Here is a 55,578-nt window from a genome sequence, read left to right as displayed (position 1 = left end):
GGTGACCGTGTCGATCATGCTGGAACTGATCGAGCGGTGCTTCCCGCAGAAAACTGCCGGTGAGTGGGCGACCAAGCTGCACGAGATCTTCCCGGCACGGGAGAAGGTCCTGGAGACTGATGCCGAGCTGTATCGCAAGATCAATACGCAGAACAACATCAGCCTCGAACTGGTTGAATCTGCCGCCGAGACCGGTAGGAGCGAGCTTGCTCGCGAAGATCGTTAACGATAACGCAGCGCATCTGGTTTAACGCGGCGTTCTCTGTTTTTTCGCGAGCAAGCTCGCTCCTACAGTAAAAAGCAAAAACGCCCCGCTCTCGCGATGAGAACGGGGCGTTTTTTGTGGCCGGGAATAATCAGCCGCGGGCGTTGTCGATCAGCTCGATATAGTCGGCGGCGTTGCGCTGGTCCTTGATCAGGTCGACAAAGGTCTGGCCGTGCTCATCCTTGCCATCCAGGTCCAAACCGGCCGCCTTGAAGAAAACCAGGAAGCGTTCGAAGTCGTCGATACGCAGGCCACGGTAGGCCTTGATCAGTTTGTGCAGGGACGGGGAAGTCGCGTCAACCGGCTCGAAGTCCAGGAACAACTTGATCTGGTCGTCGCCGATCTCGTCACCAATCACCTGTTTCTTATCTTTACGCATTACCGACTCCAGCCAGCAGACATTTACACGGGGTTTGAAGTCTACCTGCGAGGCGCAGGCTTCGAAAGCGGTGAAGAACCAATGTGGACGGGGGCAAGCCCTTCCCACATTGGTTCTTCAGTGTTTTTGCTATTTGCTACGAACAGCACCGGTATGCAAATCCGCCCAGACATGCCCGTTGGCGTAACTGAGGAACTGCACATACACCGCGTCATTGCGCAGCAGGTCGACAATCACTCGGTACTGGGCCACCGGGTAGGACAGGGTCAAGGTTTTGCTCTTGTCATCGTAGACCGGCTTTTTCAAGCTTTTGCTTTCGGCATCGAAGTTGAGCACCACCTGGCTGATAGTCGCGCCTTTGTTCAGGGACTTGCCCTTGAGACGGATCATCAGCGGCGAGGTCACCGGGATCGGTTGTTGCGTGGATTGACGCTGGTTGCCCACCACCACCGCATATTCGGTGACTTGCAGCAGTTGCTGCTGGTCAGGGGTTTCGGCGCGCAGGGTCAGATCGTCCGGCGGCAGGAACTGCGCATGCATCGGCGCAGGCGCCGCAGCCAGCGGCAGACTGAGGGTCAACGCCAGGGCGGCGCAGGTGCGTATCAACAGGCTCATGGGCCGCTCCGCAAGAGGTGGCCCAGCACTGTAGCTCAATCGAACTGGGCAAGCATCCAGCGTTGATACTCGGCCACATTGGCGTCGCCTTCACGGGGCGCCCAATCGGCCAGTTCGCCTTCGCCCACCGGCCGATAAGGCCCGGCCTTGCACTCGAACATCACCGTGTCGGGGGCGAGCACCACCAGGCCATGGAACACGCCGGGCGGCAGGTCGACGCCCGAGCATTCGCCGCCGGCCTGCATCACGCGCTTGGCGAGCACCTCGCCGGTGTCGCTGAACACCAGCAAGCCCAAGCGACCCTGGAGGACCAGCAAGGTTTCCGCCTTATCCGCGCTCAAGTGCCGATGTGGCGGCACATACGTGCTGGGCTGCAGGCCCACGGCCAGGCGATGGCACGGTTCTTCCATCTGATGAAAGTTGTGATGATGCCGGCCACGGGGGCTGGCGCCCGCTTTCTCGGCCAACTCGGCAAACAGCGTCTGATCAAGAAAGCGAGTCATAGGTTACATACCTTTGACGGCGTAGATTCCATTGGCGTTGCGCCAGTAGCCCTTGTAATCCATACCGTAACCGAAGATGTAGCGATCGATGCACGGCAGGCCGACGAAATCGGCTTTCAACTCGGGACGGGCCTTGCGGTCGTGGTCTTTGTCGATCAGCACGGCGGTGTGCACCTTACGTGCGCCAGCGTGTTTGCAGAAGTCGATGATCGCGCCCAGGGTGTGGCCCTCATCAAGGATGTCGTCGATGATCAGCACATCGCGGTCGATGAACGAAACTTCCGGCTTGGCTTTCCAGAACAGGTCGCCACCGCTGGTTTCGTTGCGATAGCGAGTGGCGTGCAGGTAGGACGCTTCCAACGGGAACTGCAGGTGAGTCAGCAATTTGCCGGCAAAGATCAGGCCACCGTTCATCACGCAGAAGACCACCGGGTTGGTGTCGGCCATTTCGCGGGTGATGTGTGCGCCAACCTTAGCGATCGCTGCTTCGACTTGCGCTTCGGTGTACAGGCAGTCAGCCTCGCGCATGATTTGACGGATATGCTCGAGATCAGCGGACATGGCGCTCTCCAAGGTGTGCTGTGGCAAGAAAAGCGGGCGAAGGTACGCTTCTCATGCGCTCCGAGCAAGCCTTAATGGACTAACGTACTAGATGTCTATAGGACAACACCCTCGGATAGATTAATCTAGGCCGGTTTTTTTGCCCGCCGCCGGAGCCTTTCCCATGCCCACTCGCGAGATCCGCCACCCGCTGATCCGACACAAACTCGGCCTTATGCGCCGTGCCGACATCAGCACGAAGAATTTCCGTGAGCTTGCTCAGGAAGTTGGAGCGCTGCTCACTTACGAAGCCACCAAAGATTTGCCCCTGGAAACCTACGACATCGAAGGTTGGGCAGGCACTGTCCAGGTCGAGAAAATCGCCGGTAAGAAAATTACCGTGGTGCCGATCCTGCGTGCCGGTATCGGCATGCTCGAAGGCGTACTCAGCCTGATCCCGGGCGCCAAGGTCAGCGCCGTCGGCGTCGCCCGCAACGAAGAAACCCTGCAGGCCCACACCTATCTGGAAAAACTCGTACCGGAAATCAACGAGCGCCTGGCCATGATCATCGACCCGATGCTCGCTACCGGCAGCTCCATGGTTGCCACCATCGACCTGCTGAAAAAAGCCGGTTGCCGGGACATCCGCGCCATGGTGCTGGTGGCCGCGCCCGAAGGCATCGCCGCCGTCGAGAAAGCCCACCCGGACGTGCAGATCTACACCGCTTCCATCGATGAGCGCCTGAACGAACACGGTTACATCATCCCAGGCCTGGGCGATGCCGGTGACAAGATCTTCGGCACCAAGCAGAAGGACGCGTGAGCATGCAGGATGAATTCAACGACCCGCTTTGGCGCCAGATCCTGTCTGGCGCACAGATGCTCTTCGTAGCATTTGGCGCGCTGGTGTTGATGCCACTGATCACAGGTCTTGATCCAAACGTCGCCCTGTTCACCGCCGGCCTGGGCACGCTGTTGTTCCAACTGGTGACAGGGCGGCAGGTGCCGGTCTTCCTGGCGTCGAGCTTTGCCTTCATTACCCCGATCATTCTTGCCAAGGGCCAGTTCGGCCTCGCAGCGACCATGGGCGGGGTGATGGCGGCCGGTTTTGTCTATACCTTCCTCGGCCTGGCCGTGAAGATCAAAGGCACCGGTTTCATCGACCGCCTGCTGCCACCCGTGGTGATCGGCCCGGTGATCATTTCCATCGGCCTGGCCATGGCACCGATTGCCGCGAACATGGCGATGGGTAAATCCGGCGACGGCGCCGAGTTGATTCATTACCAGACGGCGATGATGATCTCGATGCCGGCGCTGCTGACCACGTTGATCGTCGCGGTGTTCGGCAAGGGTATCTTCCGCCTGGTGCCGATCATCTCCGGCGTGCTGGTGGGCTTTGCCATGGCGTTCTACTTCGGCGTGGTCGACACGGCGAAGATCGCCGCCGCCCCGTGGTTCGCCCTGCCCCACTTCACCGCGCCGGAGTTCAACTGGCAGGCGATCCTGTTTATCGTCCCAGTGGCCCTGGCCCCGGCGATCGAACACATCGGCGGCGTGATTGCGGTGGGCAGCGTGACCGGTCGCGACTACCTGAAGAAGCCTGGCCTTCACCGCACCCTGCTCGGTGACGGGATCGCCACCACGGCCGCCGGCCTGTTTGGCGGCCCGCCGAACACCACCTACGCCGAAGTGACGGGCGCGGTGATGCTGACCAAGAACTACAACCCAAAGATCATGACCTGGGCGGCAGTGTTTGCCATCAGCCTGGCGTTCATCGGCAAATTCGGCGCACTGCTGCAAAGCATCCCGGTGCCGGTGATGGGCGGGATCCTGTGCCTGCTGTTCGGCTCGATTGCCGCGGTGGGGATGAACACCTTGATCCGCCACAGGATCGACCTGGGTGAAGCGCGCAATCTGGTGATTGTGTCGGTGACCCTGGTGTTCGGGATTGGTGGGGTGCTGGTGGGAACCGGGACCGGTCCGGATGACTTCGGCCTGAAAGGCATTGCCCTGTGTGCGGTGGTAGCGATTGGCCTGAACCTGTTGCTGCCGGGCAATGATGGCTGGAAGAACAAGAAGCCGGATGAGCCGCTGATCTAACACATATGGCAGAACCTAATGTGGGAGGGGGCAAGCCCTAATGCCAGTCAGTTAAGGCTTTTTGTAGGAGCGAGCTTGCTCGCGAAAAACTCACAGGCGCCGCGTTCATTCAGGAAGCACGCGTTATCGTTGACGTTTTTCGCGAGCAAGCTCGCTCCTACAGGAGGCGATGTACGCTTAACTGACTGGCATTAGGGCAAGCCCCCTCCCACATTTTTTGATCTTCAGTGTGGCTTAGAGCTCACCCAACCCATCGATCAGCGCCTGGTTCTGCTCCGGCGTACCGATGCTGATCCGCAGGAACTGGGCAATCCGCTCCTGTTTGAAGTGCCGCACGATCACCCCTTGCTCACGCAGCTTGGCCGCCAGGCCGGCTGCGTCGTGCCGTGGGTGGCGGGCAAAGATGAAGTTGGCTGCTGACGGCAGCACTTCAAAGCCCTTGCCTTCCAGTTGCGCGACCAATTGGTCGCGACTGTCGATGACCAACCGGCACGTCTTCTCGAAGTACTCCCGGTCCTCGAACGCCGCCGCCGCGCCGACAATCGCCAGGCGATCCAGCGGATAGGAGTTGAAGCTGTTCTTGACCCGCTCCAGCGCCTCGATGAGGTCCGGGTGGCCCACGGCCAGGCCCACGCGCAAACCGGCCAGTGAGCGCGATTTGGACAGGGTCTGGGTCACCAGCAGGTTCGGGTAGCGGTCCACCAGGCTGATGGCTGTTTCGCCGCCAAAGTCGATATAGGCTTCATCGACCACCACCACCGAATCCGGGCTGGCCTTGAGAATCTGCTCCACGGCGTCCAGCGCCAGCACACAGCCGGTGGGCGCGTTCGGGTTGGGGAAGATGATCCCGCCGTTGGGCCTGGTGTAGTCCGCTACGCGGATCTGGAACTGCTCGTCCAACGGCACCGGGTCGGACTTGATGCCGTAGAGGCCGCAGTACACCGGATAGAAGCTGTAGCTGATATCCGGGAACAGCAACGGCAGCTCGTGCTGGAACAGGCCGTGGAAGATGTGTGCCAGGACTTCATCGGAGCCGTTACCGAGGAACACCTTGCCGGCGTCTATCCCGTAGTATTTGGCCACGGCCTGCTTGAGCAGGTCGCTGTTGGGGTCCGGGTACAGGCGCAGGTTGTCGTTCAACTCGGCCTGCATCGCAGCCAGCGCCTTGGGCGACGGGCCGTAGGGGTTTTCATTGGTGTTGAGCTTGACCAGCCTGGTCAGCTTCGGTTGCTCGCCGGGCACGTAAGGCACGAGGTCCTTGACGAAGGGGCTCCAGAATTTGCTCATGTGTTATTTCCCCTCTTCCAGGATTCGATACTCAGCGCTACGGGCGTGGGCGCTCAGGGATTCACCACGGGCCAGCACCGAGGCGGTCTTGCCCAACTCGGACGCGCCTTGTGGCGAGCAGAAGATGATCGACGAACGCTTCTGGAAGTCATACACCCCCAGCGGCGACGAGAAGCGCGCGGTGCCAGAGGTTGGCAAGACGTGGTTGGGGCCGGCGCAGTAGTCGCCCAGGGCTTCGCTGGTGTGGCGGCCCATGAAGATCGCACCCGCATGGCGAATCGACGGCAGCCAGGCCTGTGGATCGGCCACGGACAGCTCCAGGTGCTCCGGCGCGATACGGTTGGCCACTTCGATAGCCTGCTCCATGTCACGCACCAGGATCAGCGCGCCACGGCCATTGATCGATTTCTCGATGATCTCGGCACGGTCCATGGTCGGCAGCAGCTTATTGATGCTGGCGGCGACCTTGTCGAGGAACTCGGCGTCCGGGCTGACCAGGATCGCCTGGGCGTCCTCATCGTGCTCGGCCTGGGAGAACAGGTCCATGGCGATCCAGTCCGGGTCGGTCTGTCCGTCGCACACCACGAGGATTTCCGAAGGGCCAGCGATCATGTCGATACCGACCTGGCCGAACACGTGGCGCTTGGCAGTGGCCACGTAGATGTTGCCGGGGCCGACCACCTTGTCGACCTTCGGCACGCTTTCGGTGCCATAAGCCAGGGCGGCAACCGCTTGGGCACCGCCGATGGTAAACACGCGGTCGACACCGGCAATGCAGGCGGCAGCCAGTACCAGTTCGTTGATTTCACCGCGCGGGGTCGGTACCACCATGACCACTTCGGTGACGCCGGCCACCTTGGCGGGAATCGCGTTCATCAACACCGACGAGGGGTACGAGGCCTTACCACCCGGCACGTACAAGCCGGCACGGTCCAGGGGCGTGACCTTCTGGCCCAGTACGGTGCCGTCAGCCTCGGTATAGCTCCAGGAGTCCTGCTTCTGTTTTTCGTGGTAGCTGCGCACTCGGGTCGCGGCGACTTCGAGGGCCTGGCGCTGGGGCGCGGTGATGCGCGTCAGGGCCAGTTCCAGGCGTTCGCGGGGCAGGATCAGGTCGGACATGGACTTGACGTCCAGACCGTCGAACTGCCGGGTGAAATCCACCAGCGCCGCATCACCGCGCTCGCGCACGGCCTTGATAATGTCGAGGACCCGCTGGTTGACCGAGTCGTCGGACACGCTTTCCCAGCTCAGCAGATGATCCAGATGATGGGCGAAATCCGGGTCGGCAGCGTTGAGTCGGGCAATTGTGGACGTGGTCATAGCGAGGGCCTCAATAGAATTGGCAAAAACTCAGGCACCCTAAACTAGCAGTCGTTTCCGCTTGGGCACCTGAGAATTCTGGCTATGAGGCGGATAGACGGGCGCAGCTTTTCAGCTACGCGGGTGAGTCAACCGCGGTGTCGAGACTCCACTGCCTGGCGCAGGGTGTCGATCAACGCCTGGATACGGGCGTGCTGCATCTTCATCGACGCTTTGTTGACGATCAGCCGAGAGCTGATGTCGGCGATAAAGTCCTGTGGTTCGAGACCGTTGGCACGCAGGGTGTTGCCGGTGTCGACCACGTCGATGATCTTGTCGGCCAGGCCGATCAGCGGCGCCAGCTCCATCGAGCCGTAGAGCTTGATGATGTCGACCTGGCGGCCTTGCTCGGCGTAGTAGCGCTTGGCGACGTTGACGAACTTGGTGGCCACGCGCAGGCGGCCCTTAGGCTCGACATCACCGACACGGCCGGCGGTCATCAGCTTGCACAGGGCAATGCGCAGGTCCAGCGGCTCGTACAGGCCTTGGCCGCCGTATTCCATCAACACGTCTTTACCGGCGACACCGAGGTCGGCCGCGCCATGTTCAACATAGGTCGGCACGTCGGTAGCCCGTACGATCAGCAGGCGAACGTCGTCCTGGGTCGTTGGGATGATCAGCTTGCGGCTCTTGTCCGGATTCTCGGTCGGCACGATGCCCGCTTCAGCCAGAAGCGGCAAAGTGTCGTCAAGGATGCGGCCCTTGGACAGTGCGATGGTCAACATGGGAAACGTCAGTCCTTCATCAGGCTATTGCTGTCCGGTCGCAAACGGCGCCAGACACAGATCGAGGCCATGACAGCCTCGATTTGAAACAAACCAGTGTCTGTAGGAGCGAGCTTGCTCGCGAAAAACGTCAACGATAACGCGTTTATTCAGACTCAACGCGGTGCCCACGAGTTCTTCGCGAGCAAGCTCGCTCCTACAATGCAGAGGGACTAGCCCGGTACGCGGCGGATTTTCGCGCCGAGCATCTGCAGTTTTTCTTCGATGCACTCGTAACCACGGTCTATGTGGTAGATGCGGTCGATCAGGGTATCGCCTTCGGCGATCAGCGCCGAGATCACCAGGCTGGCCGAAGCGCGCAGGTCGGTAGCCATGACTGGCGCGCCCTTGAGCTTCTCGGTGCCGGTCACGATGGCAGTGTTGCCTTCGACCTGGATCTTCGCGCCCATGCGGTGCAGTTCGTACACGTGCATGAAACGGTTTTCGAAGATGGTCTCGATCACGGCCCCCGTGCCTTCGGCAATGGCGTTCAAGGAGATGAACTGCGCCTGCATGTCGGTCGGGAACGCCGGGTACGGAGCGGTACGCACGTTAACGGCTTTTGGCCGCTTGCCGTGCATGTTCAGCTCGATCCAGTCTTCACCGGTGGTGATTTCGGCACCGGCTTCGCGCAGTTTTTCCAGGACCGCTTCCAGGATGGTCGGATCGGTGTCCTTGACCTTGACGCGACCACCGGTGACGGCGGCAGCAACCAGGTAGGTACCGGTCTCGATGCGGTCCGGCATCACTTTGTAGGTGGCCGGGTGCAGGCGTTTCACACCGTCGATGGTGATGGTGTCGGTGCCGGCGCCGGTGATGTTGGCACCCATGGCGATCAGGAAGTTGGCCAGGTCGACCACTTCAGGCTCGCGCGCAGCGTTTTGCAGCACACTGCGGCCGTTGGCCAGGGCGGCAGCCATCATGATGTTCTCGGTACCGGTCACACTGACGGTATCAAAGAAGAAGTTGGCGCCACGCAGGCCGCCTTCCGGCGCCTTGGCCTTGATGTAGCCGCCTTCGACGTCGATGGTCGCGCCCATGGCCTCGAGGCCACGGATGTGCAGGTCCACCGGACGCGAGCCAATGGCGCAACCGCCAGGCAATGCGACTTCGGCTTCGCCGAAACGGGCGACCATCGGGCCCAGTACCAGGATCGACGCACGCATGGTCTTCACCAGTTCGTACGGGGCGATCAGGGTCTTGATGGTGCGCGGATCGATTTCGACGGACAGCTTCTCGTCGATTACCGGCTCGATACCCATGCGACCAAACAGCTCGATCATGGTGGTGATGTCGTGCAGGTGCGGCAGGTTGGCCACGGTCACAGGGCCATCGCACAGCAGGGTCGCAGCCAGGATCGGCAAGGCAGAGTTTTTCGCACCGGAAATGCGAATCTCGCCATCAAGGCGGGCACCGCCGGTAATAATCAATTTATCCATAAGAATCTCGACGCCTTGGGGGCTCAGGTGCGCTCGGCCCAGGCCGCGCGGCTGAAAAATTTCATAGTGACCGCGTGGATGCTGCCATCGGTGATCCACGGGTTCAAATGGGCATAGATCTGCTGCTGACGCTTGACCGGGCTGAGTGCCGCCAGTTCATCGCTAATCACGTTCAGCTGGAAGTTGCAGCCTTCGCCTTCAACTTCTACGTTCGTATCCGGCAGCTTTCCTTCGAGAAAGCTCTTAACTTCTAGGGCCTGCATGATCAACCTCTATCGGCGCCCAGTGCGCACGGGTCGCACATCATACAAAAAAGCCCCGCGCCTGCGAACCCCGCATAGCAGGACTCTGACGGGGGGCTTTATCGATAATGTGTATTAAGGATGCGCCAACAGCTCGGTCAAACCGGAAACTTCGGCGATTTCACGCATGTCTTCGGGCAATGCACGAAGGGTGACCGACTTTTTGGCCGCTTCGGCATCGCGCATGAAACACAGCAGCAACGACAAGCCGACACTGCTGGACTTGGTTACCGCCGAGCAATCCAGCACCAACGCAGGGGCCGTGCTGGTCTTGATCAGCGCCTGGCCCTGCTTGCGCAGGTCAGGCCCGGTGCGGTAATCGAGCACGCCGCTGAGGAACAGCTCGCCCGCGTCGCCGAGACGAACAGCCGACTCGGTCATTGGGCAGGTTTCCCAGCGGCTTTATCGGTCTCTTCCTTGGCCTTGGCGACTTCACCGGCCCAACCATTGATGGTTTTGTCCAGGTCGTTGCCATTGCGCTGCATGGCGTCGGCGAACTGGTCACGGAACAGCTTGCCGATGTTGATGCCATTGATGATCACATTGCGCAGTTTCCACTCGCCATTGATCTTCTCCAACGTGTACTGCACAGGGTAGACGGCACCATTGTTGCCCTTGACACTCATGTTGACACTGGTGCGGTCGCCCGACTCATCCCCGGCGGGAGCGACGGTAATGCCCTGGTTGTTGTACTCAAGCAAAGCGTTGCCATAGAACTGGAACAGGCCGCGCTTGAAGTTTTCCTGGAACGTCTGCATTTGCGCAGGGGTGGCCTTGCGCGAATATTTGACCGTCATGATGCTGCGCGAAATACCTTCAGCATCGACGACCGGGCCGACGATGGTATTCAGTGCTTCGTAGAATTTGCTCGGGTCTTGCTTGTACTGCTCTTTATTGGCAGTCAGGTCAGCCAACATCCTGTTGGTAGTGTCCTGCACCAGTTCGTGCGCAGAACCCGCTGCGTTGGCCATCAACGGCAGCGCTGCCAGCAGTACCAGGAGGCCACGTCGCAAGGTAGAGATCATGTACAGATTCCTCATTTGGCGTCTTTATTGACCGTATTGAGCAGGAATTTACCGATCAGGTCTTCAAGTACCAGCGACGACTGCGTGTCGTGGATGGTCGAGCCATCCTTGAGCAGGGCTGTTTCCCCGCCCACGCTGACACCGATGTACTTCTCGCCCAGCAGACCCGCAGTGAGGATAGATGCAGTGGAGTCGGTCGGCAGATTATCTACCTTCTTGTCCAGTTGCATCGTCACTCGCCCGGTGAAGCTGTCGCGATCCAGATCGATTGCCGTGACCTTGCCGATGGTCACACCGGCCATGGTCACTTTAGCTCTGACAGTCAAACCGGCGATATTGTCGAAGTACGCGTAAAGTTTATAAGTATCGGCGGTGGGGCTGGCCGAAAGGCCGCTGACTCGCAGGGCCAGCAACAGTAAAGCCAGGATGCCAGCCAGCAAGAAAAGGCCGACACCGATTTCCACAGTGCGGTTTTGCATCAGAAATCTCCAAACATCAAGGCGGTCAAAATGAAGTCAAGGCCCAGTACTGCCAACGAGGCGTACACAACGGTCTTGGTGGTGGCGCGACTGATCCCTTCTGAAGTGGGCTCACAGTCATAGCCTTGGAATACGGCGATCCAGGTCACTACAAAGGCGAAGACGATGCTCTTTATGATGCCGTTGAGCACGTCACCGCTGAAGGTCACGCTGTTTTGCATGTTGGCCCAGTAGGAGCCGTCATAGACGCCCAGCCAGTCCACCGCCACCCACGAGCCGCCCCAGATACCGACCACGCTGAAGATCATCGCCAGCAACGGCAGGGAAATAAAGCCGGCCCACAGGCGCGGGGCAACAATGTACTTGAGCGGGTCCACGCCGATCATTTCCAGGCTGGACAACTGCTCGGTGGACTTCATGTTGCCGATTTCGGCGGTCAACGCAGAACCTGCACGCCCGGCGAACAGCAACGCAGTCACGACCGGCCCCAGCTCACGCAGCAGCGTCAGGGCAACCATCTGCCCCACTGCCTGCTCCGAACCGTAGCTGGACAGGATATTGAAGCCCTGCAACGCCAGCACCATCCCGATGAACACCCCGGAGACCACAATGATCACCAGGGACATCACGCCCACCGAATGCAACTGCTTGATCAACAGGCCGAAGCCGCCACCAATGCCACCGCGGCCGAGCAACGCGTGGAACAGGAAAATCGTCGAGCGGCCCAGCACTTCGACGATGTCGATACCGGATCGACCGAAAAGGCGAACCTTCTCGATAAGAGATGTCTTGCGCATCAGCGCTTCCCCAGAAGGTCTGAGCGGTAATCCGCTGCCGGAAAGTGAAAAGGCACGGGGCCATCGGGATCGCCGGTCATGAATTGGCGAATACGCGGGCTGTCGGCGTTCATCAGTTCTTCAGGCGTACCCTGCCCCAGCACCTGGCCATCGCCGACTACATAAAGGTAATCGGCAATGCTCGCGGTTTCTGCAAGGTCGTGGGAGACCACGATGCTGGTGATACCCAGGGCATCGTTGAGCAGACGGATCAGGCGTACCAGCACGCCCATGGCAATCGGATCCTGGCCGACGAAGGGCTCGTCGTACATGAGGATCTGCGGGTCGAGGGCAATGGCGCGCGCCAGGGCCACGCGGCGCTTCATGCCGCCGGACAGTTCGTCGGGCATCAGGTCGATGGCGCCGCGAAGGCCCACGGCCTGCAATTTCAGCAACACAATGTCACGAATCATTTCATCGGACAGCTGGGTATGCACCCGCAACGGAAATGCCACGTTCTCGAACACATCGAGGTCGGTAAACAGCGCACCGCTCTGGAACAGCACCCCCATATGCTTGCGCGCATCGAACAGATCGCTGCGCGACAGTGTCGGCAGGTTCTGGCCGTTGACCCATACTTCACCGGCGCTGGGGCGCAATTGCATGCCCATCAGACGCAGCAGCGTGGTCTTGCCGCAACCGGACGGACCCATGATGCCCGTGACCTTGCCGCGGGGAATGCGAATATCGACGTTATTGAAGATGCTGCGCGTCCCGCGCTTGAAGGTCAGTCCCTTCAGCTCGACCGCGTAGGCGTTATCGGCACTCATCTAAACTCCTTGGGATGCAGCCTCTCACTCAGACACCATGCATGCGACAAACGTTTGCAACGGTGACGCATATAGATAGCCACATGGGCTGGGCGGACCGAACTGGCGGCGAACTATATCACTGCTGGTACAGGGCGCCCAAGGCCGGAACTGCGCTAGTTCAGTTTAAGGACAGGGAAAAAACGTTGCTGGCTATGTTACTGAGGATCGATCTCAGGCATTCGTTGAATAAAGCCTGACGAACTTGCGTGAGGGAATTGATCATTACCGCTATAATCGCCGACTTTTCGTCAGGCTATACGACTTCAGACATGAGCCAATCCAGCGACCTTATTCAATCCGCGCAACGCACCATCCGCCTCGAAGTTGAAGCCGTAGAAGGCTTGCTGGCCCATATCGACGCAGATTTCGTACGCGCCTGCGAGATGATCCTGGCCAGCAAGGGCCGTGTTGTCGTGGTTGGCATGGGCAAATCGGGCCACGTCGGCAACAAGATCGCCGCCACCCTGGCCAGCACCGGGACTACCGCATTTTTCGTGCATCCGGCCGAAGCCAGCCACGGCGACATGGGCATGATCACCAAGGATGACATCATCCTGGCGCTGTCCAACTCCGGCACCACCAACGAAATCGTGACCCTGCTGCCGCTGATCAAGCGCCTGGGCATCAAGATGATCAGCCTCACCGGCAACCCAGAATCCACCCTGGCCAAGGCCGCCGACGTGAACCTGAATGTTCACGTGGACCACGAGGCCTGCCCGCTGAACCTGGCGCCGACCTCCTCCACCACCGCCGCCCTGGTCATGGGCGACGCCCTGGCCGTGGCGCTGCTGGAAGCCCGTGGATTCACCGCTGAAGACTTCGCATTTTCCCACCCGGGTGGTGCCTTGGGCCGCCGCCTGCTGCTGAAAGTGGAAAACGTCATGCATTCGGGCGAGGAATTGCCCCACGTCCAGCGCGGCACCCTGCTGAAGGATGCGCTGATGGAAATGACCCGCAAGGGCCTGGGCATGACCGTGATCCTGGAAGCCGACGGGCGCCTGGCCGGGGTATTCACTGACGGTGACCTGCGCCGCACCCTGGACCGCACCATCGATATCCGCACCGCGACCATCGACGCCGTGATGACCCCCCATGGCAAGACTGCACGCCCTGAAATGCTGGCGGCCGAAGCTTTGAAGATCATGGAAGACCACAAGATCGGCGCGCTGGTGGTGGTCGATAGCGACGACCACCCGGTTGGCGCCCTGAACATGCACGACTTGCTGCGTGCGGGAGTGATGTAAATGACCAGCGACCTGTTGCAACGCGGCAAACACATCAAACTGGCGATTTTCGACGTTGACGGCGTGCTGACCGATGGCCGCCTGTACTTTCTCGAAGATGGCAGCGAATTCAAGACGTTCAATACCCTCGACGGCCAGGGCATCAAGATGCTGATGGCTTCGGGCGTGCAAACGGCGATTATCAGCGGCAGAAAAACCCCCGTTGTGGAACGCCGCGCACAAAACCTCGGTATTCCTCACCTGTATCAGGGCCGCGAGGATAAACTGGTGGTTCTGGACGAGCTTCTTGGCCAACTCAACCTAAGCTATGAGCAGGTCGCCTATCTGGGCGATGATCTGCCCGACTTGCCGGTCATTCGCCGAGTGGGCCTGGGCATGGCCGTCGCCAATGCGGCGACGTTTGTTCGCGAGCACGCCCATGGCGTCACCACCGCCCGTGGCGGCGAAGGTGCCGCCCGCGAGTTCTGTGAACTGATCCTGCGAGCCCAGGGCAGTCTTGAAGCGGCCCACGCCGCCTACCTATAGAGCGTTTTATGCTGAGTAAAAAGATTCGCAACTTCCTGCTATTCGGAGTCATCGCCGCACTGTTCCTCGCGGTGGGCTACTGGAATATCAGCCCGGGGCGCTTCCTCGACCAGCCTGCAGCGCAGGTTGAAGAAGGGGCTATCGACTATTACGCAACCAATGCCTACAGCGTGCAGTTCCTGCCTGACGGCAAGGTGCAGTACGAAATGACCTCGGACAAAGTCGAGCATTTGAAGGCCACCGAAGTCACCCTGCTGACTAACCCGGACCTGAACCTGTACCGCGGCACCGAGTTCCCATGGCATGTCACGAGCAAGCGTGGCGAGGTGAACCCGGACGGCACCGAGGTAGAACTGATTGACTCGGTACGCGTTGCGCGTACTGACGCCAAAAACCGTGACACCGTGATTACCAGCAGTCGCATGACCGTATTCCCACAGAAGCAATATGCGCAGACCGAGCAAGACGTTAGAATCGACGGCGCTGGCGGTGTATCGACTGGCAAGGGAATGAAAGCGTATTTGAAAGAAAGCAGGATACACCTGCTATCGAACGTAAGAGGACAGTATGAGGCTCGTTAAAACTCTCCCTATTTTGCTCGGTCTGGGCGCAGCACTGGGAAGCGTGAGCGCCTGGGCTCTGCCGAACGATAGCCAGCAACCGATCCACATCTCGGCTGACGATGCGCAGCTGGATGACAAGCAAGGCGTCGCCACCTATACCGGCGGCGTGATCATCACCCAGGGCTCGATGAAGATCACCGGCAACACGGTGACACTGACGCGCACCCAGGCGGGCGATATCGACGTGGTGACTTCGGTGGGCAACCTGGCTTACTTCGAACAGAAGCAGTCGGCTACCGACACCGGCCCGATGAAGGGCTACGGCAAGACCATCCAGTATCACGCCCAGCAGAATCGCATCGTGCTGATCGACCAGGCCAAGGTACTCAGCCCCGATGGCAACTCCACGGAAGGCGAGAAGATCACCTATGACACCGTGAAGCAGATCGCCAACGCCGGTCGCGCCAATGGCAGCAAGGTCACCGCGCCACGCCCACGTATCGACATGGTTATCCAGCCGAAGAAGAAGGCCGAGTAATGGCAACCCTGAAAGCCCAGCATCTGGCCAAGGCCTATAAAAGCCGTCAGGTCGTGCGCGACGTCAGCCTGTCGATCGACAGCGGCCAGATCGTCGGCTTGCTTGGCCCTAACGGCGCCGGCAAGACCACCTGCTTCTACATGATCGTCGGCCTGGTCCAGGCGGACCAAGGTCGCGTACTGATCGACGACCTGGATGTCAGCCACCAGCCAATGCATGGCCGTGCCCGCGCAGGTATCGGCTATCTTCCGCAGGAAGCGTCGATCTTCCGCAAGCTGTCGGTATCCGACAACATCATGGCCATCCTTGAAACCCGCAAGGAACTCGACCGTGAAGGCCGCCGCAAAGAATTGGAAAGCCTGCTCCAGGAATTCCACATCAACCATATTCGCGACAACCTTGGCATGAGCCTGTCCGGTGGTGAGCGTCGTCGCGTGGAAATCGCCCGCGCCCTGGCCACTGCCCCCAAGTTCATCCTGCTGGACGAACCGTTTGCCGGCGTCGACCCCATCTCGGTCGGCGACATCAAGCAGATCATCCACCACCTCAAGGCCAAGGGCATCGGTGTACTGATCACTGACCACAACGTGCGTGAGACCCTCGATATCTGCGAAACCGCGTATATCGTCAACGATGGCCAGCTGATCGCCGAGGGCGACTCTGCCACCATCCTGGCCAACGAACTGGTCAAGGAAGTGTACCTGGGTCACGAGTTCCGCCTGTAAGGCCGCCTGCAAAAACAAGGCGGCGGCAGGTCGTTTGCCCGACGCGCGGGAGTCAATGAAAACCTCCGGATTTTTATTGTTACCGCGCTCTAGGCAAAGCCCCCGATATCAGGCATATAATTTGCTTATGTTTGGCGCTCACGCGCCCTGTCGTGGATGGCGCATTGCGCCGGCGAATAAGGTGTTAAGCCCCTGCCATGAAACCATCGCTAGTCCTGAGAATGGGCCAGCAGCTGACGATGACACCGCAGCTGCAACAGGCCATCCGCCTGCTCCAATTGTCGACCCTGGACCTGCAACAGGAAATCCAGGAGGCCCTGGAGTCCAATCCGATGCTCGAACGCCAGGAAGAAGGCGACGACTTCGATAATGCAGACCCATTGGCCGACAACATCGAGCAAAAACCCAATTCCGACGTACAGGAACCCTCCTACCAGGAAACCGCCCCCACGGTGGATAACCTTGAGGAAGGCGATTGGAACGAACGCATTCCCAACGAACTCCCGGTGGACACCGCCTGGGAGGACGTCTACCAGACCAGCGCCAGCAGCTTGCCCAGTAATGACGATGACGAGTGGGACTTCACCACCCGCACTTCCGCCGGCGAGAGCCTGCAGAGCCATCTGCTGTGGCAACTGAACCTCGCGCCGATGTCGGACACCGATCGCCTGATCGCCGTGACCCTGATCGACTGCATCAATAACCAGGGTTACCTGGACGAGACGCTCGAAGAGATTCTCGAGGCCTTCGACCCGGAACTGGACATCGAGCTGGACGAAATCGAAGCGGTCCTGCACCGCATCCAACAGTTCGAGCCCGCCGGCATCGGTGCCCGCACCCTGAGCGAATGCCTGCTGCTGCAACTGCGCCAGCTGCCCGCCAAGACCCCATGGCTCGCCGAGGCCCAGCGCCTGGTCACCGACTATATCGACCTGCTGGGCAGCCGCGACTATAGCCAGTTGATGCGGCGCATGAAGCTCAAGGAAGACGACCTGCGCCAGGTCATCGAGCTGGTGCAAAGCCTCAACCCGCGTCCAGGCTCGCAGATCGAGTCCAGCGAAGCCGAATACGTCGTTCCCGACGTGATCGTGCGCAAGGACAACGAGCGCTGGTTGGTGGAACTGAACCAGGAGTCGGTGCCGCGCCTGCGGGTCAACCCGCAATATGCCGGTTTTGTGCGCCGTGCCGACACCAGCGCCGACAACACCTTCATGCGCAACCAGTTGCAGGAAGCGCGCTGGTTCATCAAGAGCCTGCAGAGCCGCAACGAAACCCTGATGAAAGTGGCCACCCAGATCGTCGAGCATCAGCGCGGCTTCCTGGAATATGGTGACGAGGCGATGAAACCGCTGGTCCTGCACGACATCGCAGAAGCGGTGGGCATGCACGAATCGACGATTTCCCGGGTGACCACACAAAAATTCATGCATACCCCACGGGGCATATATGAGCTGAAATACTTTTTCTCCAGTCATGTCAGCACATCCGAAGGCGGCGAATGCTCGTCCACGGCGATCCGCGCAATCATCAAAAAACTGGTTGCTGCGGAAAATCAGAAAAAGCCGTTGAGTGACAGCAAGATCGCTGGTTTACTGGAGGCACAAGGCATTCAGGTCGCCCGTCGAACCGTCGCCAAGTACCGCGAGTCCCTTGGGATCGCGCCTTCCAGCGAGCGTAAGCGTTTGATGTGACGGGCGGGCCACAGCGTTCCAGTGGTGGGTATTCCTACCCGCCGCTTTATGCACTGGCAACGAAGGAGAAGCTGTATGCAAGTCAACATCAGTGGACACCATGTAGAAGTCACCCCTCCACTACGCGACTACGTCGAGCAGAAGCTGAGGAAGCTTGAGGGTCATTTCGACAAGATCACCAACGTGCAGGTCATCATGAAGGTCGACAAGCTTCAGCAGAAAATCGAAGCGACTCTTCAGATACCCGGTGGAGAAGTGGTCGCCAATGCCGAACATGAAGACATGTATGCATCAATCGACTTGCTCACAGACAAGCTTGACCGCCAACTCAAAAAGCATAAGGAAAAGAATCTGAGCCTGCTTCAGGGCACAGGTCGTTAACTCTCCCCCCATGATCCGACTTGAAACCATCCTGACCCCCGGCCGTTCCCTCGTGAACGTGCCGGGCGGCAGCAAGAAGAAAGCCCTCGAACAAATTGCCAACCTGATCAGCAGCCAAGTGCCTGAACTGGAGATGCAAGATGTCTTTGAGGCTCTGATTGCCCGTGAAAAACTCGGCTCCACCGGTTTTGGCAACGGCATCGCCATTCCCCACTGCCGCCTCAAAGGCTGCGAGTCACCTGTCAGCGCCCTGCTGCACCTGGACGCACCTATAGATTTCGACGCGATCGACGGCGCCCCGGTAGACCTGCTGTTTGTTCTGCTGGTCCCACAGGCCGCCACCGATGCACACCTGGAACTGCTTCGGCAGATCGCAAGCATGCTCGACCGCAAGGAAGTACGCGACAAACTGCGCAGTGCCAGTAGCAACGAGGCGCTGTATCAAGTTGTCCTGGATGAGCAAAACGGGCAGTAATCATGCGTTTGATCATCGTCAGCGGCCGCTCCGGCTCGGGTAAAAGTACCGCCCTCAACGTCCTTGAGGACAACGGCTTCTATTGCATCGACAACCTGCCCGCCGGCCTGCTCCCGGAATTGGCGGAGCGGGCACTGATCCATACCGAATTGGCACAACCTCTGGTCGCCGTTTCGATTGACGCCCGCAACCTGCCGAGCCACCTCACGCGTTTTCCGGAATTGCTCGAAGAGGTGCGTGCCAAACACATTCATTGCGATGTGCTATATCTGGACGCCGACGAAGAAACCCTGCTCAAGCGCTTCTCAGAGACCCGTAGACGTCACCCCCTCAGCAGCCCACACCGCTCCCTGGCCGAAGCCATCGAGGATGAAACCAAGCTGCTCGGGCCGATCATTGACCTCGCTGACCTCAAGATCAACACCACCAGCCTCAACCTGTACCAGTTGCGCGATGCCATCAAGCTACGCCTGCTGAACCAGCCGGAGCCTGGCACTGCATTTCTGGTCGAGTCCTTTGGTTTCAAGCGTGGCATGCCGGTGGATGCCGACCTGGTGTTCGACGTGCGCTGCCTGCCCAATCCTTATTGGAAGCCGGAACTGCGCGACCAGTCGGGGCTGGATCAGCCTGTGGCCGATTACCTGGCCGCGCAACCGGATGTGGAGGAGATGTTCCAGGACATTTCCAGCTACCTGCTCAAATGGTTGCCGCGCTTTGCTGCGAGCAACCGAGCCTATGTCACCATTGCCATCGGCTGCACCGGCGGTCACCACCGCTCTGTCTACCTGACCGAGCGCCTGGGCCAGGTGCTGCAACAAACCCTCAAGAACGTCCAGGTTCGCCACCGCGACCTTAGCTGAAAGGAACACCCCCGCGATGCCCGCTCTGGAAATTGAAATCATCAACAAGCTGGGCCTGCATGCCCGCGCCTCGGCCAAATTCGTCGGTATTGCCGGGCAGTTCCCTTGCCAGATCCGCGCCGGGCGTACACCGGAGAGCATGGTCGATGGCAAAAGCATCATGGCGATGATGATGTTGGCGGCCGGCAAGGGCACCAAGATTCATTTGAGCACCGAGGGCGAGCAAGAGCAGGAAGCAATGGACGCCCTGGTAGCGCTGATCAACAACTTCTTTGATGAGGGTGAGTAGTAACCCCTATCCCCGCTGAGGCCTCACCCCAAGGCGGTATCCATCACCATCATCAAGCAGAACCCCATGCACAGCCCCAGGCTCGCGAGTTTTTCGTGACCGTTGCGGCGCGACTCCGGGATCACTTCGTGGGTGACCACCAACAGCATCGCGCCAGCAGCCAGTGCCAGGCCCAACGGTAACAGCACCTCGGCCAGGGTCACCAGCCAGGCGCAAAGCACGGCGAACACCGGCTCCACCAAGCCTGACGCGGCGCCGATCAGGAACGCCCTGATCCGCGACATCCCTGCCCCAGCCAATACCAGCGCAATGACCAGACCTTCGGGCACATCCTGCAAAGCAATGCCCATGGCCAAGCTATCGGCATCCGGCATGCCGCCGCCGGCTGAGACGCCAACCGCCATGCCTTCGGGGATGTTGTGGGCGATGATGGCAAACACGAACAGCCAGATACGCGGTGGAATCACCGGTTTATCCGGTGTGCCCACCAACATTTCCGGACTGGCGCCGGAGACCTTGCGGTCCACCAGATACAAACCGAATGCCCCCAGCATGATGCCGAAGCTGATCAGCCCACCTGCACCCCAGGGCGAAAGACCAAGGGCTTCGGCCGCAGCAATTCCCGGCACGACCAGCGAAAACGCGGTCGCCGCCAGCATCACACCGGCACCGAAGCCCAACAAGGTATCGCTCAACGCCACCGGCATCCGCCGAATCACCAAGACCGGAACCGCCCCCAGCGCCGTGCCAAGCGCGCAAATCGCCCCGCCCTGCAAGGCGCGCATGATGCGCGGCTCCAGATCCAGCCAGGCCAGCCCGTGGGCCACCAGCAATGCAGTACCTGCCAATAGCAGCAGCGAGCCAAACGCATAACGAAACATTCGCACGCTGCTGATCGCCAGTGTTTCAGTGCCCATAGTCGGCCTTAGATCTTGTTATCGAGGTGAATGTCAGGCCAACGCGGCCTGATAGCGTGCGGCAACTTCCGGCCAGTTGATGACGCTGTAGAACGCATTGATGTATTCAGGGCGACGGTTCTGGTAGCGCAGGTAATAAGCATGCTCCCAGACGTCCAGGCCGAGGATTGGCGTGTTGCCATTCATCAACGGGCTGTCCTGGTTGCCGCTGCTTTCCACTATCAGCGTCTTGTGCGGAGTGACACTCAACCACGCCCAACCGCTGCCGAAACGGGTCAAGGCGGCTTTGGTGAAGGCTTCCTTGAAACTGTCGAAACCGCCGAGTTGCTCTTCTACGGCTTTTCCCAACGCGCCGTCGGGCTTGCCGCCACCTTTAGGCGACATCACCGCCCAGAACAGTGAATGGTTGGCGTGGCCACCGCCTTGGTTGATGACGGCCGCACGCAGTTTTTCCGGCAGTTGCTGCACGCTGGACACCAGTTTCTCTACAGGCCAGCCCGCAAACTCGGTGCCCTCGACCGCCGCATTGAGGTTATTGATGTAGGTCTGGTGGTGCTTGGTGTAGTGAATCTCCATGGTTTGCGCATCGATATGCGGTTCCAGGGCATCGTAGGCATAGGGCAAGGCAGGCAAGGTGTAGGTCATATCAATGTGCTCCGTATTGAGACGTGGTCGGCTGCACCGCAGTACCGCCCAGCAAGCGATGGGTGCGCGGGTACTCACCGTGATCGCTGATGAAATTCAACAGTTCGACGTAAGTCTTACTGCTCTGGCGCAGGGCCGCTTCCCGCAGCTGCGGGCTCAGGCGCACGTCCTGCATGGCCTGGAGCAAGCGCTGGTGAATAGCGCAGAGGTATTCGGCGCTTTCCTCGGGCTGATTCAGGCGCAGGTGCAAATCCGCCAGGTTGTGATGGGAAATGACGCAGGCCGCCACTGCTTCGTCGGCATTCGCCCAGCGCTCGAACAGCACTTGAGCCAGGGCCAGGGCTTGCAGATAGGCCTCGCGAGCGTCAACCAATTCGCCCTGCATAAAGCAGCGATTGGCCCGTTCGATCGTGCGTTTCCAGTGCTCCATGGTGAGCCTCCAAAGCAGGGTCGGTGATTACACGCCGCCAGCCGTGAGTTTTTCCGGATCCAACAGGACTTCCAGTTGGCTACGGGGCAGGTCGGTGTGCTCAAGGGCCACCTCAATCACCGGACGGCCCTGCTGATAAGCTTTCTTGGCAATCTCAGCGGCCTTTTGGTAACCAATGATCGGGTTGAGTGCGGTGACCAGGATCGGGTTGCGCGACAGCGCTTCCTTGAGCTTGGCTTCGTTGACCTTGAAGCTGGCGATGGCCTTGTCTGCCAGCAGACGGCTGGAATTGGCCAGCAACTCGAGGCTGCTGAGCAGGTTCTGGGCAATGATCGGCAACATCACGTTTAATTCGAAGTTGCCGGATTGGCCGGCAACGGTGATCACCGTGTCATTGCCGATGACTTGTGCAGCGACCATGGCGGTCGCTTCCGGAATCACTGGATTGACCTTGCCTGGCATGATCGAAGACCCCGGCTGCAGGCCCTCCAGTTCGATTTCCCCCAGGCCGGCCAGCGGGCCGGAGTTCATCCAGCGCAGGTCATTGGCAATTTTCATCAGCGATACGGCGGTGGCTTTCAACTGGCCGGAGACGGCGACAGCAGTGTCCTGGGAGCCGATCAGCGCGAACAGGTTCTTGCCGGGGGTGAATTTCACACCCGCCAGGCTACTGAGCTGTTGACTGAAACGCGCGGCGAATTCCGGGTGCGCGTTGATCCCGGTGCCCACCGCCGTACCGCCCTGGGCCAAAGCCTGCAGGCTCGGCAGCAAATCTTGCAGATGGCCGATGTTGGCCTTGAGTTGCTGGGCCCAACCATTGAGCACCTGGCTCATGCGCACGGGCATGGCGTCCATCAGGTGCGTGCGGCCGGTCTTGATGAATGGGTGAACCTCTTCGGCTTTCTGCTCGATCACCTGCACCAGGTGCAGCAGGGCCGGCAGCGTTTGCTCGTGCAGCACCAGCGCAGCACTGACATGGATGGTGGTCGGAATGATGTCGTTGCTGCTTTGGCCGCAGTTCACATGATCGTTGGGATTGACCGCTTCGCCGAGCAAACGGCTGGCGAGCGTCGCAATCACTTCGTTGGCATTCATATTCGAACTGGTGCCGGAACCGGTCTGGAAGATATCCACCGGGAAGTGCCGCATGTAATCGCCTTCGAGCAAGCCTTGGGCGGCATCGACGATGGCTTTGCCCTGCCCTTCACTGATCTGCTTGAGGTCGACGTTGACCTTGGCAGCCGCCGCCTTGGCCAGGATCAGTGCGCGAATGAATTGCGCCGGCATGCGTTGGTGGCTGATCGGAAAGTTGTTCACCGCGCGCTGGGTTTGCGCACCGTACAAGGCCTCGGCGGGGACTTGCAGTTCGCCCATGCTGTCGCGTTCGATACGGGTGTTACTCATCGGAAGATCCTTGCACCAGGTCAGAAACGGAAATGGAGGGAAGCAGTTCGCAGGTCGCCAATTGCCAGGCAAAGGTCTGCCAGCGCTTGAGGCGGCAGGCACAGTGAGAGAGTTTTTCCAGGTCGCGCAGTGGGCGCCAGGCTTGATCCAGACACAGGGATCGCCAATGCCACGGCAGTGCAATATCGCTGGCGGTGTCGATCAGCAGGCGGAATGAGGTTTCAGCGATGGTCCACGGATGGGTCGCGGTACAGCACGCCAGGTATCGGCCCTCATTGAGGTAATGTTCGATCAGGCGAGGCTCATTGGGATCCAGACCACAGCGAATCTGGCGACTCATCCAGCGCCAGCTTTCCAGGTAAGGATCCTCATGCAGGACAGAACTCATGATCCACACTCATCCGGTAATGATATTTATTATTAAATGATATTGAGAATCAAAACAAGAGCAGCACCTCAATCCCCCTGAAACACGGCCACAAAAAAGGCGCGCCCTCCGTAAGAGGGCGAGCCTTTTTGTGCCGCTGTAGCGGGATTAGCTGCCTGCGACAGTCATCCGCTCGATCAGCACCGAGCCTGTGCGAATATTGCTGCGCAGCTCCAGGTCATTTCCCACGGCAACGATCTGCTTGAACATATCGCGCATGTTGCCGGCGATGGTCACTTCCTGGACGGCAAACTGAATCTCACCGTTTTCCACCCAGAAGCCCGCCGCGCCACGGGAATAATCCCCAGTGACCATATTCAGGCCATGGCCCATCAATTCGGTCACCAACAGACCACGTCCCATGCGACGCAACAGCGCCGCCTGGTCTTCATCACCATGGGTCACGAACAGGTTATGCACGCCACCGGCGTTGGCAGTGCTTGGCAGGCCGAGTTTGCGGCCTGAGTAGGTGCCGAGTACGTAAGACACCAGCTCCCCGTTTTCGACGAACGGCTTGGCATACGTGGCCAGGCCGTCCCCATCGAACGCCGAACTGCCCATGGCCCGCATCAAGTGCGGACGCTCATCAATGGTCAGCCAATCGGGAAACAACGTCTGGCCAATCGCCCCTTCAAGGAACGAAGACTTGCGATACAGGTTGCCGCCAGAAATGGCCCCCAGGAAACTGCCAAACAGACCGCCTGCCAGCTCCGCCGAAAACAGTACAGGCACTTCACACGTCGGCACCGGGCGCGCGCCCAGGCGGCTCGCGGCACGTTGTGCGGCACGCTGACCAATGCTGACCGGGTCTGCCAGCAACTCACCCTGACGACTTACGTCGTACCAGTAATCACGCTGCATCTGGCCATTGGCCTCGGCGATCATCACGCAGCTCAGACTATGGCGCGTGGACGCATACCCGCCGATAAACCCGTGGCTGTTGCCGTAGACGCGACAGCCCTGATGCGTGTTCAACGTGGTGCCATCGGCGTTCTTGATGCGGGCATCGGCATCGAACGCCGCCGCTTCGCAGGTCAGCGCCAGCTCGATGGCCCGTTCGGGCGTGATGTCCCAGGCATGGAACAGATCGAAATCCTTCAAGTCCTTGGCCATCAGCGCCTTATCGGCCAAGCCCGAGCTTTCATCCTCGGAAGTGTGCTGGGCAATCGCCAATGCCGCGGCAACCGTTTCGCGTATGGCCTCCGGACCGCTGGCCGACGTACTGGCCGAACCTTTGCGCTGCCCCACATACAAGGTGATGCCAAAGCCTTGGTCACGGTTGAATTCGACGGTTTCCACTTCCCGTTGACGTACCGACGTCGACAACCCCTGCTCCAGCGACACCGCCACTTCACAGGCACTGGCCCCCTGGCGCTTGGCCTCGGCAAGGATCTGCTCGACTTGTTCCTGCAGGGCCGGTAACGCTTGCGGACCGACGCTTTGGGCTGCACTCATGGTTTTCTCCACTCAAATTCTGCTTTCGGCTAAGGCCATCGAGCGACCGGGCCGGACAAGCGGCCCCCGACTGGTTATCATGGCGGCGTTTCTTTGCGGACTGCCACCATGGTTGATTCTTACGACGACTCCCTCGATGGGGAGAAAAGCAAAACCCAGGTCAAACGTGAGCTGCATGCTCTGGTTGACCTGGGCGAGCGCCTTACAACGCTCAAGAAAGACTTGATTGCAAAACTGCCACTGACCGACGAAATGCGCCGGGCGCTTGCGGACGCACCCAAGCACACCGCGAATATCGCGCGTAAACGGCACATCATGTTTATCGGCAAGCTGATGCGCGATCAGGACACTGACGCCATTCTCGCCTTGCTTGATCAAACCGATGCCTCCACTCGCCAGTACAACGAACGTTTCCATAACCTGGAACGTTGGCGTGACCGCCTGATCTCGGGCGATGACGCGGTGCTGGAGAAATTCGTGTTGGACTACCCGGACGCGGACCGCCAGCAACTGCGCTCCCTGATCCGTCAGGCCCAGCACGAGCAGGCGCATAACAAGGCGCCGGCCACCAGCCGTAAAATCTTCAAATACATCCGTGAGCTGGACGAGACTCAACGCGGCCTGCGTTGATGCCCTTCCCCGGGTGGCGGTCTTCGCCACCCGAAGCTCCCCCCTTACGACCCCGTGCCACCCACGGTGATCGCATCAATTTTCAGCGTTGGCTGGCCGACCCCTACCGGCACCGACTGCCCATCCTTCCCGCACATGCCCACACCACTGTCCAGGGCCAGGTCATTGCCGACCATCGACACCTTGCTCATGGCTTCCGGGCCATTGCCAATCAACGTTGCCCCTTTGACCGGCGCGGTAATCCTGCCGTCTTCGATCAGGTACGCCTCGCTGGTGGAGAACACGAACTTGCCGCTGGTGATATCCACCTGGCCGCCGCCGAGGTTGGCGCAGTAGATACCGCGTTTCACCGAGGCGATGATCTCCGCCGGGTCACTTTCGCCACCGAGCATGTAGGTGTTGGTCATGCGTGGCATCGGCAGGTGCGCATAAGATTCGCGACGGCCATTACCGGTGCGCGCAACGCCCATCAGGCGGGCATTGAGCTTGTCTTGCATGTAGCCCTTGAGCACACCGTTTTCAATCAAGGTGGTGCATTCGGTCGGCGTGCCTTCATCATCGACGCTCAGCGAGCCGCGGCGACCGGCCAGGGTGCCATCATCGACAATGGTGCAGAGCTTGGACGCAACCATCTCGCCCATGCGCCCGCTGTAGGCGGAACTGCCCTTGCGGTTGAAATCGCCTTCCAGGCCATGGCCCACGGCCTCGTGCAGCAATACGCCGGACCAGCCCGAGCCCAACACCACCGGCAGCGTGCCGGCCGGCGCAGGAATGGCTTCCAGGTTCACCAACGCCTGGCGCAAAGCCTCACGGGCATAGCCCATGGCACGGTCGTCGGTGAGGAAGTAACGGTAGTCGGTACGCCCGCCGCCGCCGTGGCCGCCACGCTCGCGGCGGCCGTTCTGCTCGACGATCACGCTGACATTGAAACGCACCAGCGGCCGTACGTCCGCCGCCAGCCCCCCGTCGGTGGACGCCACCAGGATGCGTTCCCACACACCGGCCATGCTCACGGAGACCTGCTGGATACGCGGGTCCAGAGCGCGAGTGGCCGCATCGATACGCTTGAGCAACTCGACCTTTTCCGCGCGGCTGATCACTTCCAGGGGGTTGTCCGGCGCATACAACTGCGCCACGTCCTGGGTACTGAACGCCTGTACCGTGCCATGTTGACCGGCACGGGAGATCGAACGCGCGGCACGTGCGGCCAGGCCCAACGCCTCCAGAGTGATCGCGTTACTGTAGGCAAAACCGGTCTTTTCACCGGATTGCGCGCGGACGCCTACGCCTTGGTCAAGATTGAAACTGCCTTCCTTGACGATGCCATCTTCCAGGGCCCAGGACTCGGAGATCTGCCCCTGGAAATACAGGTCGGCGGCATCGATGCCTGGCCCGGCCAGATCGCCGAGCACGGTTTGCAAGCTTTCGATGGTCACGCCACCGGGTGCCAGGAGGTGTTCACTGACTGAGGACAACAACTCGCTCATAGGTTTGGCCTTAAATTCATCGTTCTGAAGCAGGCCGCTGGGCGCCCTGCGAGAAAAAGCGCCGATGGTTGACCACCGGCATGCGCGCCCGTATCGACGCCTGTTCACTGCTATCGCGTTCGGCCAGCAACACCGCTTCGCCTTGATCCTGTTGTGCCAGCACCTGGCCCCATGGGTCGACGATCGCCGCATGACCATAGGTTTCCCGTGGCCCTGGATGCACACCGCCCTGGGCGGCCGCCAGCAGGTAACACTGGGTTTCGATGGCCCGTGCACGAATCAGCACATCCCAGTGGGCGGCACCGGTCACGGCGGTAAAGGCCGAGGGCGCAGTAATCAATTCAGCCCCCGCCGCGCGCAGCTCGCTGTACAGCTCGGGGAAGCGCAAGTCGTAGCACACCGTCAGGCCCAAACGGCCGACCGGCGTATCCGCCACCACCACGTTACTCCCGAAAGCATAGTCATCGGACTCCCGATAGCGACCCCGGGCGTCCGCCACGTCCACATCAAACAAATGCAGCTTGTCGTAACGGGCGACGACTTCGCCGCGATCATCGATCAGCAGCGAGCAGGCATTGGATTTGGCGTGCGGTTGATCCTTGGGCGGCAACGGCAGTGTGCCAGCCACTATCCATAAGGTGAGGTCGCGGGCGGTCTGTTTCAACCATGGCAGGATCGGACCTTCACCCAGCGCCTCGGCGCGGCCGATATCCGCCACGTCGCGGCGGCCCATGGCGGCAAAGTTTTCCGGCAGCACCGCCAGCTTCGCACCGCCGGCCGCCGCTTGTTCCAACAAGCGCCGGGCCTGGACCAGGTTGGCCAGCACATCGCTCTGACTGACCATTTGGATTACTGCAAAGGACATGGGCCGATACTCCGTAAAAGGCATGGGGCCATGCTACTCCACAGGCTCTCAGTTTGGTTTTTCAAAGGGCTTGTCGAAGGTGATTTTTGGATCCTTCCATGGGCCTTCCACCTTGTATTGCACGCTGGCGAAACGCGAAACACGGTCACCGATCAGCTTGTCGATCAGGAACAGTGCGCCACCAATCGCCGGCGCGCCCACGATCAGCGCGGCAATCGGCAGGTTGTTGGTCACCGGCAACGTCACCAGCAACTTCGCATCGACACGGTCAGCCACCAGGTCCAGGGTGCCGTTGAGCTCCAGGTTGCTCGACGGGCCGGTCATGGTGATCGGCTCGCGCGTCACGAACACGCCATTGCTGGCGACCAATTGGCCCTTGACCCGGTCATAACTCAAGCCCTTGCCCAGCAGGTCGGAGAAGTCCAGGCGCAGGCGGCGCCCGATGGAGTTGAAGTTGAGCAGGCCGAATACCCGCAGCGCCTGGGCGCCACCTTCCACCTCGACAAACTGACCTTTACGGAACGTCGCATCCAGGCTGCCGGAGAAACGTTTAGGCCCGACCCAGGCCGGCGAACCCGGCCACCGCCCATCCACATCCAGGTGGAAATCCTCGCTGGTGACCGTGGGCGCATAGCCCCAGCCTTTGAGTACATCGGCGATGTTCTTGCCGTCCAGGCGCCCCTTGTACCAACTGCTGCTGTCACCCGGGACACCTTCCCATCCGCCGGCGCCCTTGAGTTGCATGCCCTTGAGGCCCAGGTCCAGCGTATTGAAGGCCAGGCCTTTGGCCGTTGGCCGGATCTTGAGTGACCAGGCGCCAATCAGGTCCGGCCCCTGGAACAGCTGGTCAATGGCGATATCCAGCGCCGGAATATCCTTGGGATCGATACTGGCCAACGGGTCCGGTGCATTTTCATCAGCCTGTACCGTCGGGTCCACCGCCGGCAGCTTCACGTATTGCAGGTTGACCGCAATCGGCGCGCCCTTGGCATCCGGCAGGTTCACCGCCCCCTTGGCCTGCTGGCTGTCGAACTGTAAGCCCCAGGCAGCGGGCTTTCGATCCAACTGCAGGTTAACCTGATCGAACTGGGTACCCAGGCCGGTGAGCTTGCCAATCTTGAATTCGGCACCGCTCAGCAGCTGCTTGGCACTGCCACCTGGGTCATTGCCAGCATACTGGTTCACCAGTTTTTTCCACGGGTCGATATCCAGCTCCGAGAGTACGCCACGGATGCGCAAGCCCTTGGCGCCTGGCAGCACGGCATCGCCATCGCCAAGGAACAACTCGCCACGGCCGTCATTGAGTTTGTCCGGCGGCGCGGCAAAGGTGAAGTTGGCCAACTCACCGTAATCAAACCAGTAGCGGCGCTCAGCCCCCTGCAAGGTCATGCGGAATACGCTGTCACGTCCCTGGCTGGCCGGCATGCCGAACGGCGCCGGCAAGTCCACCGCAACGCCCTTGAGGTTGGAGCTGACCATCAGTTGGCTGTCGGCACCGTCCAGGTTGAGCTGTAACTGATACGAAATATCACCGGACACCGGCAACGGCTGACTGACTTTCAACCAATCCGTCAGACGCTTGACCGTCACCTGCCCCTTGGCAGCGACACGGGTGCTGATATTGCCTGGCTTGCCATCGGCAAAGATCTGCGCGGTGATCGGCCGGTCAAATGCCTGGGCGGTAATCTTTTCGCCGCTCAAGCCCTTGGCGCTATCGAAGCGGAAATTACCCTTGAGCTGCGTCAGGTCCAGAGGCGGTTCCGCCAATTGCAGGCGTGCCTTGTCAGTCTGGAAATCCACCACGATCCTGGGCTCGATGCCCTTGACCAGCGGAACGTCCAGATCCAGCGAGCCCTGCAGGTCTCCCTCGCCTTTCCAGCCGGCGAAGGTGGAGGCCGTACCAATTGGCGCTTCCTGGAGAATCTTCAGCCCATCGCCCAGGCCACCGGCAAAACCACCGGTAAGCAGCAGATGGCTTTCCTTGCCGGACGGCGCGTGGGGAATATTGACGTAGACGTCCTTGACCTTGGTGTCGAGCAACTGCCCCTTGCTGGCCAGGATGCGTACGCCCGTCTCTTCGACAAACACTTCACCATTGACCTTGTTCACATGGGGCCAACCCGGCTGGAACGCCAGTTCGGCGTCATGCACCTTGAAGAACAGGCTGATATTGCGCGCGGCCGGCAATGCGTCGTGGTTCAGCGAGCCCTGGTACTGGAAGAACCCCTGGTCCACCGCGCCCTTGAGAATTGCCGTTCGCAGCCACTCATCCAACGCGGGGCTCAGTACGGCCGGCAGGTATTTAGGGGTAAAGCGTCCATCGCCATCGACCATACCGACCCGCAGGTCCATATAGTCTTCCTGGCTATGGTCGAAATGCAGGCGAATCAGGAAATCGGCGGCGATCTTGCCCTCTTCCCCCAGCACCTTGATATACGGGGCGATCAGGGTGAAGCCTTGTTTATCCAGCTTCCACGTCAGGCGTGCATTGGCCTGGAGGTATTGCCAGGGCTTGGCGAAGATCGGATCGAGGTGCAGGGAAAAATCCTTGCTGTCCATGCGCAACTCGCCCTGGCCCAGGTCGCCGCTGATGCTGCCGGAAACGTTGCGTGCGGCCGGCGCACCGAAGTAGGCGTCAAACCCGACCCGCTCCAGGTTGGCGGCAAAGCTGACTTTTTGATCGGTGGTGTCTTGAGGACGGAAATCCACCAGCACATTACGCAGCAGGCCGGTGGCCTTCAGGTGCTCGACGGTCTTGGCGACGCCTTCCGGCAGCGGCGCCAGGGCGTTGAGCAACGGTGTGATGGGGGTCAGGTCAAGGCGGTCAGCCTGCAGCTTCCAGGCTTCCTGGTCCTTGTCGGTCGCCAGGGTCTGTTGCAATTGCAGGCGCGATTCCCATCGGGTCTCGCCCAGGTTCATCGCCAGGGAATCAAACAACACCTTCAAGCCGGTATCGCTGCGTTGCAGATAGGCCGTGAGTGCAAGGTTTTCGATATGCACCGGCTTGCGTTCGGCGTAGCTGCCCTTCACCTGCGGCGAGTTGAGGCGCACGACCGCACTTTGCACCGTGCCTTTACCCCAGTTCAGCCAGAACTCACCGCCGGCCTTGAACTGCGTGAGTTTCCACTGCTGGGTCAGCCTGGCGGGGATCCACTTGGCCCAGTCGCTCTGCGGCAGGCTCAGGTAGGCCTCGACTTCAGCGTCCTTCCACTGGCTCGCGCGAATGCGGCTGCGCAGGCTCAGGGCCAGGGGCTGGCCGTCGGGCAAGGTCAGGCGAGCGTCCAGGCGCTGGCGGGTGACGCCCGTGTGCAGGCTCAAGCCCACATACGTCAGGGTCAGCGGCGCCTGGTCGAACGGTTGCAGGGTGACCTGGCTGTCGAGCAGCGATACACGCTTGACCATCTGCATGCGCTTGAGCAATTGCTCCGGGTCCAGCGGCTGGTCGTCCTGTATCGGCAAGCCTTGCAGCGCCCAATGGCCGTCCTTGTCTTCCTTGGCGCTCAGTTGCAGGCCACTGACTTCCAGGTGCGCAATACGCACTTCGCGCGCCATCAGGCTGGCCCACATGTCCGGCACCACTTCGACCTGGTCCAGGCGCAAGGCACTGCTGCCCTCGCCGACCATTACGTCGTGGGCCAGCAACACGGGCGCAAAACCGCTCCAGCGGCCTTCAAGGCTGCCGATGTGCACAGGCATGTCCACCGCAGCCTGGGCCTTGGCTTCGATTTCCGCGCGGTATTCGGCCACCAGCGGGGTCAATTCACGCCCCAGGCTCACGTACACTGCCGCCAACACCAGCAGCAAGGCGCACAGCCCAAGGCCCCAACGGGTCAAAGCGGCAAAAAAGCGTGTCAGACGCTCCATGTCAGGCGACCCTCAAGGCAGTAGTCGGACTGCAGATCAAGGTCTGCGAGTCGCGTAAAAAGAAAGCGAATGGGGATCAGAGCAGCACCACGTCATATTGTTCCTGGGAATACATGGTTTCGACCTGGAAGCGAATCGTACGCCCGATAAACCCCTCCAGCTCAGCCACGTTACCGGACTCTTCATCCAGCAGGCGGTCGACCACTTTCTGGTTGGCAAGCACTCTATAACCTTCGGCCTGGTAGGCCCGTGCCTCTCGGAGGATCTCCCGGAAAATCTCGTAGCAAACCGTTTCCGGAGTCTTCAACTTACCGCGGCCCTGGCAACTGCTGCAGGGCTCGCACAGCACCTGCTCCAGGCTCTCGCGGGTGCGCTTGCGGGTCATCTGCACCAGGCCCAGCTCGGTGATGCCGATGATATTGGTCTTGGCGTGATCGCGCTCCAGCTGTTTTTCGAGCGTGCGCAGCACCTGGCGCTGGTGCTCTTCATCTTCCATGTCGATGAAGTCGATGATGATGATGCCGCCCAGGTTACGCAGGCGCAGTTGACGAGCAATCGCCGTGGCCGCTTCGAGATTGGTCTTGAAGATGGTCTCTTCAAGGTTGCGATGGCCTACGAACGCGCCGGTGTTGACGTCGATGGTGGTCATCGCTTCCGCCGGGTCCACCACCAGGTAGCCACCGGACTTGAGCGGCACCTTGCGCTCCAGGGCTTTCTGGATTTCGTCCTCGACGCCATACAGGTCGAAGATCGGCCGTTCGCCAGGATAATGCTCCAGGCGATCGGCAATTTCCGGCATCAGCTCGGCAACAAATTGCGTGGTGCGCTGGAAGGTTTCCCGCGAGTCGATGCGAATTTTCTCGATCTTGGGGCTGACCAGGTCGCGCAAGGTACGCAGGGCCAGGCCCAGGTCTTCGTAGATCACACTCGGCGCGCCGATGGTCTTGATCTGTGCGCCGATCTGGTCCCACAGGCGCCGCAGGTAGCGAATGTCCATGAGGATTTCGTCGGCACCGGCGCCCTCGGCTGCGGTGCGCAGGATAAAGCCGCCCGCTTCCTTGATACCTTCAGCGGCCACGCAATCGCTGACCACCTTTTTCAGGCGCTCGCGCTCGGCTTCGTCTTCAATTTTCAGGGAAATGCCGACATGGGCGGTGCGCGGCATATACACCAGGTAGCGCGACGGAATCGACAGTTGAGTGGTCAGGCGTGCGCCCTTGGAGCCGATGGGGTCCTTGGTGACTTGCACCACCAGGCTCTGCCCTTCATGCACCAAGGCACTGATGCTTTCCACCGCCGGCCCTTCGCGCAGGGAAATCTCCGAGGCGTGGATAAATGCTGCCCGGTCCAGGCCGATATCGACAAATGCCGCCTGCATCCCCGGCAACACCCGCACCACCTTGCCCTTGTAGATATTGCCGACGATCCCGCGTTTCTGGGTGCGCTCGACATGCACTTCTTGCAGAACACCGTTCTCTACCACCGCCACGCGCGATTCCATCGGCGTGATATTGATCAGAATCTCTTCACTCATGGCTGGGTCTCGTTCAGGCGTTTTCACAATAGTGACCGATCGCTGTAAGGCTGGGCGCTGGAGTAACGCGTTCAGCGCGCGGTAAGGTTTTGCCAACAGGGTATGCCGAATTGGGCAAGCAGTTGCGCGGTTTCGCACACCGGCAGGCCTACCACGGCGGAATAGCTGCCATTGAGCCCGGCCACAAACACCGAGCCAAGCCCTTGGATAGCATAGCCGCCCGCCTTGTCCTGGGGTTCGCCGCTGTGCCAGTAGCTTGTAGCCTCCTCGACAGAAATCCCACGGAAAAGTACACGACTGCTTACACATCGGGTTTCACAGCGCTGGCCGTCAGTCAGGGCAATCGCAGTCAGAACTTCATGTTCACGCCCCGCCAGTGCCATCAACATCGCCAACGCATCGGCTTGGTCTACGGGCTTGCCGAGGATCTTGCCGTCCACGATCACTGCGGTATCGGCGCCCAGGACGCAGGCGGCCGAGCGTTGCCCGAGCGCAGCAAAACCCGCTGCGGCCTTACCTCGAGCGAGACGCTCGACGTAGGAAACAGGGGTTTCGTTTGTAAGAGGGGTTTCATCAATGGCGGCGCTGACCACGGTGAAAGGCACACCGATCTGGGTCAGCAGTTCACGCCGCCTCGGGGAGCCCGAGGCCAGATATAGCGAATTCATTGCAGACTCTCCCTGTAGGGTTCGATAACCAGGCAGAGCCTCGCAATCCATTCAATTGATTTTATAGCGACGACGTAACCCACGCAGGCCGAAGCTGATCCACGGCCACAACAGCGCACTGACCAGGGCCGGCAACACCAGCGCCAGGGTTGGCTGGCGGTTGCCGGTCAAGGCACTGAGCCACAACTGTACCAACTGCGCCAGGCCGAAGATCACCAGGATCACCAGGCATTGCTGCCACATCGGGAACATGCGCAGGCGCTGCTGCAACGACAGCACCAGGAAGGTGATCAGGGTCAGGATCAACGCGTTCTGGCCCAGCAAGGTGCCATACAGCACATCTTCCGCCAAGCCCAGGAACATGGCCGTGACCATGCCCACTTTATGCGGCAGGTTCAGCGACCAGAATGCCAGCAGCAATGCCAGCCACAGCGGACGCAGGATCTCCATGAACTGCGGCAGCGGCGAAACGCTGAGCAGCAAGCCGATGGCGAATGTCAGCCAGACGATCCAGCCATTGCTCGAATGAGTACCGGCCATTATTCCTCCCTCTGCCGTGTGGTGGCCGGGGCTGCGGCTGGAGGCTTCGCAGCGGGCGTCGTAGTGGCAGGCGTGGTGGCCGGCGGTTTCGCTGCAGTCGGTTTCACCGGGTGCACGCTATGGACCGCAGGCTTGACCGGTGTGGCCACAGGCGCAGTAGCTGCCGGAGTTGCCGCCGGTACAACGGGGGTAGTCGACTGAGGCTTGGGCACGGTCGCAGGAATGATCGGCGCGGTGCCGTTCTTCTTGTCTTCCGCTTCCTGGGCCTGGGCGGCGTCGTTGGCGCGTTCTTCCGGAGTACGGTTGTCGCTGAACACCAGCAACAGGTAGCGGCTGCGGTTCAGGGCGGCAGTGGGCACGGCACGCACAATGGCGAAGGGCTGGCCGGAATCGTGGATCACTTCCTTGACCGTTGCCACCGGATAGCCTGCCGGGAACCGCTGGCCCAGGCCGGAGCTGACCAGCAGGTCGCCTTCCTTGATGTCGGCCGTATCCGCGACGTGACGTAATTCCAGGCGCTCAGGGTTACCGGTACCGCTGGCAATCGCGCGCAAGCCGTTACGGTTGACCTGCACCGGAATGCTGTGGGTGGTGTCCGTCAGCAGCAGGACCCGCGAGGTGTAGGGCATCAGCTCGACGACCTGCCCCATCAGTCCCCGAGCATCCAGTACCGGCTGACCAAGGACCACACCGTCGCGCTCACCCTTGTTGATGATGATGCGATGGGTAAAGGGGTTGGGGTCCATGCCGATCAACTCGGCCACTTCGACCTTTTCGTTGACCAACGCAGAAGAGTTAAGCAACTCGCGCAGCCGAACGTTCTGCTCGGTGAGGGCTGCCAGCTTTTGCATGCGCCCCTGCAACAGCAGGTTTTCGGTCTTGAGTTTTTCGTTCTCGGCAACCAGTTCGGTGCGGCTGCCAAATTGGCTGGCCACGCCCTGGTAGAGACGTTGCGGCAGGTCGGTGATCCAGTAGGTCTGCATCAACACCAGCGACATTTGGCTACGCACCGGCTTGAGCAGCGCAAAGCGGGCATCGACCACCATCAATGCGACCGAAAGCACGACCAGCACCAATAAGCGCACGCCCAATGAGGGGCCTTTGGCGAAAAGCGGTTTAATAGGCCGCTCCTCCCAGGCAAATGTTCTCTTTATTCATACGGCATCTAACCGGCCTGGATGCAGATTGAAGAAGATAAACGCCAACAGGCAGCACTGCAAAGTGCTGCCTGCGGGCGAAACATGGTGCAACCAACGATCTTATTCGCTGGAGAGCAGGTCCATGGTGTGTTTATCCATCATTTCCAGTGCACGACCACCGCCACGGGCAACGCAGGTCAGCGGGTCTTCGGCGACGATCACCGGCAGGCCGGTTTCCTGGGCCAGCAGCTTGTCGAGGTCGCGCAACAGGGCGCCACCACCGGTCAGCACCAGGCCTCGCTCGGCGATGTCGGAAGCCAGCTCCGGCGGCGATTGCTCCAGGGCGCTCTTCACAGCCTGAACGATGGTGGCCAGGGACTCTTGCAGAGCTTCCAGCACTTCATTGGAGTTCAGGGTGAAGGCACGTGGAACGCCTTCGGCCAGGTTGCGACCGCGAACATCGACTTCGCGAACTTCGCCGCCCGGGTAAGCGGTACCGATTTCCTGCTTGATGCGCTCGGCGGTGGATTCGCCGATCAGGCTGCCGTAGTTGCGACGTACATAAGTGATGATCGCTTCGTCGAAACGGTCGCCGCCTACACGTACGGATTCGGCATACACCACACCGTTCAGAGAAATCAGGGCGATTTCAGTGGTACCACCACCGATATCCACCACCATCGAACCGCGCGCTTCTTCAACCGGCAGGCCGGCACCGATCGCAGCAGCCATCGGCTCTTCGATCAGGAACACTTCGCGGGCACCGGCGCCAAGGGCCGATTCACGGATGGCACGACGCTCCACCTGGGTGGATTTGCACGGAACACAGATCAGCACACGAGGGCTGGGCTGCAGGAAACTGTTTTCGTGAACCTTGTTGATGAAGTACTGCAGCATCTTTTCGCAGACGCTGAAGTCGGCGATCACGCCGTCTTTCATCGGACGAATGGCAGCAATATTGCCTGGTGTTCGGCCGAGCATGCGCTTGGCCTCGGTGCCGACGGCAACGACACTTTTCTGATTACCATGGGTCCGAATGGCCACAACCGACGGCTCATTCAGGACGATACCGCGCTCGCGCACGTAAATAAGGGTGTTGGCAGTGCCCAGGTCAATGGAAAGATCGCTGGAAAACATGCCACGCAGTTTCTTGAACATGGGGAAAGGACCCTAGGCAACGCGTGGGTAAAAAAGTGCGGCAAACTCTAACAACGACAGGGATTTTGGGCAAGGCGCCAATGTGCTAAATTGGCCGACTTTCTGTGCACCAACCCCCACAATCGCGGCCGTAAGACCGTAGAAATGCGGTAGTGTTCCGACAATCTAACACACGGACAGCCTCCGTTCTGTTTTCCACTGGAGATTCCCATGGCGCTTGAACGCTCCGACGTGGAAAAAATCGCTCATCTGGCCTCGCTTGGCCTGAATGAAGCCGATCTTCCACAGACCACCGCAGCCCTGAACAGCATTCTCGGGCTGGTTGACCAAATGCAGGCCGTGAATACCGACGGCATCGAGCCCCTGGCTCACCCGCTGGAAGCCAGCCAGCGCCTGCGCGCAGACGTCGTGACCGAGCGCAATAATCGCGAGGCCTACCAGTCCATCGCGCCAGCGGTCGAAAACGGCCTGTACCTGGTTCCGAAAGTCATCGACTAAAGGGAAAGAGCCTTTCATGCATCACATGACTCTGGCCGAGATCGCCCGCGGTCTCGCCGACAAAAAGTTTTCCTCCGAAGAGCTGACCAAGACCCTGCTTGCGCGCATCGCCGAGCTGGACCCCAAGGTCAACAGCTTCATCAGCCTCACCGAAGAGCTGGCCCTGAGCCAGGCCAAGGCCGCGGATGTACGCCGCGCCAACGGTGAAAACGGTGCCCTGCTGGGCGCACCGATCGCCCACAAGGACCTGTTCTGCACCCAGGGCGTGCGCACCAGCTGCGGCTCGAAGATGCTCGACAACTTCAAGGCGCCCTACGACGCCACCGTGGTCGCCAAGCTGGCCGCTGCCGGGGCCGTGACCCTGGGCAAGACCAACATGGACGAATTCGCCATGGGGTCGGCCAACGAGTCGAGCTACTACGGCGCGGTGAAGAACCCATGGAACCTGGAACACGTGCCCGGCGGTTCATCCGGTGGTTCGGCTGCGGCCGTTGCCGCGCGCTTCCTGCCAGCCGCCACGGCCACCGACACCGGCGGCTCGATCCGCCAGCCGGCGGCCTTCACCAACCTCACCGGCCTGAAGCCGACCTACGGTCGCGTTTCCCGCTGGGGCATGATCGCCTACGCCTCCAGCCTCGATCAGGGCGGCCCACTGGCCCGCACGGCCGAAGACTGCGCGATTTTGTTACAAGGCATGGCAGGCTTCGACACGCAGGACTCCACCAGCATCGATGAACCGGTGCCGGACTACAGCGCCAGCCTCAACACTTCGCTCAAGGGCCTGCGCATCGGCGTGCCGAAGGAATACTTCAGCGCCGGTCTCGACCCGTGCATTGCCGAATTGGTGCACAACAGCGTCAAGGAGCTGGAAAAGCTCGGCGCCGTGATCAAGGAAATCAGCCTGCCGAACAACCAGCATGCGATTCCTGCCTACTACGTGATCGCGCCGGCAGAAGCCTCTTCCAACCTGTCGCGTTTCGACGGCGTGCGCTTCGGCTACCGCTGCGAGAACCCGAAGGACCTGACCGACCTGTACAAACGCTCCCGTGGCGAAGGCTTCGGTGCCGAAGTGCAACGCCGGATCATGGTCGGTGCCTACGCCCTGTCCGCCGGCTATTACGACGCGTACTACCTCAAGGCGCAAAAGATCCGACGCCTGATCAAGAACGACTTCATGGCTGCCTTTGAAGAAGTCGACGTGATCCTCGGCCCAACCACGCCGAACCCGGCCTGGAAGATCGGCGCCAAGACCGGCGACCCGATTGCCGAGTACCTGGAAGACCTCTACACCATCACCGCCAACCTCGCGGGCCTGCCGGGCTTGTCCATGCCTGCCGGTTTCGTCGATGGCCTGCCGGTGGGCGTGCAATTGCTCGCCCCGTACTTCCAGGAAGGCCGCCTGCTCAATGTGGCGCACCAGTACCAGTTGAACACCGACTGGCACACTCGCACCCCTACCGGCTTCTGAGGAGAACACTATGCAATGGGAAGTTGTGATCGGGCTGGAGATTCATACCCAGCTCGCCACCCAATCGAAGATTTTCTCCGGTAGCGCCACCACGTTCGGCTCCGAGCCCAACACCCAGGCCAGCCTGGTAGACCTGGGCATGCCTGGCGTACTGCCGGTGCTGAACCAGGAAGCCGTGCGCATGGCGGTGATGTTCGGCCTGGCGATTGACGCCGAGATCGGCCAGCACAACGTGTTCGCGCGCAAGAACTACTTCTACCCGGACCTGCCCAAGGGCTACCAGATCAGCCAGATGGAATTGCCGATCGTCGGCAAGGGCTACCTGGACATCCCGCTGGAAGACGGCACCATCAAGCGTGTCGGCGTCACCCGTGCGCACCTGGAAGAAGACGCCGGCAAGAGCCTGCACGAAGAGTTCAACGGTGCCACCGGTATCGACCTGAACCGTGCCGGCACCCCGCTGCTGGAGATCGTGTCCGAGCCGGACATGCGCAGCGCCAAGGAAGCCGTGGCCTACGTCAAGACCATCCACGCGCTGGTGCGTTACCTGGGCATCTGTGACGGCAACATGGCCGAAGGCTCGCTGCGTTGCGACTGCAACGTGTCGGTGCGGCCAAAAGGCCAGGCCGAGTACGGCACTCGCTGCGAGATCAAGAACGTCAACTCGTTCCGCTTTATCGAGAAAGCGATCAACACCGAAGTGCGGCGCCAGATCGAATTGATCGAGGACGGCGGCAAGGTGATCCAGCAAACGCGCCTGTACGACCCGAACAAAGACGAAACCCGCGCCATGCGCAGCAAAGAGGAAGCCAACGACTACCGTTACTTCCCCGATCCGGACCTGTTACCGGTGGTGCTTGAGGATTCGTTCCTCAATGACATCCGCGCCACCCTGCCGGAGTTGCCGCCGCAAAAACGCGAGCGCTTCCAGGCGCAGTTCGGCCTGTCGATCTACGATGCCAGCGTGCTGGCTTCGAGCCGTGAGCAAGCCGACTACTTCGAAAAGGTCGTGAGCATTGCCGGTGACGCCAAGCTGGCGGCCAACTGGGTGATGGTCGAGCTGGGCAGCCTGCTGAACAAACAGGGCCTGGAGATCGACGAAGCACCGGTGTCGGCCGAGCAATTGGGCGGCATGCTGCTGCGCATCAAGGACAACACCATCTCCGGCAAAATCGCCAAGACCGTGTTCGAAGCCATGGCCAGCGGTGAAGGCAGCGCCGACGAGATCATCGAGAAACGCGGTCTCAAGCAAGTCACCGACAGCGGCGCCATCTCGGCCGTGCTGGATGAAATGCTGGCGGCCAACGCCGAGCAGGTCGAACAGTACCGTGCGGCAGACGAAGCCAAGCGCGGCAAGATGTTCGGTTTCTTTGTCGGCCAGGCGATGAAAGCCTCCAAAGGCAAGGCCAACCCGCAACAGGTGAACGAACTGCTGAAAAGCAAGCTCGAAGGCTGATTGCGATGAATGGTCCGGGCGAGACTTCATGCCTGACTCGGACTCCCTGTGGGAGGGGGCTTGCCCCCGATAGCAGAGTGTCAGTCACTGCTGTTTTGACTGAATCACCGCTATCGGGGGCAAGCCCCCTCCCACATTTGTGATGGGGGCACCTTGATAATGAAGCGTCTATTAGGCCTATGGGCTCTATTCTCACTGCTGGCCGGCTGCGCCAGCGGCCTCATCGACCCCAACGGCTACGACGAAACCGGCACCGCCTCTTATTACGGCGCCAGGCACCATGGCAAGAAAACCGCCAGCGGTGAACCCTTCAACCAGAACGCCCTGACCGCCGCCCACCGGCGACTGCCCTTCGGCACCCAGGTCAAGGTCACCAATCTCGACAACGACAAATCCGTCGTGGTCCGCATCAATGATCGCGGCCCGCATACCCGTGGGCGCTTGATCGATCTATCACGCAAGGCGGCCGAGCAACTGGGTATGCTGGGCAGCGGCACTGCGCGGGTTCGCGTGCAAGCCCTGAGCAATTGAAGACGGAGCCCTGGCCATTTTCGGATTAACCGCCCTCTCGCCCTGGAGCCTGCTCGAACTGGTCAGCGGCCTGATGCTGCTGATCCTCGGCGCCGAGATCCTGGTGCGCGCCGCCGTGCGCCTGGCCGCCAGCCTCAAGGTGCGGCCGCTGATCATCGGTCTTACGGTCGTCGCCTTCGGCAGCAGCGCGCCCCAGATGACCGTCAGCCTGCAGGCCACCCTGGCCGGCAATACCGACATTGCCGTGGGCAGCGTGATCGGCAGCAGCATCTTCAACATCCTCGTGACCCTGGGCCTGTCGGCGCTGATCATCCCCCTGCGCGTCTCGCGGCAGCTGGTGCGCCTGGATATTCCGGTGATGATCCTCGCCGGACTGCTGGTGTTTACCCTGGCGGCCAATGAAGAACTGACGTCGGTCGATGGCCTGCTGCTGCTGATTGCCCTGCTGGCCTACCTCGGCGTGCTGCATTACCAGACCCGCCATTCGCGCCGCCCGCGCACCCTGGATACCGTCGCCCGGGCGCCCTGGCTGAGCAGTGTGCTGCAGATGCTGGGCGGGTTGTTGATCCTCGTGCTGGCCGGGCACTTGCTGCTCGGCGCGGCGGTGGATGTGGCGGCTGACCTGGGCCTGTCGGAGCGCATCATCGGCCTTACGCTGATCGGCGTCGGCACGTCACTGCCCTGCCTGGCCACCTCACTGATTGCCGCCCTGCGCGGCCAGCGGGAAATTGCCGTGGGCAACGTGATCGGCAGCAACCTGTTCAACCTGCTGGGCGTACTGGGGCTGACCGCGTTGCTCGCGCCTTCGCCGCTGTCGGTGTCGCCCAACGCCCTGGACTTTGACCTGCCGGTGATGCTCGGCGTGGTGGTGCTGTGCCTGCCGGTGTTTTATACCGGCTACCGCGTCACCCGCGCCGAAGGCCTGGTACTGCTGGGCCTGTACCTGGCGTATGGGCTGCACGTGATGTCGTTCACCACCGGCATGCCCCTGGCCAACAAGCTTGAACAACTGATGCTGTATTACGTCCTGCCAGTGCTGGTGGCTTTCCTGTTGTTCAGCACGCTGCGAGCCTGGCGCCGCCAACACAAGAGGGAATCGCAATGACCGATCAGAAAAAGCCCGGGGTTGAAATGCGTCGCCAGGTGATGGGCGATGTGTTCGTCGACCGCGCCCTGGGCAACGCCACCGAATTCACCCAGCCGCTGCAGGACTTCGTCAACGAACATGCCTGGGGCAGCGTGTGGACCCGCGAAGGCTTGCCGCTGAAGACGCGCAGCCTGATCACCCTCGCCGCCCTCACCGCACTCAAGTGCCCCCAGGAGCTCAAGGGCCACGTGCGTGGCGCGTTGAACAATGGCTGTACTGTGGAGGAAATTCGCGAAGCGCTGCTGCATTGCGCGGTGTATGCCGGCGTACCGGCGGCGATTGATGCGTTTCGGGCGGCGCAGGAAGTCATCGACACCTATCAGAAAGAAGGCTAGATCCAGCCACCCGCCTGCAACACGAAAATCCCGATATTCGTGGTCACTGCCGCCATCAGCGTGGTGATCACGATAATCGCCGCCGCCAGTTCATGATTGCCCTCGGCCGCCCTGGCCATCACGAAGCTCGCCGCGGCGGTCGGCGCACCGAAGTACAGGAACAGGATCCCCAACTCCGGCCCGCGAAAGCCCAGCAGCCACGCGCCCAGGGTCGCGACCACCGGCAGCCAGACCATCTTCATCAAGCTCGCGCTCAGCGCCATATTGCCGCTCTTGCGCAGCGCCGCCAGGGACAGGGTGCCGCCAATGCAGATCAATGCCAGCGGCAAGGTGGTGTCCGCCAGGTACTGCATGGATTTTTCCAGCCAGCCCGGCAGGCCAATCTGAAAATACGCGAACGGCGCCGCCACGATCACGCTGATGATCAGCGGATTGGCTACCACACTTTTGCAGATGCTCCACGGGTCGGACTTGATCACCGGGCTGTACACCGCCAGCACAATGGTCGACAGGGTGTTGTAGAACAGGATCACCAGCGCCGCGAGGATCGCGCCGAGGGAAATGCCGTAGTCGCCGTACATGCTGGCCGCCAGGGCCAGGCCGATCACTCCGTTATTGCCGCGAAACGCGCCCTGGGTGTAGATGCCTCGGTCTTCACGCTTGCAGCGAAAAATCGCCCAGCCCCAGGCCAGGGCAAAGCTCAGCAGCGTGGCGACGGCAAAATAGATCAGCAACCCCGGCTTGAGCGCCGAGTGCAGGTCGGCGTGGAGGATGCCGAGGAACAGCAGCGCCGGCATGGTGACGTTGAACACCAGGGACGAAGCCGTGTGGATAAAGTTGTCGTTGATCCAGTTGATGCGCTTGAGCAGCACACCCAGGAACAGCATGGCGAATACCGGCGCAGTGATGGTGAGGGTGGTGAGGAAAATAGCCAGCATGCCGGGGAGAACCTTGGTGAGCGTCGTCAGGTGGCTAATGATAAGCCACTACAACCCGGTTAGTCTGGTCCAGATCCCTGTAGTGAGCGGGCTTGCCCCGCGCTGGGTGGCGAAGCCGCCCCATCTCAGGCACTGAGTTCCTTCAGTTAGAGTTGAAAGTCCTGAGTTTAGGGCGGCTTCGCCACCCAGCGCGGGGCAAGCCCGCTCACCACAATCAGGTAATCGGCGCCGGGTTGAACAAGGTGATGTCGTTATGCAGCTTGTGATGTTCCGCCCAGGTCTGCTTCTTACCGCTGGCCACGTCCAGGTAGAAGTGGAACAACTCCCAGCCCAACTCCTCGATGGTCGCGCGCCCGGTGGCAATGCGCCCGGCGTCGATATCGATGAGGTCCGGCCAGCGCTGCGCCAGCTCCGTACGCGTCGAGACCTTCACCACCGGCGCCATCGCCAGCCCGTAAGGGGTGCCACGCCCGGTGGTGAACACATGCAGGTTCATCCCCGCCGCCAGTTGCAGGGTGCCGCAGACAAAGTCACTGGCCGGCGTGGCGCAAAAGATCAGGCCCTTGCTTTTGAAGCGCTCGCCAGGGCCCAGCACGCCGTTGATCGCGCTGCTGCCGGACTTGACGATGGAGCCCAGGGACTTCTCGACAATGTTCGACAGCCCACCCTTCTTGTTTCCTGGCGTGGTGTTGGCACTGCGATCCGCTTCACCCTTGGCCAGGTAACGGTCGTACCAGTCCATTTCCCTGACCAACTCTTCGGCAACTTCCTTCGTCTCTGCGCGCGAAGTCAGCAGGTAAATGGCATCCCGCACTTCGGTGACTTCGGAAAACATCACCGTCGCCCCGGCCCGCAGCAACAAATCCGAGGCATAGCCCAGCGCCGGGTTGGCGGTGATGCCGGAAAACGCATCACTGCCGCCGCACTGCATGCCCAGGATCAACTCGGACGCCGGCACGGTTTCCCGGCGACGCTGGTCGAGCTTCTTCAGGCGCACTTCGGCCAGTTCCATGATCTGTTCGATCATCTCGGTAAAGCCATGGCTGGAATCCTGCAACCGATACAGCCACGGCTCGCTGAGGTCGACGGAGCTGTCGTTGTCATGCATTACCTGCCCGGCCTGCAATTTCTCGCAGCCCAGGCTGATCACCAGGGCTTCGCCGCCCAGGTTCGGGTTGCGCGCCAGGTTACGCACGGTACGGATCGGGATGTAGGCATCCGTCGCGGTGATCGCTACCCCGCAGCCGTAGCTGTGGGTCAGCGCCACCACGTCATCGACGTGAGGGTACTTGGGCAGCAATTCGTCCTTGATGCGCTTGACCGCATGGTCCAGCACGCCCGTCACACACTGCACCGTGGTGGTGATGCCGAGGATATTGCGCGTGCCCACGGTACCGTCGGCGTTGCGATAGCCCTCGAAGGTAAACCCCTCCAACGGTGCCTGGGCTTCAGGCACCTCGGTGGACAGCGGCAAGCTGTCCAGCGGTGGCGCGGTGGGCATGCGCAGTTGATCTTCCTGGACCCAACTGCCGCGCGGAATCGGCGCCAGGGCGTAACCGATGGTCTGTCCGTAGCGAATAATCTGACCACCTTCGGGGATGTCTTCCAGGGTCACTTTGTGGCTCTGGGGGATGAAATCCACGGTCACCAGGCCGTCCGGGAACTCGGTCCCGGCCGGTACGCCCTGGTCGTTGACCACGATCACTACGTTGTCGCGCTCGTGCAGGCGGATGGAGCGCGGCGAGTCGGCATGTTCAATCAACTGCATCACGGGGCCTCTCAGGAATGCGCTTCGGTTAGGTTGGTCAACTCAGGCCCCTTGCTTGGCGGCTCTTTGAGTACTACACGCTTGATCGGGCCGACGATGACCAGATAGCTGAACACCGCCACCAGCGCGTTGGCGCCGACAAACACCAGGGCCCACTTGAACGAGCCGGTGGTGCTGATGATGTAGCCGATGACAATCGGCGTGGTGATCGACGCGAGGTTACCGAAGGTGTTGAACAAGCCGCCACTGAGACCGGCGATTTGTTTCGGCGAGGTGTCGGACACGACCGCCCAGCCCAGTGCGCCGACGCCCTTGCCGAAGAAGGCCAAGGCCATGAAGCCCACCACCATCCACTCAACGTCAACGTAGTTACACGCGATGATGCTGCTGGAGACCAGCAGGCCGGCAATGATCGGCGCCTTGCGGGCGAACGTCAGCGAATGGCCTTTGCGCAGCAGGTAGTCGGAAATCACCCCGCCCAGCACGCCACCGATAAACCCGCAGATCGCCGGCAACGAGGCGATGAAACCGGCCTTGAGGATGGTCATGCCGCGATCCTGCACCAGGTACACCGGGAACCAGGTCAGGAAGAAGTAGGTGATGCCGTTGATGCAGTACTGGCCCAGGTACACGCCAAGCATCATGCGGTTGGTCAGCAACTGACGGATGTAATCCCACTTCGGACCGTCGGTTTTCTTACCCTTGCCCTTGTCCTGATCCATATCGACCATCGCGCCATTGGCGGCGATGTGATTGAGCTCGGCTTCGTTGATCATCGGGTGCTGGCGCGGGCTGTGGATAACTTTCAGCCAGATCAGCGAGAACACGATGCCGATCACGCCCATCACGATAAACACGTGCTGCCAGCCGAAGCGGTAGACGATCCAGCCCATCAGCGGCGCGAACAACACCGTGGCGAAGTACTGCGCCGAATTGAAGATCGCCGAGGCCGTACCGCGCTCGGCGGTCGGGAACCAGGCGGCAACAATGCGCGCGTTGCCCGGGAAGGACGGCGCCTCGGCCAGGCCCACCATGAAGCGCAGCATGAACAGCGCAACCACTGCGGTGGAGACACCGAACTCACCGACATAGCCTTGCAGCACGGTGAACAGTGACCAGGTGAAGATGCTCAGGGCATAGACTTTTTTCGAGCCGAATCGGTCCAGCAGCCAGCCGCCGGGGATTTGCCCGGCCACGTAGGCCCAACCGAATGCGGAGAAGATATAACCGAGGGTGACCGCGTCGATGCCGAGGTCTTTTTGCAGGCTGGAGCCCGCGATTGCAATGGTGGCCCGGTCGGCATAGTTGATCGTGGTCACCAGGAACAGCATGAGCAGGATCAAATAGCGGACATGGGTCGGCTTGGTCGCTTGCATGTAGAAGTACTCCCACTAATTATTTTTTTTGCGGGTAATGGTTTTCTGTTTTTTGTCGTGGGGACCGGCAGGCCTCCGGCCCCCACTGGGTGTTGCGTATTACGAACCGATGTAGCTGGTTTTCACCACGGTGTAGAACTCCTGGGCATAGCGACCTTGCTCCCGCGAGCCATAGGACGAGCCTTTACGGCCACCGAATGGAACGTGGTAATCCACACCTGCGGTCGGCAGGTTGACCATCACCATCCCCGCCTGGGAGTGGCGCTTGAAGTGGTTGGCGTACTTCAACGACGTGGTGGCAATGCCCGCCGACAAACCGAACTCGGTGTCGTTGGCCATGGCCAATGCCGCCTCGTAGTCCGCCACGCGCACGACGTTGGCGACCGGGCCGAAGATCTCTTCACGGCTGATACGCATGGCGGCTTCGCTGTCGGCAAACAGCGTCGGCGCCAGGTAGTAGCCTTCGGTGTCGCAGGTGACCAGGCCGCCACCGCTCACCAGCCGCGCGCCTTCGCTTTGGCCGATGTCGATGTACTTCATGTCCTGGTCCAGTTGAGCCTGGGAAACCACCGGGCCGATGTCGGTGCCGCTTTTCAGCGCGTGGCCGACCTTGATCGACTTCATGCGCTCGGCCATGGCCGCGACGAACTGGTCGTGGATACCGGCGGTGACGATCAGGCGGCTGGACGCCGTGCAACGCTGGCCGGTGGAGTAGAACGCGCTCTGTACCGACAACTCGACGGCCTGCTTGAGATCGGCGTCGTCGAGAATGATCTGCGGGTTCTTACCGCCCATTTCCAACTGCACTTTGGCTTGGCGCGATACGCAGCTGACAGCGATCTGGCGACCCACACCGACGGAGCCGGTGAAGCTGATGCCGTCGACTTTCGGGCTGTTGACCAGCACATCGCCCACCACACGGCCGCTGCCCATTACCAGGTTGAACACACCGGCAGGGAAACCGGCCCGGGAGATGATCTCCGCCAGGGCCCAGGCGCAGCCCGGTACCAGTTCAGCCGGCTTGATCACCACACAGTTGCCGTAGGCCAGGGCCGGGGCGATTTTCCAGGCGGGAATGGCGATCGGGAAGTTCCACGGGGTGATCAGGCCGACCACACCGAGGGCTTCACGGGTGACTTCCACGTTGACGCCCGGGCGTACCGACGGCACGTAGTCGCCGGACAACCGCAAGCATTCACCGGCGAAGAACTTGAAGATGTTACCGGCGCGGGTCACTTCGCCGATGGCTTCCGGCAGGGTCTTGCCTTCTTCACGGGCCAACAGGGTGCCGAGTTCTTCGCGACGGGCGAGGATTTCGCTGCCGACTTTATCCAGGGCATCGTGGCGAGCCTGGATCCCGGAAGTGGACCAGGCCGGGAATGCGGCACGGGCGGCGTCGATGGCGGCGTTGACCTGGGTGACGTCGGCCTTGGCGTATTCACCAATGACATCGGACAACTCCGACGGGTTGAGGTTGACGCAGTAGTCGGCGCCGGCAACCCATTCACCGTTGATGTAGTTCTCAAAACGCTTTACTTGGGACACGAATCTTCTCCTGACGCAAAAGGCCGCTGATTGCTCAGCGGCCTTGTGGATAATTTATTGCGGACCTTGCTTGTCGATCAGCGCGGCCAGGGCTTCGTATTCTTCCGGCAGCAGATCGGTCAGCGGCGTGCGCACAGGGCCTGCGTCATAGCCGACGATTTTTGCACCCGCCTTGACGATGCTCACGGCATAACCGGCCTTGCGGTTACGGATGTCCAGGTACGGCAGGAAGAAGTCGTCGATGATCTTGGCGACGGTGGCGTGATCGTCCTTGGCAATGGCGTGGTAGAAATCCATCGCGGTTTTCGGGATGAAGTTGAACACCGCCGAGGAGTACACCGGTACGCCCAGGGCCTTGTAGGCAGCGGCGTAGACCTCTGCGGTCGGCAGGCCGCCGAGGTAGCTGAAACGATCGCCCAGACGGCGGCGGATCGACACCATCAACTCGATGTCACCCAGGCCATCCTTGTAGCCGATCAGGTTCGGGCAGCGCTCGGCCAGGCGTTCCAGCAGCGGAGCGGTCAGGCGGCACACGTTGCGGTTGTAGACCACCACACCGATCTTGACCGATTTGCACACCGCTTCAACGTGGGCGGCAACGCCATCCTGGCTGGCTTCGGTGAGGTAGTGCGGCAGCAGCAGCAGGCCTTTGGCGCCCAGGCGCTCGGCTTCTTGCGCGTACTCGATGGCCTGGCGGGTCGAACCACCGACACCGGCGAGGATCGGCACGCTGGTAGCGCAGGTATCAACGGCGGTCTTGATCACTTGGGAATATTCGCTGGCGGCGAGGGAGAAAAACTCACCTGTGCCGCCCGCTGCGAACAAAGCAGTGGCGCCGTAGGGGGCCAGCCATTCCAGGCGCTTGATGTAGCCCGCCTGGTGGAAGTCACCCTGGGCGTTGAAATCGGTCACCGGGAAAGACAGCAGACCGTGGGAGAGGATGGACTTCAGTTCTTGTGGATTCATTATTCGAACACCCTGGGCGAAGACTTTCTATTGAAAGGTTGTTGGTTTTGTTGATGTCGTACGTCATCGTACAACTATAAATAATTTCGTCAACTGCAATTCATCGGCGTTGTGCACTTGAGGGAGTTGAAAGGCTTGGGCAGCGGTGTTCTTGACGTAGGAAATTATTCCTCTATGCTCGGTATTACTGTATATACATACAGCAATCAAGGAAGATTCCTACGACATAGCAAGGAGCTAACATGTCAGGTCCTGAACTCGCAGCACCCGCAAAAAAACCACCTACCCCGCGCTTCGAAGGCGGCGAACACACCGCCATCGGCGACGATACGCTGTTGCGCTTCAGCAAGGACGCCCCGGCAATCCCCGCGCGGCAAGTCGAACTGCACCTGCCCAACGGGTTGGCACTCACCTACGGCCAAGTGATCGCCCTGGGCGGTGACTTTTATGGTATCCCCGGCCAGCCCATCAACGAGGGCACCTCACCTGCCGATCGTATGCAACGTTTCAGCGCCGCGTTCAACTCACTGGCCGTGCTACCGGCCTCGCGGGACGAAGCGCCGAAGATCCTGGCGGTGATGCAAAAAGAGATCAACGCGGTCAACCAGGCGATCAAGGACGGCAAGCAAGCCCATGAAGCCTATGATGCCCTGGGTGATACATTGTCCGAGGAATGGAACCGCATCACCGGTGGCGGCAGCGCGGTGTCGGCATTGATCCCACTTGGACGCTACCTGAAGCTGGCGGCGGACAACGCCGACCACTTCGGCGAATGGGCGATGGCGGCCTACCTGGCGGGGCATACAGCCGCCTTGCAACAGGCTGTAGTGGCCCACCAGACCGGTACCGATCAGGCATTGGAACTGGCCTACGCCATGAACGGCTTTGCCGATCACTTCTTGACCGATCTATTTTCTGCCGGCCACCTGCGCGTGCCGCGCAAACAGCTGGCGGCGGTCGTCACTCCGGGCGAACTGGGCTCGCTGATCAGCCGCTTCATGCACGATGAAGACAGCAAGTTCGGGCTCAAGGTGCGCAATGCCATGGGTGACGAGTGGCATGCCTATGGCGACAAACGCTATTTCGACAGTATCGACGCAGCCAATCGGGCACAGGTCAAACGCGCCGTTCAGGCATCCGCTGATGAGATCTTCGAAACCTTCATCAGTGGCGTTGCGCCCTCCCCGGCCAACTTCAAGGCACCGCTGTATGTGCCGGATCTGAATGCCGCGCAGAACCCGGCGAATAACTTTTCGCCGCTGTTCAAGATGGAGGGAGACAAGGTGCTGCGTCGCAAGGACGTGAATGACCTCAACGACAAGCACTGGACCAATGATTGGTGGGGGTGGAGTACGTATTTGTTGCTCAAGGATTACAAGCCGAATACGCCGGCTTGAGCGGTACCGCCTGTCGATACTGTGAGTTCTAACAGTTATGTACCGTTCATCAAGGGCGGATAACACACCTCAGGGGGCTTAGAAATTGGCTCCTGAGGCGATTTGTTGCAGCACTCCTGATGCCTGAAGCGTCAGGCCACCGCACCATAGGCCGACAAGGGAACGGACCCCAGGAAAATCAATGCGACTGAATATCAAGGACCCTAACGTTGCGCCAGCTCCGGTCTGTGCTTGATTTTTGCTTCTTTTACTAAGGTTGATGAGAGAGGTGCGTCATGAAAACCACTGATGAAATTTTCGGCCTACTGGCCTCCAGTTTCGAAGCCCATCGGGACAATAAAGATCAAGACTTTGATCCCGATATGCCTTTGGCCGAGCTGATTGCTGACGAGAACGAAAGGCGTCGTGTGATTGACACGTCCGTGAAGGCGCTTCAGTTGAACCTTCCTGATGACGTGGCGAAGAAAGCGACACTGGACTCGTTAGCGTCCTACATCCAATCAATGCAAACGTCATAGAAAACGCTGAACGGCACATAAGCCACCTGCTGACGATCAGCCTGCCCTTTCAGCCTCTTCATGAGCATGGCGCAGCCGCTCACGGCTATTGGTCAGGTGCAAGCGCATCGCCGCCCTCGCCGCATCCGAATCCTGGCGGGCAATCGCCTCATAAATTTCTTCGTGTTCGCGGCTCAGGCGCCCCATGTAGTGCTGGTGGTCATCATGGGCCAGGCGTGCCGAGTTCAGGCGCGTACGCGGGATGATGCTGGTGCCCAGGTGGGTCATGATGTCGGTGAAGTAGCGGTTGCCGGTGGACAACGCAATTTCCAGGTGGAATGCGAAGTCCGAGGCCACTGCATCACCGGCGTGCGCCGCGCTTTCATTCAGGGCATCGAGGGCCGCGCGCATGGCGGCCAGCTGTTCATCGCTACGGCGCAGTGCGGCCAGCCCGGCGGATTCCACTTCCAGGCTGATACGCAGTTCGAGAATCGCCAGCACGTCACGCAAAGTGACTACAGTAGCCGGGTCGATTCGAAAGCCGCTCGGGCTCGGCGTGTCGAGCACAAAGGTGCCGATACCATGACGGGTTTCCACCTGCCCCGCCGCCTGCAAGCGGGAGATGGCTTCTCGGACCACGGTGCGGCTGACGCCATGGGCGTCCATGATCGCCGATTCGGTGGGCAGCTTGTCGCCACGCTTGAGTTGGCCGTCGCGGATCTGCTCGGACAACACCGTGACCAATTCCTGGGCAAGGCTGCGGCGCTTGCGGGGAAGACGAGGGGCGGTGCTGGCGTTTTCCATTTGGAGTCATCTATCTCGGTTGGGTAAAGAGGCATCATAGCCCATGGTGGTTGTACGATCACCGTTCAGTCGCGACTTTCACTCATATCCTGCGTGCAAAAAAATGCCTCGATACGGATCGAGGCATTTTTCCAGCGCACCCGAAGGCGAACGCCGCTTACTTCACCACTTTCAGACTCGGCCGACCGCTTGGACGCGGTGGCTCGCTATCCGGTGGCGGCACATCATCGCCGTCTTCCTCTTCAATCACTTCGTCGTCCTCGAAAGGCGACTCCAGATCGAACACCATGCCTTGGCCGTTCTCCCGGGCATAGATGCCGAGGATAGCGCCAATCGGCACGTACAGCGTGTGCGGCACACCGCCGAAACGCCCTTCGAAGCTGACCGCTTCATTGTCCATGTGCAGGTGGCGCACGGCACTGGGTGATACGTTCAACACAATCTGCCCGTCACTGGCAAACCCCTGCGGTACCTGAACCGCAGGAAACTCGGAATTGACCAGCATGTGCGGGGTGCAATCGTTATCCACAATCCACTCATAGAGCGCGCGGACCAGGTAAGGTCGACTGGAGTTCATCAACGGCTCCTTAAGCCTTAGCGCATATCGCGTTCGACACCAGACAGACTTGCCTGGAAAGCCTCACGCGCAAACTGGCGCTCCATGTAATCAAGCAACGGCTTGGCCGGCCGTGGCAGTTCAATGCCCAGAATCGGCAAGCGCCAGAGTATGGGTAATAGGCAGCAATCCACCAAGCTTTGTTCCTCACTGAGGAAAAAAGGTTTATCAGCGAACAACGGCGAAACACCGGTCAGGCTCTCGCGCAATTCCTTGCGCGCCTGCACCCGAGCGGCTTCTTTGCTGCGGGTATCCAGGATCAAATCCACCAGCCCGCACCAATCTCGCTGGATCCGATGGATCAGCAGGCGGCTGTTGGCACGGGCCACCGGATACACCGGCAGCAAAGGCGGATGCGGGTAACGCTCATCCAGATATTCCATCACCACGGTTGACTCCCACAACGCCAGGTCACGATCGACCAGGGTGGGCAAGCTGCCGTAAGGGTTCACTTCGATCAGTTTCGGCGGATGACGACCCACCTCCACACTGATGATCTCGGCGCTGACACCCTTCTCTGCGAGTACGATGCGTACTCGGTGGGAATAGTGGTCGGCGGGGTCGGAGTAACAGGCCAACCGATTGGTCACGCCCATGGCGGTCCTCCTCGCTTGTTGAAATTATGGAAAGCTCAAAAACGAGCGCGCCCAGAAAGCATCTCTGCAGCCTCTGGAAAGTCCAGGTCGCTACGGGTTAGAGATGCCGCTGGGCGCGCAAGATTAACAGCAATTGCTTACGGTTGGATCAATGCACATCCTTCCAGTATTCGCGTTTAAGCAGATAAGCGAATACGAAGAAGAAAGCCAGGTACAGCAAGACATACGTCCCGATGCGCTGGTGTTGCAGTTTGACGGGGTTGGCCGAATAGGCCAAGAAGGTCACAAGATTCTTGACCTTCTCGTCAAACTGCTCGTCAGTCAACGAACCAGGGGTTTCTATCTTCAGTTGATCGCACGCTTCATGAGTCAAAGGCGTCCCGGTCAACGGATCATATTGCTTCTTGCCGTCTTCGACGACCTGAACCTGCTTGCATCCTACCACTTGCTTGCCTTGCAGGCCGACCAGAACGTTAGGCATGCCGACGTTCGGGAACACACGGTTGTTCACGCCATAAGGGCGCGCCGGGTCCTCGTAGAAGGATTTCAGGTAGCCGTAGAGCCAGTCGGTGCCGCGTACACGTGCCACCAGCGTCAAGTCAGGCGGCGCTGCGCCGAACCAGGTCTTGGCGTCGGCAGGCTTCATGCCGATATTCATGTGGTCGCCGATCTTGGCACCGGTGAACACCAGCTTCTCCAGCATCATTTCATGGGGGATACCGAGGTCATCGGCCACCCGCTCGTAACGCTGGAACTTGGCGCTGTGGCAGCCCATGCAGTAGTTGGCGAACGTACGCGCGCCGTCTTGCATAGCCGCCTTGTCAGACACGTCGATATCGACTTTTTCCAGTTCCGGGCCGCCGTGTTCGGCAGCGAAGGACAGTAGCGGCAGCGCCGCAAGCATCAATGCAACGAATAATTTTTTCATCAGCCAGTCACCCTTTCCGGAACCGGTTTGGTCTTCTCGAGCCGGGTGTAGAACGGCATCAGAATGAAGTAGGCGAAGTACAGGAAGGTGCAGACCTGCGACAGCAGCGTACGCTCAGGGGTCGGCGCCAATACGCCCAACACGCCCAGAATCACGAATGCTATGCAGAACACCCACAGCCAGATTTTGCTCAGCCAGCCTTTGTAGCGCATGGACTTGACCGGGCTTCGGTCGAGCCACGGCAACACGAACAGCACCGCAATGGCCGCGCCCATGGCGATGACGCCCATGAGTTTGTCGGGGATCGCCCGCAAGATCGCGTAGAACGGCGTGAAGTACCAGACCGGGGCAATGTGCTCAGGTGTCTTGAAGGCGTTCGCCTGTTCGAAGTTCGGCTTCTCGAGGAAATAACCACCCATCTCCGGGAAAAAGAACACGATCGAGCAGAACACGAAGAGGAACACGACCACGCCGACAATGTCTTTCACGGTGTAGTACGGGTGGAACGGGATGCCATCCAGCGGGATGCCGTTCTCGTCCTTGTGCTTCTTGATGTCAACGCCGTCCGGGTTGTTGGAACCCACTTCGTGCAGCGCCAGGATGTGCAGCACCACCAGGCCCAGGATCACAATCGGCAGCGCCACGACGTGCAGGGCGAAGAAGCGGTTCAGGGTGATACCGGAGATCAGGTAGTCACCACGGATCCACTGGGTCAGGTCGTTGCCGATGACCGGAATGGCACCGAACAGCGAGATGATCACCTGGGCGCCCCAGTACGACATCTGGCCCCATGGCAGCAGGTAGCCCATGAAGGCTTCCGCCATCAGCGCCAGGTAGATCAGCATGCCGAACACCCACACCAGCTCGCGGGGCTTCTGGTACGAACCGTAGAGCAAGCCACGGAACATGTGCAGGTAGACCACGATAAAGAACGCTGAAGCGCCGGTGGAGTGCAGCAGGCGCAGGATCGAGCCGTACTCGACGTCACGCATGATGTATTCGACGGAAGCAAACGCCTCCTCCGCCGACGGGGTGTAGCTCATCGTCAGCCAGACACCGGTGACGATCTGGTTGACCAGCACCAGCAGTGCCAGGGAGCCAAAGAAGTAGAAGAAGTTGAAGTTCTTCGGGGCGTAATACTTGCTGAGATGGTCTTCCCACATTTTAGTAGCGGGGAAGCGTGCATCGACCCAATCCATGAACTTGCTCATCACGCGTTCTCCTTATCGAGGCCAATGACAATGAGGTCGTCAGTTTCGTAGGTATGCGGAGGCACGGGCAGGTTCAAGGGAGCGGGCTGGGACTTGTAGACGCGACCCGCCAGATCGTAGTGGGAGCCGTGGCAGGGGCAGAAATAACCACCGACCCAGTCTTTACCCAGATCGACTGGGGCAACTTCCGGGCGGAAGGTGGGTGAGCATCCCAAGTGGGTACACAGGCCGACCAGCAGCAGAATCTCTGGCTTGATCGAACGTGCTTCGTTTTTGGCGTAGGCGGGTTGGTCGGATTTCTCAGATTTGGGGTCAGACAGCTGGCCTTCGATCTTTTTCAGA

At 60.4% G+C, this 55,578-nt stretch carries 61 protein-coding genes (1 of these 61 only partly in view); 22 read left to right on the top strand and 39 right to left on the bottom strand.

Annotated features, from left to right (window positions below; genetic code table 11):
* Window positions 1-226 carry the end of a malate dehydrogenase (quinone) gene (mqo, locus tag F6S08_RS05510; RefSeq protein ID WP_137211558.1) on the top strand. It extends 1,301 nt beyond the left edge of the window, so only the last 226 of its 1,527 coding nucleotides appear in the window; its start codon lies beyond the left edge, outside the window; the stop codon is at window positions 224-226.
* A gap of 130 nt (window positions 227-356) precedes the next feature.
* On the opposite strand, the gene F6S08_RS05505 is transcribed toward mqo, so the two are convergent.
* The 4 genes from F6S08_RS05505 to F6S08_RS05490 all read right to left on the bottom strand — a co-directional run bounded on the left by F6S08_RS05505 (window position 357) and on the right by F6S08_RS05490 (window position 2,323).
* Window positions 357-644 (bottom strand): PA4642 family protein, encoded by a 288-nt coding sequence (locus tag F6S08_RS05505; RefSeq protein ID WP_027604794.1) that lies wholly within the window; start codon window positions 642-644, stop codon window positions 357-359.
* Window positions 645-773: 129 nt separating this feature from the next.
* Entirely contained in the window at window positions 774-1,259 is a 486-nt protein-coding gene (locus F6S08_RS05500) for a hypothetical protein (protein ID WP_065924283.1), read from the bottom strand.
* A 35-nt stretch (window positions 1,260-1,294) separates the two neighbouring features.
* A complete protein-coding gene (locus F6S08_RS05495; RefSeq protein ID WP_065924284.1) occupies window positions 1,295-1,762 on the bottom strand; it encodes a WbuC family cupin fold metalloprotein in 468 nt (155 codons plus the stop codon).
* Window positions 1,763-1,765: 3 nt separating this feature from the next.
* A complete protein-coding gene (locus tag F6S08_RS05490; RefSeq protein ID WP_027604797.1) occupies window positions 1,766-2,323 on the bottom strand; it encodes a hypoxanthine-guanine phosphoribosyltransferase in 558 nt (185 codons plus the stop codon).
* A 163-nt stretch (window positions 2,324-2,486) separates the two neighbouring features.
* On the opposite strand from F6S08_RS05490, the gene upp reads away from it, so the two are divergent.
* Together upp and F6S08_RS05480 are read left to right on the top strand one after the other, a co-directional pair.
* Window positions 2,487-3,125, top strand: a complete 639-nt coding sequence (gene upp / locus F6S08_RS05485; RefSeq protein ID WP_027604798.1) for a uracil phosphoribosyltransferase — start codon at window positions 2,487-2,489, stop codon at window positions 3,123-3,125.
* 2 nt (window positions 3,126-3,127) lie between these two features.
* Entirely contained in the window at window positions 3,128-4,402 is a 1,275-nt protein-coding gene (locus F6S08_RS05480; RefSeq protein ID WP_027604799.1) for a uracil-xanthine permease family protein, read from the top strand.
* 234 nt (window positions 4,403-4,636) lie between these two features.
* On the opposite strand, the gene hisC is transcribed toward F6S08_RS05480, so the two are convergent.
* The 10 genes from hisC to F6S08_RS05430 form a co-directional block, all read right to left on the bottom strand.
* Window positions 4,637-5,689, bottom strand: coding sequence for a histidinol-phosphate transaminase (gene hisC / locus F6S08_RS05475; protein WP_065924285.1), 1,053 nt, complete (start codon window positions 5,687-5,689; stop codon window positions 4,637-4,639).
* Window positions 5,690-5,692: 3 nt separating this feature from the next.
* Complete coding sequence (gene hisD / locus F6S08_RS05470) at window positions 5,693-7,009, bottom strand: histidinol dehydrogenase (RefSeq protein WP_315871359.1); 1,317 nt, start codon at window positions 7,007-7,009, stop codon at window positions 5,693-5,695.
* A gap of 128 nt (window positions 7,010-7,137) precedes the next feature.
* Window positions 7,138-7,773, bottom strand: a complete 636-nt coding sequence (gene hisG, locus F6S08_RS05465) for an ATP phosphoribosyltransferase (protein WP_027604802.1) — start codon at window positions 7,771-7,773, stop codon at window positions 7,138-7,140.
* A 212-nt stretch (window positions 7,774-7,985) separates the two neighbouring features.
* The gene (gene murA / locus F6S08_RS05460; RefSeq protein WP_024073479.1) at window positions 7,986-9,251 is read right to left on the bottom strand and encodes a UDP-N-acetylglucosamine 1-carboxyvinyltransferase; all 1,266 of its coding nucleotides are present in this window, start codon (window positions 9,249-9,251) and stop codon (window positions 7,986-7,988) included.
* Between the two features lie 23 nt (window positions 9,252-9,274).
* Window positions 9,275-9,514 carry a BolA family protein gene (locus F6S08_RS05455; RefSeq protein WP_027604803.1) on the bottom strand — a complete coding sequence of 80 codons (240 nt, stop codon included), beginning with the start codon at window positions 9,512-9,514 and terminating at the stop codon, window positions 9,275-9,277.
* 114 nt (window positions 9,515-9,628) lie between these two features.
* On the bottom strand, window positions 9,629-9,934 hold the full coding sequence (locus F6S08_RS05450) for a lipid asymmetry maintenance protein MlaB (RefSeq protein WP_065924287.1): 306 nt from the start codon (window positions 9,932-9,934) through the stop codon (window positions 9,629-9,631).
* A complete protein-coding gene (locus F6S08_RS05445; protein ID WP_065924288.1) occupies window positions 9,931-10,578 on the bottom strand; it encodes a phospholipid-binding protein MlaC in 648 nt (215 codons plus the stop codon). The genes F6S08_RS05450 and F6S08_RS05445 overlap by 4 nt, the downstream gene beginning before the upstream one ends.
* 11 nt (window positions 10,579-10,589) lie before the next feature.
* On the bottom strand, window positions 10,590-11,057 hold the full coding sequence (gene mlaD, locus F6S08_RS05440; RefSeq protein WP_003171814.1) for an outer membrane lipid asymmetry maintenance protein MlaD: 468 nt from the start codon (window positions 11,055-11,057) through the stop codon (window positions 10,590-10,592).
* On the bottom strand, window positions 11,057-11,854 hold the full coding sequence (gene mlaE / locus F6S08_RS05435) for a lipid asymmetry maintenance ABC transporter permease subunit MlaE (RefSeq protein ID WP_010213107.1): 798 nt from the start codon (window positions 11,852-11,854) through the stop codon (window positions 11,057-11,059). The genes mlaD and mlaE overlap by 1 nt, the downstream gene beginning before the upstream one ends.
* The gene (locus tag F6S08_RS05430; RefSeq protein WP_065924289.1) at window positions 11,854-12,663 is read right to left on the bottom strand and encodes an ATP-binding cassette domain-containing protein; all 810 of its coding nucleotides are present in this window, start codon (window positions 12,661-12,663) and stop codon (window positions 11,854-11,856) included. Before F6S08_RS05430 ends, mlaE begins: the two co-directional genes overlap by 1 nt.
* Window positions 12,664-12,974: 311 nt before the next feature.
* Between F6S08_RS05430 and F6S08_RS05425 the strand changes: the two genes are divergently transcribed.
* The 10 genes from F6S08_RS05425 (at window position 12,975) to F6S08_RS05380 (ending at window position 19,996) form a co-directional block, all read left to right on the top strand.
* On the top strand, window positions 12,975-13,949 hold the full coding sequence (locus F6S08_RS05425; protein ID WP_027604806.1) for a KpsF/GutQ family sugar-phosphate isomerase: 975 nt from the start codon (window positions 12,975-12,977) through the stop codon (window positions 13,947-13,949).
* Window positions 13,950-14,474 carry a KdsC family phosphatase gene (locus F6S08_RS05420; RefSeq protein WP_027604807.1) on the top strand — a complete coding sequence of 175 codons (525 nt, stop codon included), beginning with the start codon at window positions 13,950-13,952 and terminating at the stop codon, window positions 14,472-14,474.
* Window positions 14,475-14,482: 8 nt separating this feature from the next.
* Window positions 14,483-15,055 (top strand): LPS export ABC transporter periplasmic protein LptC, encoded by a 573-nt coding sequence (gene lptC / locus F6S08_RS05415; RefSeq protein ID WP_065924291.1) that lies wholly within the window; start codon window positions 14,483-14,485, stop codon window positions 15,053-15,055.
* On the top strand, window positions 15,042-15,575 hold the full coding sequence (gene lptA, locus F6S08_RS05410; protein ID WP_027604809.1) for a lipopolysaccharide transport periplasmic protein LptA: 534 nt from the start codon (window positions 15,042-15,044) through the stop codon (window positions 15,573-15,575). The genes lptC and lptA overlap by 14 nt, the downstream gene beginning before the upstream one ends.
* The gene (lptB, locus tag F6S08_RS05405) at window positions 15,575-16,300 is read left to right on the top strand and encodes an LPS export ABC transporter ATP-binding protein (protein ID WP_027604810.1); all 726 of its coding nucleotides are present in this window, start codon (window positions 15,575-15,577) and stop codon (window positions 16,298-16,300) included. The genes lptA and lptB overlap by 1 nt, the downstream gene beginning before the upstream one ends.
* 197 nt (window positions 16,301-16,497) lie before the next feature.
* Window positions 16,498-17,991, top strand: a complete 1,494-nt coding sequence (locus tag F6S08_RS05400) for an RNA polymerase factor sigma-54 (protein ID WP_065924292.1) — start codon at window positions 16,498-16,500, stop codon at window positions 17,989-17,991.
* A gap of 75 nt (window positions 17,992-18,066) precedes the next feature.
* Window positions 18,067-18,372 carry a ribosome hibernation-promoting factor, HPF/YfiA family gene (gene hpf / locus F6S08_RS05395; protein WP_027604812.1) on the top strand — a complete coding sequence of 102 codons (306 nt, stop codon included), beginning with the start codon at window positions 18,067-18,069 and terminating at the stop codon, window positions 18,370-18,372.
* 10 nt (window positions 18,373-18,382) lie between these two features.
* A complete protein-coding gene (ptsN, locus tag F6S08_RS05390; RefSeq protein WP_065924293.1) occupies window positions 18,383-18,847 on the top strand; it encodes a PTS IIA-like nitrogen regulatory protein PtsN in 465 nt (154 codons plus the stop codon).
* Between the two features lie 2 nt (window positions 18,848-18,849).
* Window positions 18,850-19,707, top strand: a complete 858-nt coding sequence (rapZ, locus tag F6S08_RS05385; RefSeq protein WP_027604814.1) for an RNase adapter RapZ — start codon at window positions 18,850-18,852, stop codon at window positions 19,705-19,707.
* 16 nt (window positions 19,708-19,723) lie between these two features.
* Window positions 19,724-19,996, top strand: a complete 273-nt coding sequence (locus tag F6S08_RS05380) for an HPr family phosphocarrier protein (RefSeq protein ID WP_027604815.1) — start codon at window positions 19,724-19,726, stop codon at window positions 19,994-19,996.
* Between the two features lie 23 nt (window positions 19,997-20,019).
* Here F6S08_RS05380 and F6S08_RS05375 read toward each other — a convergent pair whose 3' ends face one another.
* From F6S08_RS05375 to pmbA, 6 genes are all read right to left on the bottom strand, one after another.
* A complete protein-coding gene (locus F6S08_RS05375; RefSeq protein WP_065924294.1) occupies window positions 20,020-20,913 on the bottom strand; it encodes a ZIP family metal transporter in 894 nt (297 codons plus the stop codon).
* Between the two features lie 33 nt (window positions 20,914-20,946).
* Window positions 20,947-21,558 carry a superoxide dismutase gene (locus tag F6S08_RS05370; protein WP_065924295.1) on the bottom strand — a complete coding sequence of 204 codons (612 nt, stop codon included), beginning with the start codon at window positions 21,556-21,558 and terminating at the stop codon, window positions 20,947-20,949.
* A 1-nt stretch (window position 21,559) separates the two neighbouring features.
* On the bottom strand, window positions 21,560-21,988 hold the full coding sequence (locus F6S08_RS05365) for a hypothetical protein (RefSeq protein WP_024073462.1): 429 nt from the start codon (window positions 21,986-21,988) through the stop codon (window positions 21,560-21,562).
* 27 nt (window positions 21,989-22,015) lie between these two features.
* A complete protein-coding gene (locus tag F6S08_RS05360; RefSeq protein WP_065947116.1) occupies window positions 22,016-23,392 on the bottom strand; it encodes a class II fumarate hydratase in 1,377 nt (458 codons plus the stop codon).
* Window positions 23,385-23,780, bottom strand: coding sequence for a hypothetical protein (locus F6S08_RS05355; RefSeq protein ID WP_027604820.1), 396 nt, complete (start codon window positions 23,778-23,780; stop codon window positions 23,385-23,387). Before F6S08_RS05355 ends, F6S08_RS05360 begins: the two co-directional genes overlap by 8 nt.
* A gap of 147 nt (window positions 23,781-23,927) precedes the next feature.
* Window positions 23,928-25,274 (bottom strand): metalloprotease PmbA, encoded by a 1,347-nt coding sequence (gene pmbA / locus F6S08_RS05350; protein ID WP_065924297.1) that lies wholly within the window; start codon window positions 25,272-25,274, stop codon window positions 23,928-23,930.
* 108 nt (window positions 25,275-25,382) lie between these two features.
* Between pmbA and yjgA the strand changes: the two genes are divergently transcribed.
* On the top strand, window positions 25,383-25,904 hold the full coding sequence (gene yjgA / locus F6S08_RS05345) for a ribosome biogenesis factor YjgA (protein WP_017138246.1): 522 nt from the start codon (window positions 25,383-25,385) through the stop codon (window positions 25,902-25,904).
* A gap of 44 nt (window positions 25,905-25,948) precedes the next feature.
* On the opposite strand, the gene tldD is transcribed toward yjgA, so the two are convergent.
* The 8 genes from tldD to mreB form a co-directional block, all read right to left on the bottom strand.
* Complete coding sequence (gene tldD / locus F6S08_RS05340) at window positions 25,949-27,391, bottom strand: metalloprotease TldD (protein ID WP_065924298.1); 1,443 nt, start codon at window positions 27,389-27,391, stop codon at window positions 25,949-25,951.
* 16 nt (window positions 27,392-27,407) lie between these two features.
* A complete protein-coding gene (locus F6S08_RS05335) occupies window positions 27,408-28,256 on the bottom strand; it encodes a carbon-nitrogen hydrolase family protein (RefSeq protein ID WP_065924299.1) in 849 nt (282 codons plus the stop codon).
* A gap of 48 nt (window positions 28,257-28,304) precedes the next feature.
* Window positions 28,305-32,120, bottom strand: coding sequence for a YhdP family protein (locus tag F6S08_RS05330; RefSeq protein ID WP_065924300.1), 3,816 nt, complete (start codon window positions 32,118-32,120; stop codon window positions 28,305-28,307).
* Window positions 32,121-32,196: 76 nt separating this feature from the next.
* Complete coding sequence (gene rng / locus F6S08_RS05325) at window positions 32,197-33,654, bottom strand: ribonuclease G (RefSeq protein WP_010213134.1); 1,458 nt, start codon at window positions 33,652-33,654, stop codon at window positions 32,197-32,199.
* Window positions 33,655-33,725: 71 nt separating this feature from the next.
* On the bottom strand, window positions 33,726-34,322 hold the full coding sequence (locus F6S08_RS05320) for a Maf family protein (protein ID WP_027604825.1): 597 nt from the start codon (window positions 34,320-34,322) through the stop codon (window positions 33,726-33,728).
* Between the two features lie 51 nt (window positions 34,323-34,373).
* Entirely contained in the window at window positions 34,374-34,862 is a 489-nt protein-coding gene (gene mreD, locus F6S08_RS05315; RefSeq protein ID WP_027604826.1) for a rod shape-determining protein MreD, read from the bottom strand.
* Complete coding sequence (gene mreC / locus F6S08_RS05310) at window positions 34,862-35,983, bottom strand: rod shape-determining protein MreC (protein WP_074843900.1); 1,122 nt, start codon at window positions 35,981-35,983, stop codon at window positions 34,862-34,864. The genes mreD and mreC overlap by 1 nt, the downstream gene beginning before the upstream one ends.
* A 138-nt stretch (window positions 35,984-36,121) precedes the next feature.
* Complete coding sequence (mreB, locus tag F6S08_RS05305; protein ID WP_002555108.1) at window positions 36,122-37,159, bottom strand: rod shape-determining protein MreB; 1,038 nt, start codon at window positions 37,157-37,159, stop codon at window positions 36,122-36,124.
* 210 nt (window positions 37,160-37,369) lie between these two features.
* Between mreB and gatC the strand changes: the two genes are divergently transcribed.
* The 6 genes from gatC to F6S08_RS05275 all read left to right on the top strand — a co-directional run bounded on the left by gatC (window position 37,370) and on the right by F6S08_RS05275 (window position 42,594).
* A complete protein-coding gene (gene gatC, locus F6S08_RS05300) occupies window positions 37,370-37,657 on the top strand; it encodes an Asp-tRNA(Asn)/Glu-tRNA(Gln) amidotransferase subunit GatC (protein ID WP_003171764.1) in 288 nt (95 codons plus the stop codon).
* A gap of 16 nt (window positions 37,658-37,673) precedes the next feature.
* A complete protein-coding gene (gene gatA / locus F6S08_RS05295) occupies window positions 37,674-39,125 on the top strand; it encodes an Asp-tRNA(Asn)/Glu-tRNA(Gln) amidotransferase subunit GatA (protein ID WP_315871358.1) in 1,452 nt (483 codons plus the stop codon).
* 10 nt (window positions 39,126-39,135) lie between these two features.
* A complete protein-coding gene (gene gatB, locus F6S08_RS05290; RefSeq protein ID WP_065924303.1) occupies window positions 39,136-40,581 on the top strand; it encodes an Asp-tRNA(Asn)/Glu-tRNA(Gln) amidotransferase subunit GatB in 1,446 nt (481 codons plus the stop codon).
* A 159-nt stretch (window positions 40,582-40,740) separates the two neighbouring features.
* Window positions 40,741-41,112 carry a septal ring lytic transglycosylase RlpA family protein gene (locus F6S08_RS05285; RefSeq protein WP_065924304.1) on the top strand — a complete coding sequence of 124 codons (372 nt, stop codon included), beginning with the start codon at window positions 40,741-40,743 and terminating at the stop codon, window positions 41,110-41,112.
* Window positions 41,113-41,170: 58 nt separating this feature from the next.
* Window positions 41,171-42,217: a calcium/sodium antiporter gene (locus tag F6S08_RS05280; protein ID WP_315871542.1), complete on the top strand. Its 1,047-nt coding sequence runs from the start codon at window positions 41,171-41,173 to the stop codon at window positions 42,215-42,217.
* Complete coding sequence (locus tag F6S08_RS05275) at window positions 42,214-42,594, top strand: carboxymuconolactone decarboxylase family protein (RefSeq protein WP_065924306.1); 381 nt, start codon at window positions 42,214-42,216, stop codon at window positions 42,592-42,594. The genes F6S08_RS05280 and F6S08_RS05275 overlap by 4 nt, the downstream gene beginning before the upstream one ends.
* Here F6S08_RS05275 and F6S08_RS05270 read toward each other — a convergent pair.
* The 5 genes from F6S08_RS05270 to kdgD all read right to left on the bottom strand — a co-directional run bounded on the left by F6S08_RS05270 (window position 42,591) and on the right by kdgD (window position 49,187).
* Complete coding sequence (locus tag F6S08_RS05270; RefSeq protein ID WP_027604833.1) at window positions 42,591-43,532, bottom strand: AEC family transporter; 942 nt, start codon at window positions 43,530-43,532, stop codon at window positions 42,591-42,593. The genes F6S08_RS05275 and F6S08_RS05270 overlap by 4 nt on opposite strands.
* Before the next feature lie 214 nt (window positions 43,533-43,746).
* Window positions 43,747-45,300, bottom strand: coding sequence for a galactarate dehydratase (garD, locus tag F6S08_RS05265; protein WP_115486632.1), 1,554 nt, complete (start codon window positions 45,298-45,300; stop codon window positions 43,747-43,749).
* Between the two features lie 11 nt (window positions 45,301-45,311).
* Entirely contained in the window at window positions 45,312-46,676 is a 1,365-nt protein-coding gene (locus F6S08_RS05260) for an MFS transporter (protein WP_027604835.1), read from the bottom strand.
* Between the two features lie 99 nt (window positions 46,677-46,775).
* Complete coding sequence (locus F6S08_RS05255; protein WP_027604836.1) at window positions 46,776-48,221, bottom strand: aldehyde dehydrogenase family protein; 1,446 nt, start codon at window positions 48,219-48,221, stop codon at window positions 46,776-46,778.
* A 54-nt stretch (window positions 48,222-48,275) separates the two neighbouring features.
* A complete protein-coding gene (gene kdgD / locus F6S08_RS05250; RefSeq protein WP_027604837.1) occupies window positions 48,276-49,187 on the bottom strand; it encodes a 5-dehydro-4-deoxyglucarate dehydratase in 912 nt (303 codons plus the stop codon).
* Window positions 49,188-49,429: 242 nt separating this feature from the next.
* Between kdgD and F6S08_RS05245 the strand changes: the two genes are divergently transcribed.
* Window positions 49,430-50,584: a phospholipase gene (locus F6S08_RS05245; RefSeq protein ID WP_315871357.1), complete on the top strand. Its 1,155-nt coding sequence runs from the start codon at window positions 49,430-49,432 to the stop codon at window positions 50,582-50,584.
* Between the two features lie 275 nt (window positions 50,585-50,859).
* Entirely contained in the window at window positions 50,860-51,102 is a 243-nt protein-coding gene (locus F6S08_RS05240; protein ID WP_065924309.1) for a hypothetical protein, read from the top strand.
* A 36-nt stretch (window positions 51,103-51,138) separates the two neighbouring features.
* On the opposite strand, the gene F6S08_RS05235 is transcribed toward F6S08_RS05240, so the two are convergent.
* The 6 genes from F6S08_RS05235 to petA form a co-directional block, all read right to left on the bottom strand.
* Entirely contained in the window at window positions 51,139-51,885 is a 747-nt protein-coding gene (locus F6S08_RS05235; RefSeq protein WP_027604839.1) for a FadR/GntR family transcriptional regulator, read from the bottom strand.
* A gap of 157 nt (window positions 51,886-52,042) precedes the next feature.
* Window positions 52,043-52,462, bottom strand: coding sequence for a ClpXP protease specificity-enhancing factor (locus tag F6S08_RS05230; RefSeq protein WP_065924310.1), 420 nt, complete (start codon window positions 52,460-52,462; stop codon window positions 52,043-52,045).
* A 17-nt stretch (window positions 52,463-52,479) separates the two neighbouring features.
* Window positions 52,480-53,097, bottom strand: a complete 618-nt coding sequence (locus F6S08_RS05225) for a glutathione S-transferase N-terminal domain-containing protein (protein ID WP_027604841.1) — start codon at window positions 53,095-53,097, stop codon at window positions 52,480-52,482.
* A 148-nt stretch (window positions 53,098-53,245) separates the two neighbouring features.
* On the bottom strand, window positions 53,246-54,025 hold the full coding sequence (locus F6S08_RS05220; RefSeq protein ID WP_027604842.1) for a cytochrome c1: 780 nt from the start codon (window positions 54,023-54,025) through the stop codon (window positions 53,246-53,248).
* The gene (locus F6S08_RS05215) at window positions 54,025-55,236 is read right to left on the bottom strand and encodes a cytochrome b (protein ID WP_003171746.1); all 1,212 of its coding nucleotides are present in this window, start codon (window positions 55,234-55,236) and stop codon (window positions 54,025-54,027) included. Before F6S08_RS05215 ends, F6S08_RS05220 begins: the two co-directional genes overlap by 1 nt.
* Window positions 55,236-55,578, bottom strand: a 343-nt coding sequence (petA, locus tag F6S08_RS05210) for a ubiquinol-cytochrome c reductase iron-sulfur subunit (protein ID WP_315871356.1), incomplete at its 5' end; no start/stop codon positions are given. The genes petA and F6S08_RS05215, both read right to left, overlap by 1 nt.

Source organism: Pseudomonas sp. JV449 (assembly GCF_032424295.1).
In the GTDB taxonomy this organism is placed as follows: domain Bacteria; phylum Pseudomonadota; class Gammaproteobacteria; order Pseudomonadales; family Pseudomonadaceae; genus Aquipseudomonas; species Aquipseudomonas marginalis.
This window is presented reverse-complemented; position numbering and strand designations above follow the sequence as displayed.

Coding starts and splice junctions, on each gene's coding strand:
- F6S08_RS05505 (WP_027604794.1), bottom strand. CDS start 644: ATGCGTAAAGATAAGAAACAGGTGATTGGTGACGAGATCGGCGACGAC.
- F6S08_RS05500 (WP_065924283.1), bottom strand. CDS start 1,259: ATGAGCCTGTTGATACGCACCTGCGCCGCCCTGGCGTTGACCCTCAGT.
- F6S08_RS05495 (WP_065924284.1), bottom strand. CDS start 1,762: ATGACTCGCTTTCTTGATCAGACGCTGTTTGCCGAGTTGGCCGAGAAA.
- F6S08_RS05490 (WP_027604797.1), bottom strand. CDS start 2,323: ATGTCCGCTGATCTCGAGCATATCCGTCAAATCATGCGCGAGGCTGAC.
- upp (WP_027604798.1), top strand. CDS start 2,487: ATGCCCACTCGCGAGATCCGCCACCCGCTGATCCGACACAAACTCGGC.
- F6S08_RS05480 (WP_027604799.1), top strand. CDS start 3,128: ATGCAGGATGAATTCAACGACCCGCTTTGGCGCCAGATCCTGTCTGGC.
- hisC (WP_065924285.1), bottom strand. CDS start 5,689: ATGAGCAAATTCTGGAGCCCCTTCGTCAAGGACCTCGTGCCTTACGTG.
- hisD (WP_315871359.1), bottom strand. CDS start 7,009: ATGACCACGTCCACAATTGCCCGACTCAACGCTGCCGACCCGGATTTC.
- hisG (WP_027604802.1), bottom strand. CDS start 7,773: ATGTTGACCATCGCACTGTCCAAGGGCCGCATCCTTGACGACACTTTG.
- murA (WP_024073479.1), bottom strand. CDS start 9,251: ATGGATAAATTGATTATTACCGGCGGTGCCCGCCTTGATGGCGAGATT.
- F6S08_RS05455 (WP_027604803.1), bottom strand. CDS start 9,514: ATGCAGGCCCTAGAAGTTAAGAGCTTTCTCGAAGGAAAGCTGCCGGAT.
- F6S08_RS05450 (WP_065924287.1), bottom strand. CDS start 9,934: ATGACCGAGTCGGCTGTTCGTCTCGGCGACGCGGGCGAGCTGTTCCTC.
- F6S08_RS05445 (WP_065924288.1), bottom strand. CDS start 10,578: ATGATCTCTACCTTGCGACGTGGCCTCCTGGTACTGCTGGCAGCGCTG.
- mlaD (WP_003171814.1), bottom strand. CDS start 11,057: ATGCAAAACCGCACTGTGGAAATCGGTGTCGGCCTTTTCTTGCTGGCT.
- mlaE (WP_010213107.1), bottom strand. CDS start 11,854: ATGCGCAAGACATCTCTTATCGAGAAGGTTCGCCTTTTCGGTCGATCC.
- F6S08_RS05430 (WP_065924289.1), bottom strand. CDS start 12,663: ATGAGTGCCGATAACGCCTACGCGGTCGAGCTGAAGGGACTGACCTTC.
- F6S08_RS05425 (WP_027604806.1), top strand. CDS start 12,975: ATGAGCCAATCCAGCGACCTTATTCAATCCGCGCAACGCACCATCCGC.
- F6S08_RS05420 (WP_027604807.1), top strand. CDS start 13,950: ATGACCAGCGACCTGTTGCAACGCGGCAAACACATCAAACTGGCGATT.
- lptC (WP_065924291.1), top strand. CDS start 14,483: ATGCTGAGTAAAAAGATTCGCAACTTCCTGCTATTCGGAGTCATCGCC.
- lptA (WP_027604809.1), top strand. CDS start 15,042: ATGAGGCTCGTTAAAACTCTCCCTATTTTGCTCGGTCTGGGCGCAGCA.
- lptB (WP_027604810.1), top strand. CDS start 15,575: ATGGCAACCCTGAAAGCCCAGCATCTGGCCAAGGCCTATAAAAGCCGT.
- F6S08_RS05400 (WP_065924292.1), top strand. CDS start 16,498: ATGAAACCATCGCTAGTCCTGAGAATGGGCCAGCAGCTGACGATGACA.
- hpf (WP_027604812.1), top strand. CDS start 18,067: ATGCAAGTCAACATCAGTGGACACCATGTAGAAGTCACCCCTCCACTA.
- ptsN (WP_065924293.1), top strand. CDS start 18,383: ATGATCCGACTTGAAACCATCCTGACCCCCGGCCGTTCCCTCGTGAAC.
- rapZ (WP_027604814.1), top strand. CDS start 18,850: ATGCGTTTGATCATCGTCAGCGGCCGCTCCGGCTCGGGTAAAAGTACC.
- F6S08_RS05380 (WP_027604815.1), top strand. CDS start 19,724: ATGCCCGCTCTGGAAATTGAAATCATCAACAAGCTGGGCCTGCATGCC.
- F6S08_RS05375 (WP_065924294.1), bottom strand. CDS start 20,913: ATGGGCACTGAAACACTGGCGATCAGCAGCGTGCGAATGTTTCGTTAT.
- F6S08_RS05370 (WP_065924295.1), bottom strand. CDS start 21,558: ATGACCTACACCTTGCCTGCCTTGCCCTATGCCTACGATGCCCTGGAA.
- F6S08_RS05365 (WP_024073462.1), bottom strand. CDS start 21,988: ATGGAGCACTGGAAACGCACGATCGAACGGGCCAATCGCTGCTTTATG.
- F6S08_RS05360 (WP_065947116.1), bottom strand. CDS start 23,392: ATGAGTAACACCCGTATCGAACGCGACAGCATGGGCGAACTGCAAGTC.
- F6S08_RS05355 (WP_027604820.1), bottom strand. CDS start 23,780: ATGAGTTCTGTCCTGCATGAGGATCCTTACCTGGAAAGCTGGCGCTGG.
- pmbA (WP_065924297.1), bottom strand. CDS start 25,274: ATGAGTGCAGCCCAAAGCGTCGGTCCGCAAGCGTTACCGGCCCTGCAG.
- yjgA (WP_017138246.1), top strand. CDS start 25,383: ATGGTTGATTCTTACGACGACTCCCTCGATGGGGAGAAAAGCAAAACC.
- tldD (WP_065924298.1), bottom strand. CDS start 27,391: ATGAGCGAGTTGTTGTCCTCAGTCAGTGAACACCTCCTGGCACCCGGT.
- F6S08_RS05335 (WP_065924299.1), bottom strand. CDS start 28,256: ATGTCCTTTGCAGTAATCCAAATGGTCAGTCAGAGCGATGTGCTGGCC.
- F6S08_RS05330 (WP_065924300.1), bottom strand. CDS start 32,120: ATGGAGCGTCTGACACGCTTTTTTGCCGCTTTGACCCGTTGGGGCCTT.
- rng (WP_010213134.1), bottom strand. CDS start 33,654: ATGAGTGAAGAGATTCTGATCAATATCACGCCGATGGAATCGCGCGTG.
- F6S08_RS05320 (WP_027604825.1), bottom strand. CDS start 34,322: ATGAATTCGCTATATCTGGCCTCGGGCTCCCCGAGGCGGCGTGAACTG.
- mreD (WP_027604826.1), bottom strand. CDS start 34,862: ATGGCCGGTACTCATTCGAGCAATGGCTGGATCGTCTGGCTGACATTC.
- mreB (WP_002555108.1), bottom strand. CDS start 37,159: ATGTTCAAGAAACTGCGTGGCATGTTTTCCAGCGATCTTTCCATTGAC.
- gatC (WP_003171764.1), top strand. CDS start 37,370: ATGGCGCTTGAACGCTCCGACGTGGAAAAAATCGCTCATCTGGCCTCG.
- gatA (WP_315871358.1), top strand. CDS start 37,674: ATGCATCACATGACTCTGGCCGAGATCGCCCGCGGTCTCGCCGACAAA.
- gatB (WP_065924303.1), top strand. CDS start 39,136: ATGCAATGGGAAGTTGTGATCGGGCTGGAGATTCATACCCAGCTCGCC.
- F6S08_RS05285 (WP_065924304.1), top strand. CDS start 40,741: ATGAAGCGTCTATTAGGCCTATGGGCTCTATTCTCACTGCTGGCCGGC.
- F6S08_RS05275 (WP_065924306.1), top strand. CDS start 42,214: ATGACCGATCAGAAAAAGCCCGGGGTTGAAATGCGTCGCCAGGTGATG.
- F6S08_RS05270 (WP_027604833.1), bottom strand. CDS start 43,532: ATGCTGGCTATTTTCCTCACCACCCTCACCATCACTGCGCCGGTATTC.
- garD (WP_115486632.1), bottom strand. CDS start 45,300: ATGCAGTTGATTGAACATGCCGACTCGCCGCGCTCCATCCGCCTGCAC.
- F6S08_RS05260 (WP_027604835.1), bottom strand. CDS start 46,676: ATGCAAGCGACCAAGCCGACCCATGTCCGCTATTTGATCCTGCTCATG.
- kdgD (WP_027604837.1), bottom strand. CDS start 49,187: ATGAATCCACAAGAACTGAAGTCCATCCTCTCCCACGGTCTGCTGTCT.
- F6S08_RS05245 (WP_315871357.1), top strand. CDS start 49,430: ATGTCAGGTCCTGAACTCGCAGCACCCGCAAAAAAACCACCTACCCCG.
- F6S08_RS05240 (WP_065924309.1), top strand. CDS start 50,860: ATGAAAACCACTGATGAAATTTTCGGCCTACTGGCCTCCAGTTTCGAA.
- F6S08_RS05235 (WP_027604839.1), bottom strand. CDS start 51,885: ATGGAAAACGCCAGCACCGCCCCTCGTCTTCCCCGCAAGCGCCGCAGC.
- F6S08_RS05230 (WP_065924310.1), bottom strand. CDS start 52,462: ATGAACTCCAGTCGACCTTACCTGGTCCGCGCGCTCTATGAGTGGATT.
- F6S08_RS05225 (WP_027604841.1), bottom strand. CDS start 53,097: ATGGGCGTGACCAATCGGTTGGCCTGTTACTCCGACCCCGCCGACCAC.
- F6S08_RS05220 (WP_027604842.1), bottom strand. CDS start 54,025: ATGAAAAAATTATTCGTTGCATTGATGCTTGCGGCGCTGCCGCTACTG.
- F6S08_RS05215 (WP_003171746.1), bottom strand. CDS start 55,236: ATGAGCAAGTTCATGGATTGGGTCGATGCACGCTTCCCCGCTACTAAA.